The sequence below is a fragment of the Pseudomonas sp. LRF_L74 genome, assembly GCF_965644255.1.
GTDB lineage: Bacteria > Pseudomonadota > Gammaproteobacteria > Pseudomonadales > Pseudomonadaceae > Aquipseudomonas.
This window is the reverse complement of the sequence record NZ_CBFFRH010000009.1, coordinates 167,979-224,560: the sequence shown is the minus strand read 5'-3', so window position 1 is coordinate 224,560 and position 56,582 is coordinate 167,979. Positions and strand designations below refer to the sequence as shown.

Annotated in this window: 50 protein-coding genes (2 of these 50 cut by a window edge); 22 read left to right on the top strand and 28 right to left on the bottom strand. The window is 64.5% G+C overall.

From position 1 onward, the window contains the following. Positions 1-828, bottom strand: partial view of a lysine--tRNA ligase gene (gene lysS, locus ACSZPK_RS21930; RefSeq protein WP_437883702.1) — the 5' portion only. 675 nt of this gene lie to the left of the window's left edge; only the first 828 of its 1,503 coding nucleotides appear in the window; it begins with the start codon at positions 826-828; the stop codon falls past the left edge of the window. Positions 829-904: 76 nt separating this feature from the next. Then, positions 905-2,000 (bottom strand): peptide chain release factor 2 gene (gene prfB / locus ACSZPK_RS21925; RefSeq protein WP_437883701.1). Its coding sequence is split into 2 segments (ribosomal slippage): positions 905-1,927 and positions 1,929-2,000, totalling 1,095 coding nucleotides; the frame shifts between segments, so codons are not numbered across the junction. A gap of 216 nt (positions 2,001-2,216) precedes the next feature. Here prfB and ACSZPK_RS21920 point away from each other — a divergent pair. The 5 genes from ACSZPK_RS21920 to ACSZPK_RS21900 all read left to right on the top strand — a co-directional run bounded on the left by ACSZPK_RS21920 (position 2,217) and on the right by ACSZPK_RS21900 (position 7,863). Continuing rightward, positions 2,217-2,726, top strand: a complete 510-nt coding sequence (locus ACSZPK_RS21920) for a sigma-70 family RNA polymerase sigma factor (protein WP_437883700.1) — start codon at positions 2,217-2,219, stop codon at positions 2,724-2,726. 41 nt (positions 2,727-2,767) lie between these two features. Further along, positions 2,768-3,694, top strand: a complete 927-nt coding sequence (locus ACSZPK_RS21915; RefSeq protein WP_437883698.1) for a FecR domain-containing protein — start codon at positions 2,768-2,770, stop codon at positions 3,692-3,694. Between the two features lie 88 nt (positions 3,695-3,782). Then, on the top strand, positions 3,783-6,221 hold the full coding sequence (locus ACSZPK_RS21910) for a TonB-dependent siderophore receptor (RefSeq protein ID WP_437883696.1): 2,439 nt from the start codon (positions 3,783-3,785) through the stop codon (positions 6,219-6,221). Continuing rightward, positions 6,215-7,414: an MFS transporter gene (locus ACSZPK_RS21905; RefSeq protein WP_437883694.1), complete on the top strand. Its 1,200-nt coding sequence runs from the start codon at positions 6,215-6,217 to the stop codon at positions 7,412-7,414. Before ACSZPK_RS21910 ends, ACSZPK_RS21905 begins: the two co-directional genes overlap by 7 nt. 2 nt (positions 7,415-7,416) lie before the next feature. Then, complete coding sequence (locus tag ACSZPK_RS21900) at positions 7,417-7,863, top strand: hypothetical protein (protein ID WP_437883692.1); 447 nt, start codon at positions 7,417-7,419, stop codon at positions 7,861-7,863. A 12-nt stretch (positions 7,864-7,875) separates the two neighbouring features. On the opposite strand, the gene ACSZPK_RS21895 is transcribed toward ACSZPK_RS21900, so the two are convergent. Both ACSZPK_RS21895 and ACSZPK_RS21890 read right to left on the bottom strand, forming a co-directional pair. Further along, positions 7,876-8,805, bottom strand: a complete 930-nt coding sequence (locus ACSZPK_RS21895; protein ID WP_437883690.1) for an autotransporter outer membrane beta-barrel domain-containing protein — start codon at positions 8,803-8,805, stop codon at positions 7,876-7,878. 27 nt (positions 8,806-8,832) lie between these two features. Then, a complete protein-coding gene (locus ACSZPK_RS21890; RefSeq protein ID WP_437883688.1) occupies positions 8,833-9,207 on the bottom strand; it encodes a hypothetical protein in 375 nt (124 codons plus the stop codon). Between the two features lie 135 nt (positions 9,208-9,342). On the opposite strand from ACSZPK_RS21890, the gene ACSZPK_RS21885 reads away from it, so the two are divergent. Then, entirely contained in the window at positions 9,343-10,989 is a 1,647-nt protein-coding gene (locus ACSZPK_RS21885) for a sensor domain-containing diguanylate cyclase (protein WP_437883686.1), read from the top strand. 142 nt (positions 10,990-11,131) lie between these two features. Here ACSZPK_RS21885 and ACSZPK_RS21880 read toward each other — a convergent pair whose 3' ends face one another. The 3 genes from ACSZPK_RS21880 to ACSZPK_RS21870 form a co-directional block, all read right to left on the bottom strand. Beyond that, on the bottom strand, positions 11,132-11,809 hold the full coding sequence (locus tag ACSZPK_RS21880) for a tellurite resistance TerB family protein (RefSeq protein WP_437883684.1): 678 nt from the start codon (positions 11,807-11,809) through the stop codon (positions 11,132-11,134). Between the two features lie 331 nt (positions 11,810-12,140). Then, the gene (locus ACSZPK_RS21875; protein WP_437883682.1) at positions 12,141-13,496 is read right to left on the bottom strand and encodes a choice-of-anchor Q domain-containing protein; all 1,356 of its coding nucleotides are present in this window, start codon (positions 13,494-13,496) and stop codon (positions 12,141-12,143) included. Positions 13,497-13,649: 153 nt separating this feature from the next. After that, positions 13,650-14,615, bottom strand: coding sequence for a helix-turn-helix domain-containing protein (locus ACSZPK_RS21870; protein WP_437883680.1), 966 nt, complete (start codon positions 14,613-14,615; stop codon positions 13,650-13,652). A 378-nt stretch (positions 14,616-14,993) separates the two neighbouring features. On the opposite strand from ACSZPK_RS21870, the gene ACSZPK_RS21865 reads away from it, so the two are divergent. Next, positions 14,994-16,661, top strand: coding sequence for a GMC family oxidoreductase (locus ACSZPK_RS21865; protein WP_437883678.1), 1,668 nt, complete (start codon positions 14,994-14,996; stop codon positions 16,659-16,661). A 223-nt stretch (positions 16,662-16,884) separates the two neighbouring features. Here the strand turns inward: ACSZPK_RS21865 and ACSZPK_RS21860 are convergent, their stop codons facing one another. The 3 genes from ACSZPK_RS21860 to ACSZPK_RS21850 all read right to left on the bottom strand — a co-directional run bounded on the left by ACSZPK_RS21860 (position 16,885) and on the right by ACSZPK_RS21850 (position 20,177). Continuing rightward, positions 16,885-17,667: a sulfite exporter TauE/SafE family protein gene (locus ACSZPK_RS21860; protein WP_437883676.1), complete on the bottom strand. Its 783-nt coding sequence runs from the start codon at positions 17,665-17,667 to the stop codon at positions 16,885-16,887. A 254-nt stretch (positions 17,668-17,921) separates the two neighbouring features. Then, the gene (recJ, locus tag ACSZPK_RS21855) at positions 17,922-19,634 is read right to left on the bottom strand and encodes a single-stranded-DNA-specific exonuclease RecJ (protein ID WP_437883674.1); all 1,713 of its coding nucleotides are present in this window, start codon (positions 19,632-19,634) and stop codon (positions 17,922-17,924) included. 3 nt (positions 19,635-19,637) lie between these two features. After that, positions 19,638-20,177 carry a YaeQ family protein gene (locus ACSZPK_RS21850; protein ID WP_437883672.1) on the bottom strand — a complete coding sequence of 180 codons (540 nt, stop codon included), beginning with the start codon at positions 20,175-20,177 and terminating at the stop codon, positions 19,638-19,640. Between the two features lie 292 nt (positions 20,178-20,469). Between ACSZPK_RS21850 and ACSZPK_RS21845 the strand changes: the two genes are divergently transcribed. Then, a complete protein-coding gene (locus tag ACSZPK_RS21845) occupies positions 20,470-21,666 on the top strand; it encodes a CaiB/BaiF CoA transferase family protein (RefSeq protein WP_437883670.1) in 1,197 nt (398 codons plus the stop codon). Positions 21,667-21,692: 26 nt separating this feature from the next. Further along, the gene (locus ACSZPK_RS21840) at positions 21,693-22,733 is read left to right on the top strand and encodes a DUF2157 domain-containing protein (protein ID WP_437883668.1); all 1,041 of its coding nucleotides are present in this window, start codon (positions 21,693-21,695) and stop codon (positions 22,731-22,733) included. Positions 22,734-22,817: 84 nt separating this feature from the next. Here the strand turns inward: ACSZPK_RS21840 and ACSZPK_RS21835 are convergent, their stop codons facing one another. Genes ACSZPK_RS21835 through ACSZPK_RS21825 form a run of 3 tightly spaced genes read right to left on the bottom strand, consistent with a single transcriptional unit; the run spans position 22,818 to position 25,578 of the window. Then, positions 22,818-23,654 carry a substrate-binding periplasmic protein gene (locus ACSZPK_RS21835; RefSeq protein ID WP_437883666.1) on the bottom strand — a complete coding sequence of 279 codons (837 nt, stop codon included), beginning with the start codon at positions 23,652-23,654 and terminating at the stop codon, positions 22,818-22,820. Then, the gene (hemH, locus tag ACSZPK_RS21830) at positions 23,654-24,676 is read right to left on the bottom strand and encodes a ferrochelatase (protein WP_437883664.1); all 1,023 of its coding nucleotides are present in this window, start codon (positions 24,674-24,676) and stop codon (positions 23,654-23,656) included. The genes ACSZPK_RS21835 and hemH overlap by 1 nt, the downstream gene beginning before the upstream one ends. Continuing rightward, the gene (locus ACSZPK_RS21825) at positions 24,673-25,578 is read right to left on the bottom strand and encodes a TIGR01777 family oxidoreductase (RefSeq protein ID WP_437883662.1); all 906 of its coding nucleotides are present in this window, start codon (positions 25,576-25,578) and stop codon (positions 24,673-24,675) included. Before ACSZPK_RS21825 ends, hemH begins: the two co-directional genes overlap by 4 nt. 229 nt (positions 25,579-25,807) lie before the next feature. Between ACSZPK_RS21825 and ACSZPK_RS21820 the strand changes: the two genes are divergently transcribed. From ACSZPK_RS21820 to rlmF, 3 genes are read left to right on the top strand one after another with little or no spacing between them, the layout of a single operon-like run. Beyond that, entirely contained in the window at positions 25,808-26,794 is a 987-nt protein-coding gene (locus tag ACSZPK_RS21820; RefSeq protein ID WP_437883660.1) for an NAD(P)/FAD-dependent oxidoreductase, read from the top strand. Beyond that, complete coding sequence (locus ACSZPK_RS21815; RefSeq protein ID WP_437883658.1) at positions 26,791-27,015, top strand: TIGR02450 family Trp-rich protein; 225 nt, start codon at positions 26,791-26,793, stop codon at positions 27,013-27,015. Before ACSZPK_RS21820 ends, ACSZPK_RS21815 begins: the two co-directional genes overlap by 4 nt. Before the next feature lie 59 nt (positions 27,016-27,074). Then, positions 27,075-28,019 (top strand): 23S rRNA (adenine(1618)-N(6))-methyltransferase RlmF, encoded by a 945-nt coding sequence (gene rlmF / locus ACSZPK_RS21810; RefSeq protein WP_437883656.1) that lies wholly within the window; start codon positions 27,075-27,077, stop codon positions 28,017-28,019. 48 nt (positions 28,020-28,067) lie between these two features. On the opposite strand, the gene ACSZPK_RS21805 is transcribed toward rlmF, so the two are convergent. Both ACSZPK_RS21805 and ACSZPK_RS21800 read right to left on the bottom strand, forming a co-directional pair. After that, entirely contained in the window at positions 28,068-28,733 is a 666-nt protein-coding gene (locus ACSZPK_RS21805) for a response regulator (RefSeq protein WP_437883654.1), read from the bottom strand. Further along, positions 28,730-30,121 (bottom strand): ATP-binding protein, encoded by a 1,392-nt coding sequence (locus ACSZPK_RS21800; protein ID WP_437883652.1) that lies wholly within the window; start codon positions 30,119-30,121, stop codon positions 28,730-28,732. The genes ACSZPK_RS21805 and ACSZPK_RS21800 overlap by 4 nt, the downstream gene beginning before the upstream one ends. Before the next feature lie 135 nt (positions 30,122-30,256). On the opposite strand from ACSZPK_RS21800, the gene ACSZPK_RS21795 reads away from it, so the two are divergent. The 7 genes from ACSZPK_RS21795 to ACSZPK_RS21765 all read left to right on the top strand — a co-directional run bounded on the left by ACSZPK_RS21795 (position 30,257) and on the right by ACSZPK_RS21765 (position 40,624). Beyond that, positions 30,257-31,438, top strand: a complete 1,182-nt coding sequence (locus tag ACSZPK_RS21795; protein ID WP_437883650.1) for an efflux RND transporter periplasmic adaptor subunit — start codon at positions 30,257-30,259, stop codon at positions 31,436-31,438. A 9-nt stretch (positions 31,439-31,447) separates the two neighbouring features. After that, positions 31,448-34,567: an efflux RND transporter permease subunit gene (locus ACSZPK_RS21790; RefSeq protein ID WP_437883648.1), complete on the top strand. Its 3,120-nt coding sequence runs from the start codon at positions 31,448-31,450 to the stop codon at positions 34,565-34,567. Further along, positions 34,564-35,952 carry an efflux transporter outer membrane subunit gene (locus ACSZPK_RS21785; protein ID WP_437883646.1) on the top strand — a complete coding sequence of 463 codons (1,389 nt, stop codon included), beginning with the start codon at positions 34,564-34,566 and terminating at the stop codon, positions 35,950-35,952. Before ACSZPK_RS21790 ends, ACSZPK_RS21785 begins: the two co-directional genes overlap by 4 nt. Before the next feature lie 97 nt (positions 35,953-36,049). Further along, entirely contained in the window at positions 36,050-37,315 is a 1,266-nt protein-coding gene (yjeH, locus tag ACSZPK_RS21780; RefSeq protein ID WP_437883644.1) for an L-methionine/branched-chain amino acid transporter, read from the top strand. A 75-nt stretch (positions 37,316-37,390) separates the two neighbouring features. Next, positions 37,391-38,704, top strand: a complete 1,314-nt coding sequence (locus tag ACSZPK_RS21775; protein WP_437883642.1) for a TAXI family TRAP transporter solute-binding subunit — start codon at positions 37,391-37,393, stop codon at positions 38,702-38,704. A 95-nt stretch (positions 38,705-38,799) separates the two neighbouring features. Then, entirely contained in the window at positions 38,800-39,807 is a 1,008-nt protein-coding gene (gene yejK, locus ACSZPK_RS21770) for a nucleoid-associated protein YejK (RefSeq protein WP_437883640.1), read from the top strand. A gap of 4 nt (positions 39,808-39,811) precedes the next feature. Continuing rightward, positions 39,812-40,624, top strand: coding sequence for a hypothetical protein (locus tag ACSZPK_RS21765; RefSeq protein ID WP_437883638.1), 813 nt, complete (start codon positions 39,812-39,814; stop codon positions 40,622-40,624). A 79-nt stretch (positions 40,625-40,703) separates the two neighbouring features. On the opposite strand, the gene ACSZPK_RS21760 is transcribed toward ACSZPK_RS21765, so the two are convergent. The 9 genes from ACSZPK_RS21760 to ACSZPK_RS21720 form a co-directional block, all read right to left on the bottom strand. Next, on the bottom strand, positions 40,704-41,639 hold the full coding sequence (locus tag ACSZPK_RS21760) for a glutathione S-transferase family protein (protein ID WP_437883636.1): 936 nt from the start codon (positions 41,637-41,639) through the stop codon (positions 40,704-40,706). 59 nt (positions 41,640-41,698) lie between these two features. Next, the gene (locus tag ACSZPK_RS21755; RefSeq protein ID WP_437883635.1) at positions 41,699-42,019 is read right to left on the bottom strand and encodes a GIY-YIG nuclease family protein; all 321 of its coding nucleotides are present in this window, start codon (positions 42,017-42,019) and stop codon (positions 41,699-41,701) included. Positions 42,020-42,079: 60 nt separating this feature from the next. Next, on the bottom strand, positions 42,080-42,547 hold the full coding sequence (locus ACSZPK_RS21750) for a nuclear transport factor 2 family protein (RefSeq protein ID WP_437883634.1): 468 nt from the start codon (positions 42,545-42,547) through the stop codon (positions 42,080-42,082). 94 nt (positions 42,548-42,641) lie between these two features. Continuing rightward, on the bottom strand, positions 42,642-43,838 hold the full coding sequence (locus ACSZPK_RS21745) for a CynX/NimT family MFS transporter (RefSeq protein ID WP_437883633.1): 1,197 nt from the start codon (positions 43,836-43,838) through the stop codon (positions 42,642-42,644). Between the two features lie 6 nt (positions 43,839-43,844). Next, positions 43,845-44,498, bottom strand: coding sequence for a FadR/GntR family transcriptional regulator (locus ACSZPK_RS21740; RefSeq protein ID WP_437883632.1), 654 nt, complete (start codon positions 44,496-44,498; stop codon positions 43,845-43,847). Positions 44,499-44,580: 82 nt separating this feature from the next. Next, positions 44,581-45,345: an amino acid ABC transporter ATP-binding protein gene (locus ACSZPK_RS21735; RefSeq protein WP_437883631.1), complete on the bottom strand. Its 765-nt coding sequence runs from the start codon at positions 45,343-45,345 to the stop codon at positions 44,581-44,583. Between the two features lie 13 nt (positions 45,346-45,358). Then, entirely contained in the window at positions 45,359-46,459 is a 1,101-nt protein-coding gene (locus ACSZPK_RS21730; RefSeq protein ID WP_437883630.1) for an amino acid ABC transporter permease, read from the bottom strand. 9 nt (positions 46,460-46,468) lie between these two features. Then, positions 46,469-47,647: an amino acid ABC transporter permease gene (locus ACSZPK_RS21725; RefSeq protein WP_437883629.1), complete on the bottom strand. Its 1,179-nt coding sequence runs from the start codon at positions 47,645-47,647 to the stop codon at positions 46,469-46,471. A gap of 96 nt (positions 47,648-47,743) precedes the next feature. After that, positions 47,744-48,772 carry an amino acid ABC transporter substrate-binding protein gene (locus ACSZPK_RS21720; protein WP_437883628.1) on the bottom strand — a complete coding sequence of 343 codons (1,029 nt, stop codon included), beginning with the start codon at positions 48,770-48,772 and terminating at the stop codon, positions 47,744-47,746. A gap of 385 nt (positions 48,773-49,157) precedes the next feature. Between ACSZPK_RS21720 and ACSZPK_RS21715 the strand changes: the two genes are divergently transcribed. From ACSZPK_RS21715 to rhlB, 3 genes are all read left to right on the top strand, one after another. Further along, the gene (locus tag ACSZPK_RS21715) at positions 49,158-49,817 is read left to right on the top strand and encodes an alpha/beta hydrolase (protein WP_437883626.1); all 660 of its coding nucleotides are present in this window, start codon (positions 49,158-49,160) and stop codon (positions 49,815-49,817) included. A 368-nt stretch (positions 49,818-50,185) separates the two neighbouring features. Beyond that, positions 50,186-51,124, top strand: coding sequence for a diguanylate cyclase (locus tag ACSZPK_RS21710; RefSeq protein WP_437883713.1), 939 nt, complete (start codon positions 50,186-50,188; stop codon positions 51,122-51,124). Between the two features lie 100 nt (positions 51,125-51,224). Next, complete coding sequence (rhlB, locus tag ACSZPK_RS21705) at positions 51,225-52,631, top strand: ATP-dependent RNA helicase RhlB (protein WP_437883624.1); 1,407 nt, start codon at positions 51,225-51,227, stop codon at positions 52,629-52,631. 36 nt (positions 52,632-52,667) lie between these two features. On the opposite strand, the gene ACSZPK_RS21700 is transcribed toward rhlB, so the two are convergent. The 4 genes from ACSZPK_RS21700 to dsbC all read right to left on the bottom strand — a co-directional run. Continuing rightward, positions 52,668-53,234 carry a DJ-1/PfpI family protein gene (locus tag ACSZPK_RS21700; RefSeq protein ID WP_437883623.1) on the bottom strand — a complete coding sequence of 189 codons (567 nt, stop codon included), beginning with the start codon at positions 53,232-53,234 and terminating at the stop codon, positions 52,668-52,670. A 239-nt stretch (positions 53,235-53,473) separates the two neighbouring features. Continuing rightward, positions 53,474-54,883, bottom strand: a complete 1,410-nt coding sequence (thrC, locus tag ACSZPK_RS21695; protein ID WP_437883622.1) for a threonine synthase — start codon at positions 54,881-54,883, stop codon at positions 53,474-53,476. Positions 54,884-54,961: 78 nt separating this feature from the next. Beyond that, the gene (locus ACSZPK_RS21690) at positions 54,962-56,266 is read right to left on the bottom strand and encodes a homoserine dehydrogenase (protein WP_437883620.1); all 1,305 of its coding nucleotides are present in this window, start codon (positions 56,264-56,266) and stop codon (positions 54,962-54,964) included. Positions 56,267-56,374: 108 nt separating this feature from the next. Continuing rightward, positions 56,375-56,582: the final stretch of a bifunctional protein-disulfide isomerase/oxidoreductase DsbC gene (dsbC, locus tag ACSZPK_RS21685; protein WP_437883619.1), read on the bottom strand. 524 nt of this gene lie beyond the right edge of the window; only the last 208 of its 732 coding nucleotides appear in the window; its start codon lies beyond the right edge, outside the window; its stop codon occupies positions 56,375-56,377.

Below are 56,582 nucleotides of genomic sequence, written 5' to 3'. Positions count from 1 at the left end.
GTAGAACTCGAGCATGGTGAACTCGGGGTTGTGCCGGGTCGAGACGCCTTCGTTACGGAAGTTGCGGTTGATCTCGAAGACCTTCTCGAAACCACCGACCACCAGGCGCTTGAGGTACAGCTCCGGCGCGATGCGCAGGAACATGGCCATGTCCAGGGCGTTGTGGTGGGTTTCGAACGGCTTGGCTGCCGCGCCACCGGGGATGGTCTGCAGCATCGGCGTTTCCACTTCGAGGAAGTCGCGCTCGGCGAGGAAACGACGGATGTGGGCGATCACCTGGGAACGTACGCGGAACGTGTCGCGCACGTCTTCGTTGACGATCAGGTCGACGTAGCGCTGGCGATAGCGCTGCTCGGTATCGGTCAGGCCGTGGTGCTTGTCCGGCAGCGGGCGCAGCGACTTGGTCAGCAGGCGCACGTCGGTCATCTCGACGTACAGGTCGCCTTTGCCCGAACGGGCCAGGGTGCCGACAGCGGCGATGATGTCGCCCATGTCCCAGGTCTTGACCGCCGCCAGGGTCTCTTCCGGCAGGGTCTTGCGGTTGACGTAGACCTGGATGCGCCCGCTCATGTCCTGGATGACCATGAAGGAGCCACGGTTGAGCATGATGCGCCCGGCGACCTTGACCGGAATGGCGGCGGCTTCCAGCTCTTCCTTGGTCTTGTCGACGTACTGTTTCTGCAGGTCGGCGCAGAGGTTGTCGCGGCGGAAGTCGTTGGGGAAGGCGTTGCCCTGCTCACGGATGACGGCAAGCTTGTCCTTGCGCTGGGCAATCAGCTTGTTCTCTTCCTGTTGCAGTTCATTCTGGTCGGGCTGTTGGTCGCTCATGGTCGTTCTATCTGCCTGGCGTGTATTTCAAATTGGCTAACGGGCTAACTACTGCAGGGGCACTACATATTGCGGATCAGAGCCCCTGCTTGAGGCTGGCTTCGAGGTATCCGTCGAGGTCGCCATCGAGAACCTTCTGGCAATCGCTACGCTCGACGCCAGTTCGCAAATCCTTGATGCGCGAGTCATCGAGCACGTAGGAACGGATCTGGTGACCCCAGCCGATGTCCGACTTGGTGTCTTCCAGCGCCTGCGAGGCGGCGTTGCGCTTCTGCATCTCCTGCTCGTACAAGCGGGCCCGCAGCATTTTCATGGCGGTGTCCTTGTTCGCGTGCTGGGAGCGTTCGTTCTGACACGCGACCACGGTGTTGGTCGGCACGTGGGTGATCCGCACCGCCGAATCGGTGGTGTTGACGTGCTGACCACCGGCACCGGAGGAGCGGTAGGTGTCGATGCGCAGATCGGACGGGTTGATCTCGATCTCGACCTTGTCGTCGATCTCGGGCGAGACGAACACGGCCGAGAACGAAGTGTGACGGCGTGCGCCGGAGTCGAACGGGCTCTTGCGCACCAGGCGGTGCACACCGATCTCGGTGCGCAGCCAGCCAAACGCGTACTCGCCCTTGATATGCACGGTGGCACCCTTGATACCGGCGACCTCGCCTTCGGACAGTTCGACGATCTCGGCACTGAAGCCGCGCTTATCAGCCCAGCGCAGGTACATGCGCAGCAGGATGTTGGCCCAGTCCTGGGCCTCGGTACCGCCAGAGCCCGCCTGGATATCCAGGTACGCGTTGTTCGGGTCCATCTCGTGGCTGAACATGCGGCGGAATTCCAGCTTCTCGAGGATTTCGCGCAGACGCTCGACTTCGGCGGCGACGTCGTTCACGGCGCCTTCGTCGTTTTCTTCGGCGGCCATTTCCAGCAGGTCGCGGGAGTCGGCCAGGTTGCCAGTGAGGTCGTCGATGGTCTCGACGATCTGCGCCAGGGTCGCGCGCTCACGCCCCAGGCCCTGGGCGTACTCGGGCTTGTTCCAGACGTTCGGGTCTTCGAGTTCGCGGTTTACTTCGACGAGACGATCATGCTTCTGATCGTAGTCAAAGATACCCCCGAATAGTCAGGGTGCGCTCGGACAAGTCCTTGATGGCGTTGAGGATCGGGTTGATTTCCATGGCGGACGGCACTCATCGGGCAGATGGGTGACGGCGACGACGCTGCGAGGCGGCGAAAGCGGCTGCTGGCCGGCCGTGACCCTTGGTTTTCGGAAAAGCCCGCGAGTATACCTGACTCCGACGCCGCTGACAGCCGCCCGGCCGGCCGTGGCACGGCATTGATTTTGCCGACAATCGCTACATAGAATAATTATCATTTGACTCAGAGGCTCCATCGTGTCCGCCACCCGCTACAGCGAGCCCAATGATTTACATCGTCTCTACAGCGATCATCATGACTGGCTCTACCGATGGTTGCGCCAGCGCCTGGGGTGCTCGCACCACGCGGCGGACCTCGCTCACGACACCTACCTGCGCATTCTCAGCAGCCGCCAGAATCCAGCGGCGGAACAGGCCCGCTCGCACCTGATGCAAATCGCCAAAGGACTGGTCATCGACCGCTACCGGCGCCAATCCATCGAGCAAGCCTACCTGCAAGCGGTGGCCATGCAGCCGGAAGCGATGGCGCCCTCTCCCGAGGAAAGCGCGCTGATCATCGAAGCCCTGGTGCAGATCGACTGCATACTCAGTGGGTTGAAGCCCCTGGTCAGGGAAACCCTGCTGCTGTCGCGCTTCGAAGGGCTGACCTACTCCGAAATTGCCAAGCGCCTGAACATCTCCGTTGCCACCGTACGCAAGTACATGCTGATCGCAATGCAAGCCTGCGTTGCCGCAACGGCCGAGTGATCACAACCATGCCCACGAGCGTGCAAACGCAACAGATGGCCATGCACTGGCAAGTCATTCTCTGGTCTGGCGAAGTGACCCTCCAGGAACGGCAGGACTTCGAGAGCTGGCTACAGGCCGACGCCGCGCACCAGCAGGCCTGGGAAGCGCTTCAGCAGGCCTGCGTGCCACTCAAGCAAGTGCCGCCGGCCATCGCCAGCCAAGCCTTGCGCGCCGCACCGGCGAATAACCAGCGGCGCAAACTGCTGCTGGGGCTGAGCCTCTTGTGCGGTTCCCTGGCAGGTGCACGCCTGTTGCAGCAAACGCCACAGTGGCAAACGGCGCGTGCCGACTATCGGACCCCACGCGGCGAAACCCGACGTTTCACCTTGCCGGATGGCACGCAGTTGACGCTGAACACCGACAGCGCGGTAGACCTCGCGTTCTCGGGCGATACGCGCACCCTGCACCTGCTCCAGGGCGAAATACTGATCAGCACGGCCGCCGATCCGGCAACGATACCGCGACCGTTCATCGTCAGCAGTCCATGCGGGGAGATTCGTCCCATTGGCACACGCTTTTCGGTGCGCCGTCTAGAGGACGCAAGCGGCAGCGTGCAGGTACAGGTGTTCGAAGGCGCCGTCGAATTGAGCCCACGTTCAGGCCCGGGCAGCCGCCTGGAGGCAGGGCAGCAAGCGCGTTTCGACCAGCACGGTTCGACCCGTCCGCTACCGGCATCGCCTTCCAGCGTGGCCTGGGAGAAAGGCCTGCTGGTCGCCGAGCAACAGCGGCTGGAAGACTTTCTGGGCGAATTGGGCCGCTACCGTACCGGCGTGCTGCGCTGCACGCCGGAAGTCGCCGACCTCCGGGTATCCGGCGTTTACCCCCTGGCCGATACCGACGTCGTCCTACAGGCGCTGGAGCAGGCCTTGCCCGTGCGCATCAAGCGCCTGACCCGTTACTGGGTCACGCTCTCTGCGCGCGGATAAATATTTTCTCAGGGCGTAGCACTTTTTCGTTCTCGTGCGGGATTAGCCACAGAAGTCCGATTACTTCTGCCATCCAAAAGGACGAATCATGCCTGCCGCCCCAAAAGCACAGCGTCACACCCCTGCCCTGGCCCTCCTGCTCGGCTGCCTCGGCAGCACCCTCGCCAGCGCTGCCCCGACCCAACCGTCGACGAGCAGCGTGCAGCAGGTTCAATTCGATATTCCAGCGGGTCGTCTGGACCAAGTGCTCAATCAATTCGCAGCACAGACCGGAATCCTGCTTGCCGTGGACGGCAACCTGACCCGTAACCGCACCAGTGCCGGCCTGATGGGTAACTACGACGTCCGCACCGGGCTGGAGACCATTCTCGCCGGTACAGGCCTGACGACCGAGCAGACCGCCCCTTCGCAGTTCCGGCTCCGTTCTGGAGAGGGGCAGGCAACCACCCTGAGCGACCTCTATATCGACGATACCCGGATCGCTGAAACCGCCCTGGGACCAGTGGATGGCTACATCGCCCAACGCAGCGCCAGTGCCACCAAGACCGACACTAGCCTGCTGCGCACGCCGCAGTCGGTGACGGTGGTCAGCGCACAGCAAGCGCAGGCCCAGGGCGCCCAGAGTCTCGCCCAGTCCTTGCGCTATGCCGCCGGTCTTTCGCCGGAAGTGCGCGGTTCGGCAACCCGCTACGACATTCCCTATATCAGGGGCTTCGGCTCGCCCAGCGACCCGATCATTTTCCAGGATGGCCTGCGCCTGTTGCGCGGTCCCGGCTATGCCATCCCTCAAGTGGAAGCCTGGGGCAGCGAGCGCATCGAGCTGCTCAGAGGCCCGTCCTCGACCCTGTATGGCACCTCCATGCCAGGCGGCCTGATCAACGCCGTGTCCAAGCGACCGACCGACTACACACGCGGCGAAGCCGAACTGCAATTGGGCAGCAACGACCACTACCAGGCCGCGCTGGATCTCTCCGGGCCGGCCAACGAGGAAGGGACCGTGCTGTATCGCCTGGTCACCCTGGGCAAAGTGGCCGATACCCAAGTGGTCAATACCGAAGAAGAGCGCTACTACGTCGCGCCCTCGCTGACGCTAAAACCTAACGAACGCACCAGCCTGACCCTCCTCACCAGCTATCAGAAGGATCCTGAAGGCGGTTACTACGGCATCCTGCCGACCACCGGCAGCCTGTGGAAAAGCTCTGCCGGACAGATTTCCCGGGACTTCAATGACGGCGACCCGGCGTTTTCCGAGTTCGACCGCGAGCAGTACGCCCTGGGTTATGAGTTCGAGTACGACGTCGATGACACCTGGACCCTGCGCCATCACCTGCGTTATCTCAGGGTCGATTCGATCACCAAGGACGTCGCGAGTGGCTCACTGGCCGCGGACGGCCACACGATCAACCGCTATGCGCTGGCCACCGACGAGTCGGTAGCCGGGCTGGCCTCGGACCTGCAACTGCAGGCCCGCGTCGATACCGGCATGCTGCAGCACACCCTGCTGGCGGGCTGGGACCACCAGGACATCGATTCGAAACAGAATCGCCTGTACGGTGCGGCGCCCTCCATCGACTACCTGAACCCGCAATACGGGATCGCCACATCGCTGAACCTCGGTCCCTTCGTCGATCAGGACCAGACCGTCGAACAGAACGCCCTGTATGTACAGGACCAGATTCAGTTGGACGACTGGGTCCTGCTGCTGGGGGGACGCTACGACCATGTGCGCACCGAGACCGACAACAACCTCACCGCGGTCAGCCAGAACCAGCGCGACAGCGCCTTCAGCGGCAAGCTGGGGCTGCTCTACAGCCTCACCGACAACCTGACGGCCTACGGCAGCTACTCGACCTCGTTCCTGCCGGTCAGCGGCACGGATTACCTCGGCAACGCGTTGACGCCCACCACCTCCAAACAGTACGAAGCAGGCCTGAAGTTCCAGCCATCCAGCTTCGACGGACTCTTCACCCTGACCTACTTCGACATCACCCAACAGGATGTGGTCGCCACGGTCAACACGCTCACCCGTTATCAGACCGGCGAAGTGCGCTCCCAAGGCATCGAGTTCGAAGGCAAGGCCAGCCTCGATAACCGCACCCAGCTCATCGGCGCCCTGAGCTACACCGATGCCAGGGTCACCAAGAGCGTAGGGGTGGACAAGGGTGACGCGCCCATCGGCATTCCCGACCATACCGCGTCATTGTGGCTGGACCATCGCCTCGGCTACGCCGCGCTCAAGGGCCTGACCCTGGGTGCTGGCGTGCGCTACATCGGCGAATCCGTCGGCGGCTACAGCCCGAGCGCCTTCACCGCAGGCGCGCAACGCCTGGACGTACCCAGCTATACCTTGTTCGACGCCATGGCCAAGTACGACTTCGGTGCCCTGGATGGACGGTTCGCTGGCGCCAGCGTGCAACTCAATGCCAACAACCTGACCGACAAGACCTATATCACCTGCCTGGGCAACAACTTCTGCAACTACGGCAATGGTCGGACGGTGTACGCATCGCTGAACTATCAATGGTGATGTCATCTCATCGCCCCCGTCCTGCTCCGGCCGCCCAGGCCGGGGCTCGGCAACTGCGCATCCTGCTGGCCATCAACGCGCTTTACGTGGGCTTCGGCCTGATCATGGGCGTGGTCAACGGCGGGCTGCCCGCCATCATGCGCAATCAAGGGCTGAGCATCGCATCGTCTGGCTGGCTGTACCTGTTGTACCTGCCATTCGGCCTGACGTTCCTGTGGGCGCCGCTGATCGATCGCTTGCGCCACTACGGCGGCCTGGACTGGATCGTGTCGATGCAGATGCTGGCGGTCGCCGCCCTGGTCGTGGTCGCGTTCGTCCCCGCAAGCCCCTGGTGGCTGCTGTTCTGCCTGGGGTTGCTGGCGTCACTGGCCATCGCCACCATGGACCTGGCACTGGATGCGCTGGCGGTGGCCCAGGTCGCCCCGGACTGGCGCCCCGTTGCCGCTGGCAGCAAGCTGGCCGCGCTGTCGCTGGGAGCGATGCTGGGCGGCGGCGTCTTCGTCGCCCTGTTCGAGCAGGTTGGCTGGCAAGGCGCATTCCTGCTGCTGGCCATGGCACTGACCGTGTTACTGCTGCCGTGCCGGGCATTGAATGGACGTATACCGCCCCACAAGGCCAGCCTGCTGGCCCTGCTCAGGGAGCCGCTGGCACGCCGGCGCATCGGCCTGCTGAGCCTGACCTGCTGCATCATCTTTCCCCTCGCCGGCCTCAATCGGCTGATGCTGCTCGACCAGGGCCTCAGCCTCGAACGGATCGGCTGGATCATCGGCACGCTCGGGCCGCTCGGCATGTTGCTGGCGTCCCTGCTCGCCATCGTGCTGATGCAACGCAGCGGCCCACTGAACGCCATGCGCCTGTTCGTTGGCGCGTCCGCGCTGGCGCTGATCGCCATCGGCCTTGGCATCGTCCTGGAACAGGTCGCGCTGGCCATGGCTGGCACGCTGCTGATCGGTGCCGGCGTGGGCGGCATCTATGTCACCGTCGCCAACAAGATCCTGGGCTGGGCCGCTGGTGACCAGCCCGCGACCGATTACGCCGCCTATTACGGAATCAGTCGCTTCGTCAGCACCCTGGCCACCATCGGGGCGGCCAGCCTGATCGGCCAGGTCGGCTGGCTGCCCTTCTATATCGCCGGCCTGGCGGCCCTGCTGCTGATCGCACAGGTGCTGAAACCCCTTTATCTGGAGCAATGACCATGCCCGAGCAAACCACCCCAAGTGCAACGCAGGCAGACCCTGACTTTTTCGACATCAGCACCTGGCCCACAGTGTTCATCCGCTTCCCCGAGCTGAACGAACATGACCGCGTCCCGCGCCTGCTCGCCGGCCTGGATCACCTGCTGAGCCGACAGCAGCCATTCGTGGCGATCTGGAGCCTGCCCAGCCATGACCATGATGACGAACCCCATGCCGATGAAAAGGCGGCAATCCTGTGGATCAAGAAGCACCGCGAACCCCTGAACCGGCTGTGCCAGGGCTATGTGTACATCACCGCTGACAGGGCCCTGCAGACACTGCTGAGGAAACGCCTGGAAACGGTATCCAGATCGCTCTATCGCTTCCCCATGGAAGTGGTGGCCGGTCGCCAGGCTGCCATCGAGACAGCCGCCGCGCTGCTGGATCGCCGGCCAACCGTGCAATGAGGGCCTCGCCTCTTACAACGCCAGACTGAAACGCACCTGTAACTGATTGTCCCGCGCATCGCTGGCGAATTGCCCGACGTAGCCGACCCCGGCGGACAACCGCTCACTGAGCTCGTAATCCAGGCTCAGGTCGGCGCGCAATACGTCGCGGTCGAAGGCGCGGCCGGTCAGCTCCAGCGCATCGGCGCGGGAACGCGCCCGCTCATCGAGGAAACCGTGGCGCAGCGCCAGACCGGCACGACCGACCAGGCGGCGCTCGTCCAGGCGCCAGGAACTGGCGGCGCGCCAACCGAGGGTCAGGTAGGCGGCGAACGCGTCATCGGCGCCGATTGCCAGGTCACCCTCGCGCGTCGCCGCCATGTGCTGCTGCACATACGCCAGGCCGGCATAAGGCTCGATGGTGAATTCGCGAAAATCCTGGGGATAGGCCGCCTCGGCGAATGCCTGGGCCGTGGCGCCATGGGCATGCGCCAACTCGTGCCAGCTCAGCAGGGTGCCGAACTTGAAACCAAGCTGGTAATAACGGGTGGTCGCATAGACGCCCAGGTGATAGCTATCGACATCGCTGCGCCCGCCGCCCCGTGCATGCAGCTCACTGCGGGACACGCCTGCCAACGCCCCGGCCATCCACATTCCCGACAGCGCACGATCAGCACCGATCAGCGCACTTTGCTCACGTCGCTCCAGACGAGACGAACCGCGCGCCGCGTCCCAGCGGCCATAACCGCCGAGCGCCCGGCTCCAGCCTTTGAATTGGTCGTCTTCGCCGGGCTTCTCGCGAAAGGCGAAACGAATCTGCTGCATGCGCTCGATGCTCGCATCGCGCAGCAGACGGCTGTCATCCAGCAACAGGCCGCGCTGGCTGAGCGCCAGGCTGTCTTGCGCCAGGACGGGTAAGGGCAGGAGCGGCAAACAGCAGAGGATATAAAGGCAACGGCTCACAGTGGTTCTCCCTGGACCGTACAGAGTCTATAGCGACTCAGGAACGACCGCCCGTGCCGTGGTCACCGCCAGCCAAGGCCCCTTCGAGCGGCCAGCCTGCGCCGCCCAGTACCAGGCCGACTGGTCGCTGAAACCATGCCCGTCGGCGTCCTCGATGTACTCGCAGACTCGCTGCGCGGATTGGCCATCGTCGGCAATGAAGCAACGCTGCACGATACGCACATCGGCGATCATGCCCAGCACCTTCACCTCGACCTGGGTCGACTTGAGCGGCAGCGAATCGAGCGCCGGGTCCGCGCTGTCGATGGCGAAATAAGGGCTCGCCCCTGGTATGTCCGCATGCGCCAGCGGCGATGCACAGAACAACAGAAACAGGCAGATACGCAGCAATGGGCGCGGCATTGTGAACCATCCTTGAATCGAAAGATGGCTGCGATGCTGGGCCTGCCATGCGGATCAAGTTTGCAGATTACGTGGCGTTTGTGTGGAATACCCGCCCTGATCCTCCACGACGGCAGTCCCGGGAACGTCCGCCCCATGCGATTCACCAACAGTCTGCGCAGCCGTTTCGCCATTCTCATCGCCCTGCTGGTATCGCTCCTCAGTTGGTTGCTGGGCGCTTTGATCGGCGAGAACTCCAGCCAACGCATCCGCAAGGAAGTGGGCAACAACCTGGCTGAATCCTCATTCCAGATGGTCGACCGACTCGACCGTGACATGGCCAGTCGTGCGGCCTACCTGCAAGTGCTCGGCAGCCTGCGCGCCCTGCGCCAGCCCGATGACATCGGCGAAGTCCGCGCCCTGCTCGACCGCCTGCAACTGCAGATTCCCAGCATCGCCTGGATCGGCTTCACCGATCCGCAAGGTACGGTGCTGGCCTCCAGCAACGGCGTGCTGGAGGGCGCCAACATCGCCCAGCGCCCGGTCTACAGCGAGGGCAGCAAAGGCCTGTTCGTCGGCGATGTGCATGAGGCCGTGCTGCTCGCCAAGCTGCTGCCCAACCCGACCGGTGAAGCGATGAAGTTCGTCGACATCAGCTTTCCGGTGCAAGGTAACGACGGCCATATCGTTGGCGTGCTGGCCTGCCATCTGTCATGGAAATGGGCCGAAGACGTGCGCCAGTCGCTGCTCGATCCGATGCAGGAAAGGCGCAACGTCGAATTCCTGGTGTTGAGCCGCGACCACACCATCCTGCTCGGGCCGAGCGATCTGATCGGGCAGAAACTCGACCTGCACAACCTGGAGTCGCAAGGCGAAAAGACCATTCAATGGGCGGAGCAACGCTGGCCCGACGGGCAGAACTACCTCACCGGTTTCGCCAGCAGCCAGGGCTACAAGGATTATCCCGGCCTGGGCTGGATCGTGGTCGCCCGCCAGTCGCTGGACGAGGCCTATGCTCCGGCCCGCGAATTGATGCACACCACCTTCCTGCTCGGTTTCTTCCTGGCCCTGGTATTCGCCTTCGTCGGCTGGATCTTCACCGGTTACTTCACCGATCCGCTACGCCGCATCGTCCGCGCCGCCGACCGTCTCAGCGCGGGCGAACCCGTGCCGATCCCGGAACTCGAAAGCCCATTGGAACTGGTCACCCTCAGTCGCTCGATTCGCCATCTGGTCGCCAGCCTGACCGACCAGCACAAGGCCCTGGACGTGATGGAACAGCGCGCCCACCAGGACCCGCTGACCGGCCTGCCGAACCGGGCCGCCCTCGAACGCTTCCTGCCAGCCGCCGAGGCACGCATCCAGGCCAGCGGCGGTTGCCTGGCATTGCTCTGCCTGGACCTGGACAGCTTCAAACCGGTCAACGACCGCTTCGGCCACCCCGCCGGCGACCAGTTGCTCAAGCAAGTCGCCGAGCGACTGCGCAACTGCCTGCGAGATGGGGACATGGTCGCCCGGCTGGGCGGCGATGAATTCCTGATGGTCCTGCAACTGTCGAGCGAAGAGGCGGTTCAGTTGTCGGCCCAGGTGTCCGAACGCCTGCTGCAAGCCCTCAACTCACCGTTCGCCCTCGACGCCGGCAGCGTGCGGATCGGTTGCAGCATCGGCGGCGCGGTCTGGCCACACGATCACCAGACCCTGAGCGACGCCCTCGCCCTGGCCGACCAGGCGCTGTACAGCGCCAAGCATGCGGGGCGCAACCGGGTGGTGTTTCATAGCGAAGAGGCGGCAGTGGCGGTTTGAGGTAGACGCGCAGGCCAGCGCTCGGTTGCTTCTAGGCTTCTGGATTCCAGCCTTCGCTCAAACGACGAGCCGTTTAGCTCGCCCCGAGTTCTTGCCGTACCTGCGCCTCCAGCTCGGCTTTCAACGTCGGTTCCAGCTTGAGCTAGCGGGCCAGCTCGTCGAGGTAGGCGCGCTCCATGAAATGCTCCTCGTCGACCATCAAGACACTGGCCACGTACATCTCGGCGGCGATTTCCGCCGTGGTCGCGGCACGCGCCACCTCGGCGGGATCGAGCGGTTTGTTCAATTCGGCATCCAGCCAGCGTGCCGTTTCCGTATCGCCAGCCAGCGTGCCTAGCTGCTCTTCGAGCAACTGGCGCTCTCTGGCATCGACATGGCCATCAGCCTTGGCCGCCGCCACCAGTGCCCGCAGGATCGCCTGGGCATGGGTTTCCGCCTGTTCGGCCGGCAGGCGGTCGACGGTTTGCGGCAGGGCCAGCTGGGCGGCACCCGCTTCCTGCCTGTTCGCCTGCCAGTTGCCATAGGCCTTGTAGGCGATCACGCCAAGGGCCGCCAGGCCACCATAGGTGATCACCTTGCTGCCGACCTTGCGCGCACTCTTGTTACCGAGCAGCAGGCCCAGCGCACCTGCGGCCAGCGCGCCGCCACCCGCGCCCTTGAGCAGCGCACCGAGGTCGCCGCCAGCGCCCTTCTGTTCCTTACCGCCGCCAAGCAGGTCGCCCAGCGCGCCACCAAGGCCGGCCGAGGAAGAGGAACCGCCCTTTTGCAACAGGTCCTGGCCGGATTTCAACAACTGGTCGAGCAAGCCACGTGTGTTCATCGATCACTTCTCCGAGACGGTTGGCAAATGCGACCGACTCTAGCGACAGACATTACGTGACCTGCACTGGCAGATTACTTCCAAATATTGCCGCCGGTTTCGCCGTGAGCCTCGATGCAGCCGGTTGGGGCTAAAGCCTGTCAAATGCCAGACAGGCAGATTTGAGGCAATTGCGGACATTCGTTATTCCTCCGTCATTCCCGCGAAGGCGGGAATCCAGAAGCGCTTTTTTGGGCTCCCGCCTTCGCGGGAGTGACGGCTAAATACACCGAGCAATAACGGTCATCGCACGAACGACCGCTCCTGCCTCATTGCGACCACTCAACCACACCTACGGTACACGCCGCTCGTAGGCGCCCAGGTCGCATAGCGCCAGGCCATCGCCGTCGCCATCTAGCGGGCGGGCGTAACGATGCTGGTCGGTACCGGAGCAACCGACCGTGGCCGCGTCGATGGCCGGGCTGCTTGGACGCAAGGCATGGCTGGGCAGTGGCGGCACCGACTTGTCGTCCTTCAAGGCATGCAATACACGGGTGAAGGTCTGGCCATCCTCGACATGGATGCTCGCCGCGCAGTTGCCGCTGTCGGTGCCGAGCAACAAGCCTTGTTGCCGGTACGAAGTGCCATTATCGACGCAATTGGCGATGCCGCTCCCTTCATTGCCATTGCCGGCGATGATGCTGTTGCGAATGACCAGATTGCCCTGGTTGCTCAAGCCCGGCGCCTCGTTGCCGGCAATGGTGACGAAGCTCAACCTCAGGGTCGGCGTGCCCTGGAACATCGGGTAGTGCGAACCGTTGGCCACCGCCGCATCGGACTCGCCCTCGCTGGAACGGGAACCGCCTGACACCGTGACGTTGGTGAGCTTGAGCACGCCGTTGCCATCGTTGCGAATGGTCACCCCGGGACCGTCGGCGGTGTGGCCCATGAACGCGCTGCGCGCCACGTCGGCGGTGCCGCGATTGAACAGCGCGCCGCCCAGGGCGACGACATCATCGCTGCTCACACCATTCTCGCGAAACAGGCTGTCGCGCACGGTCAGGTTGCCGCTGTTGAAAATGGCCCCGCCCCAGGCATGGCCGGAATCGCCGAAGTTGGCGCGGTTGTTCTGGAACAGGGTGCGCTGTACCAACAACGTGCCGCTGTTGGAGATCGCCCCGCCACTGCCGCCACCCCAGGCATAGCGGGCGGTGTTGCCATCGAAGGTGACACGGCGGATGGAAACGATACCGGCATTGCGAATCGCACCGCCATCGCGGGACGTCAGGCCGTCACGCAAGGTCAGATCGAGCAGATCCAGACGAGCGCCGGCCTTGACGTCGAACAAACGGTCGACGCGTGTGCCACTGATGGTGGTCAAGCCGACGCCAGCGCCGATGACGCGCAGGGTTCCGCTCAGCACGTCGAGGTCGCCGTTGAGGTTGAGATCCTCGTCGGTAATCGCGCCCTCCTCGTCAGTCACCGGTGGCAGTGACAGCACATAGTTGCGGCTGCCCAGGATTATCCGGTTGTCGCCACCTGCCGCATTGGCCGCGCTCACGGCATCGCGTAGCGAACAGTCGGCATCGCAGACGCCGTCATGAACGTCGTCCAGGCGGGTGACACGAAAGTCCTTGGCCAAGGCGAACTCGGAGAAACCGAGCAGCAGGGTACTGGCGAACAGTAGTCGGGAAGAGGCGATAGGCATGATGCATCCTTTCGGCATGAGCCGGGCATGAGGTGGAGCGCAGAACCGCGCATGGGGTTGCCCGGCGACGCTGAACATCGCACTACCAGTCCCTGGCGACCCGGTTGATCGACTCGTCGCCTGTTGCTTCGGTTCCCTGCCGTTCGTCCGGCCTCAGTCGCCGGCCTGCCTGGCCTCGCTGGCGGTCATGCCGTAGCGGGCCTTGAACGCACGGGCGAAGTGCGACTGGCTGGAGAAACCGTGTCGATAGGCCACCTCGGCGATATCCAGGCGTCGCCCGGCCGGCGAGCCGAGCAACTGGCGCGCATGCTCCAGGCGCAAGGCCTGTATGTAGCGATTCAGCGAGTCGCCGTCCTGGGCGAACAGCCGGGTCAGGTGACGACGGGAAATACCCGCCGCCGCCGCAATACGCTCGATGTCCAGCGAGGCGTCGCCCAGGTGGTCGTGGATGAATTGCCGGGCCATCAGCAGATAGGTACGTCCCAGGGCGCTGCCTCGGTGTTCGCCGGCCTGCTCGCCAATGATGCTGGCAAGCAGCTCGTAGGCCTCATCTTCGAAACGCTGGGCATCGTCCCGCCGTGGCGACTGGAAGAACGCCTGGGTACGCTGGCCCAGGGTACGCATCAGCAGCCGCTGGACCGGGAGTGCGGCGGATACCTGTAGCGGCTCCTTGAAATCGCGCAGGCAGCGGTAGGCGAAATGCGCCTGGGGCAAATCGAAGACGAAATGCCGGGTCGGTCCCGAGAAGCCCATCAGGTAAGGGCTGTCGGTGCGATAGATCACCAGTTCTCCCGGACGCAGCTGGCGACAGCCTCCGCCCTGGAAGAAGAACGACTCGCTGTCCAGCACCAGCGACACGAACACCGACTCCTTCGGCGCACTGCGAATGATCGAACAGTCACGCTCGACCACATGCTCGTTGCCCTCGATCCGGGCGACGCTCAGGTGGTCGAGAAACAGGTTGTCCTGGCTGGCGGACAAGCCGCTCGGCACATAGGACGAGCAACGCAAGCCGACCAGTAGCGAACGGTTGTAGTGCTCCCAGAATGCCAGGCGCTGATCCTGGGGCACGTCGCCGGTGCTGGCCCGGCGGGTTTCGAGCAAGGCATGAGCAGGCATTTATTGTTGTTCTCGTACTGTTGTTCTCGTGGCTGACAGCGCTGGGCGCTATCCGGCAGTCGGTGCCGACGCATGGAAACAGGCATTCATTAAGATATTAAACATCTCCCGAGTCAATCGAGACCTGCTCGCATCCAGGGCCTGTCCCAAAATGGCAAAAGTCCTGGCGCGCCTGATCAAACGCCGTTGCCCGGCGCTGGGTAGAGTCGCCAGCGGCATAACAACAAAGAGGCATGCACATGCCCGGCTCGCCCGCGCCACATCCCATCGCCGCCCCTGCGTTGCGCTTGCCCAGCCACTCGTCCGCACATTCGCCCAATGCGAAGCGGCGCTCCAGCGCCACGACGAGCCCGACCTTATTCTCGCGGAGTTCCCGCCATGCCTAGCACCTCCCAGCAATCATTCGATTACATCGTGGTCGGCGCCGGTTCAGCCGGCTGTGTCCTGGCCAATCGGCTATCGGCCGAGCCAAACGTTTCCGTCGCCCTGATCGAAGCCGGCCCCAGCGACCAGCAAGGGCTGGGGGCCGCCTATATCCGCACGCCAGCGGGCATCATCCGCCTGATCGCCAACCCCGCCTTCAACTGGATGCACCAGTTCAGCGCCGAGGAGGACCTGACCGGGCAACCGATCCACTGTCCGCGCGGCAAGGTCTGGGGCGGCTCCAGTGCGATCAACGGCATGATCTACATGCGTGGCGGGCGTCGCGACTACGACCGTTGGGCCGAGCTCGGCAACCGCGGCTGGAGCTATGACGAGGTGTTGCCCTACTTCAAGCGCTCGGAGCACTTCGAGCCGGGCGAGTCGCCATGGCATGGCCGTGGCGGGCCGCTGAACGTGACCACGCTGCGCAGCCCCAGCCCGGTCAACGCGGTGTTCTACCAGGCCGCCAGCGAAGCGGGCTGGACTTACAACGCCGACTTCAACGGCCCGACCCAGGAAGGCTACGGGCCGTTCCACGTCACCCAGATCAATGGCGAACGCTGCAGCGCCGCGCGGGCCTTCCTGCATCCGGTCCTCCAGCGCGACAACCTCACGGTGTTCAGCAACGCCCTGACTCAGCGTGTGCTGCTGCAAGGCAAGCGCGCCAGCGGCGTGGAAATCCGCCAGGGCCAGAAGGTGCTGCGCCTGCAGGCCGGGCGCGAAGTGATTCTCTGCGCCGGTGCGATCAACTCGCCGCAACTGCTGTTGCTCTCCGGCATCGGCCCGGCCGAGGAACTGGCGCGCCATGGCATCGCCGTCAATCACGCCCTGCCCGGCGTTGGCAAGAACCTGCAGGACCACCAGGACGTGATGTTGATGTACCGCAGCGAGGCGCGCCTGGGCTTTGGTATCGCGCCCGTGCCCTCGGCCTTGCTGCCGCTGCTGCGCGCGCCGTTCCAGTACCTGTTCGGTCGACGCGGGCCGATGACCTCCAATACCGTGGAGTCCGGCGCCTTCCTGCGCCTCGATGCCGACGCCGAGGCGCCGCAGATCGGCGTGATCGTCGCCCCGGCGCTGAAGAACCAGCCGCAGCGCCCGGTGCCGTTCGGCAACGGCATCACCTTGCATGTCGGCGTGATGCACCCAAAAAGCCGTGGCGAAGTGCGTCTGCAATCGGCCAATCCGGCCGACAAGCCGCTGCTCGACTCAGGTTTTCTCAGTCATCCTGACGATCTGGACCTGCTGGTCCGGGGCGTGGAAGCAATCCGCTCCCTGGTCGCCACGCCGAGCTTCGCCCGCCACCTGAAAGGCGAACTGATACCCGGCGAACAAATCCGTGACCGCGCCCAGATCGAAGCCTGGATTCGCTCAAGCCTGGCCACCGTCTACCACCCGGTGGGCACCTGCAAGATGGGCCATGACGAAATGGCGGTGGTCGACGACCAACTCCGCGTGCAGGGCATCGACGGCCTGCGCGTGGCCGATGCGTCGATCATGCCGACCTTGATCACCGGCAATACCAACGCCCCGGCGATCATGATCGGCGAGAAAGCGGCGGACCTGCTGCTGGGGATCAACATGCCGCAGTCGGTCGAAGTGAAGGCAAAAGCATTCGCCTTGTAGGATGGGCCTTTGAGTCAGCCCAAACGGCAGCTTCGAGGGAGAAGCTGCCTTTCGTAGGGTGGACAACGCGAAGCTTGTCCACCGCTTTGCATCACCAATGGTGGACAAGCTTCGCGTTGTCCACCCTACCAAAACAACCGTCCGCGTCTGCCTCCAAGCGGCCTGAAGAACCGCTTCGAGATCGAGAACAGGCTCTTGCTTGAAGCTTGAAGCGTGTGTGCCCTCAAGCCACCAGCTTGTAGCCGATCACCATGAGCATGAGCGCCAGGCAAGGCCGCAGCACGTTGTCGGAAACCCGTCCGGACAGGTGGCTGCCCAGGTAGATGCCCGGCAGAGAACCGAGCAGCAGAAAGCCCAGCACGCCCCAGTCAAGATTGCCGAGCCCGGCATGGCCCAGGCCGGCGACCAGGGTCAGCGGCACGGCATGGGCGATCTCGGTGCCAACCAGGCGTCGCGTGGTCATCAACGGATAGAGCAGAAACAACGCCACGGTGCCGAGGGCGCCAGCGCCGATGGAGGTCAGGGTCACCATGAAGCCCAGAATGGCGCCGACCACCACCGTCAAGGCATTCAGGCGGCCGGGGCTGAAATGGAAGCCATCGCCTGCATGACGGCTGGCAATCGCGAACAGTTGCTTCTTGAACAGGACTGCCGTGGCGGTGACCAACAACACGATACCGAGCGAATACTTGATCAGGTCGTTGGTCGCCTTGTCCCCGGGCATGAACATCAGCCCCAGCAGCGTGAGCAGCGCGGCCGGCACACTGCCTGCCGCCAACCAGCCGGTCACCGTCCAGTCGATATTGCGGTTGCGCTGGTGCACGAACACACCACCGGCCTTGGTGATCGCCGCATACAACAGGTCGGTGCCCACGGCGGCGGCCGGGTTGATACCGAACCAGAGCAGGATCGGCGTCATCAGCGAACCGCCCCCCACCCCGGTCATGCCCACGATAAAGCCAACTACCAGCCCCGCAATCACGAAGCCCAAGCCACCCAGGTCCATTACCGCCTCAATTGCCGTTGTCGGCTCATTTTTTCAGGCGCGCAGGATAACCACTTGAAAGAGAAGGACATATACCGAATGGGTATTTGCTTATAACTGGGAGGTGCAAAATAGCGATCAGTTTTAATGACCGGAGCGAGGCAGGATCGGACATCGATATTATTTACCGTCACTCCCGCGAAGGCGGGAGTGACGGCTAAACACACCGTGCAAGAGCGGTAATCGCGTGTACGTCTTCGAAATAATCCATCAATTCATCGCGGTGCGATATGCGCCACCATCAACTGCACGCTTTCGTTACCGCGGAACTCGTTGACGTCGAGCTTGTAGGCCAGGTCGACCCAGCGCACGTTGGGGTTGGGCCAGGTGTCTCGGTCGACGTTGAAGGCGATGCCATCCAGGGTCTGGCTGCCGCATTCGGTCTTGAGCACCAGTTTCAGGTGCTTCTCGCCCACCACACGCTGCTGCACCACCTGGAACACACCGTGGAACACCGGCTCGGGGAAGTGCTGGCCCCAGGGCCCGGCATGGCGCAGTGACTTGGCCAGTTCCAGGTGGAACTCATGGGCGTCGAGCTGGCCATCGGACAGCAGGCGACCGGTCAGGTCGTCCTCGCTCAGTTGCCGGCGCACCTCGGCATCGAAAGCGGCGGCGAAGGCGGCGTAGTTGGCTTCCGGCAAAGTCAGGCCAGCCGCCATGGCATGGCCGCCGAACTTGCTGATCAGGCCCGGCTGCTTGGCCGCCACCGCATCCAGCGCATCGCGGATATGCAGGCCGGGCACCGAACGCGCCGAGCCTTTCAACAGGCCGTCGCCGGCATCGGCGAAGGCAATGGCCGGCCGGTGATAACGCTCCTTCAAACGCGAAGCGAGAATACCGATCACCCCCTGGTGCCAGTCGGCATCGAACAGGCACAGGCCGAACGGCATATCCTCGACGGACAGGTCCTTGAGCTGGGCCAGGGCTTCGCGCTGCATGCCCTGCTCGATGCTCTTGCGGTCGCGGTTCAACTCGTCGAGTTGTCGCGCCATGTCGCGGGCCAGGGCTTCGTCCTCGCAGAGCAGACATTCGATGCCCAGGCTCATGTCGTCCAGGCGCCCCGCCGCGTTCAGCCGTGGGCCAAGGATGAAGCCGAGGTCAATCGAGGTGATGCGGCCATGGGGACGCCCCGCTACCTCGAGGATCGCCCGCAACCCGGGGCGGGCACGGCCAGCACGAATCCGCGCTAGGCCCTGGTGCACGAGGATGCGGTTGTTGGCATCCAGCGGCACCACGTCGGCCACGCTGCCGAGGGCGACCAGGTCGAGCAGCTCGCCCAGGTTGGGCTCGGCGATACCGGCACTGGCGAACCAGCCCTGCTCACGCAGGCGCACACGCAGGGCCAGCAGTACATAGAAGATCACGCCAACGCCGGCCAGCGCCTTGCTCGGGAAATCGCAGCCTGGCTGGTTGGGGTTGACGATGGCATCGGCCGCCGGCAATTCCGGGCCGGGCAAGTGGTGGTCGGTGACCAGCACCTTGAGCCCCGCCGCCTTGGCCACGGCCACGCCGTCGACGCTGCTGATGCCGTTGTCCACGGTCACCAGCAATTGCGGTTGACGCTCCAGGGCCACGGCGACGATCTCCGGCGTCAGGCCGTAGCCGTACTCGAAGCGATTGGGCACCAGGTAATCGACATGGGCCGCCCCGAGCATACGCAAGCCGAGCACACCGACCGTGCTGGCGGTGGCGCCGTCGGCATCGAAGTCACCGACGATGAGAATGCGCTGGCGCTGCTGCAGCGCCTGCACCAGCAACTCGACGGCGCCGTCGATGCCCTTGAGCTGCTGGTAGGGAATCAAGCGCACCAGGCTTTTTTCCAGTTCGGCGGCCGACTGCACGCCGCGCGAGGCATACAGACGGGTCAGCAGGGGTGGCAAACCCAGGTCGGGCAGGTTTTCCGGCAACGGGCGAAGATCGATGCGCATCGGTCAACGCTCGCCCGCCAGCCACTCCAGCGGGATTTCGTGCTGGCCGCGCTCATCGGTGACGAACAGCTCGCCGTCGCTGATCATCACGCTCCAGTTGATCGAACGTGGCAGGTCCTTGGCCAGGTTCTCCAGCGCCTCCTGCTGCACGCCGACGACGTTGATGTTCTTCAGGTTGCGTACGCTGTCGAGCACCTTGCTCTGCCACACACGCAGGCTGCCATAGGCGACCAGGCTGAACTTCTCGGTGCGCCGCGAACACCAGGTGATGCGCTCGGCATCCGGCTGGCCGACTTCGATCCAGTGCAGCACGCGGTCGTCCAGGCTCTTCTCCCACAGCGCCGGCTCGTCCACGTCGGACAGGCCACGACCGAAGGCCAGTTGCTCGTGGTACCACAGCGCATAGGCGATCAGGCGGACCGCCAGGCGCTCCTCAGTTTCCGAGGGGTGGCGAGCGACGGTGAAACGCAGGGTCTCGTAGACGCTGCGGTCCATGTCGGTAAGGTTCAGTTCGACTTTGTAAGGCGTGGCTTGCAGGGCCATGGGGCGGCTCTTGGCTGGCGGGAAAGGCAGCGATTCTAACAGGCTGGCGAACACAGCGGGACACCACGACCGGGCGGGCGTGGCGATCTCGTTCGATGCCGACCCGCTACGAGTCCTGGCCAAGGCGGGCACGGGTCGATTGATCTTGCGCCCACGCGTTGCCAGGCCGAAGAGTTCGTCAATATGGAGCCCTGCGCCTCAAACCAATGCTCGATTAAAGTAACGCTTCAAATTCCCCCCGACCGTTCTATGCAATACGCTTCACCCCGCACAACCGGGCAATGGAGCCAGCATGATCCCCAGCAAACCTCTCGCCGGCCTCAAGGTGGTCGAACTCGGCACCTTGATCGCCGGTCCTTTCGCGTCGCGCATCTGTGCCGAGTTCGGCGCCGAGGTGGTCAAGGTCGAGTCGCCGGATGGCGGCGATCCGTTGCGCAAGTGGCGCAAGCTCTACGAGGGCACGTCGCTGTGGTGGTTCGTGCAGGCGCGCAACAAGCGCTCGATCACCCTCAACCTCAAGCATGAGGAGGGCCGCGAGGTACTGAAGAAGCTGCTGGCCGAGGCGGACATCCTGATCGAGAACTTCCGCCCCGGCGTGCTGGAGAAATTCGGGCTCGGCTGGGACGTGCTGCACGCGCTCAATCCCAAGCTGGTCATGGTGCGCCTGTCCGGCTTCGGCCAGACCGGCCCGCTGAAGGATCAGCCGGGCTTCGGCGCGGTCGGCGAGTCCATGGGCGGGCTGCGCTACATCACCGGCTTCGAGGATCGCCCGCCGGTGCGCACCGGCATCAGCATCGGCGACTCCATCGCCGCGCTATGGGGCGTGATCGGCGCGCTGATGGCGCTGCGTCACCGCGAGGTCAACGGCGGCCAGGGCCAGGTGGTGGACGTGGCGCTGTACGAGGCGATCTTCGCCATGATGGAGAGCATGGTGCCGGAGTTCGACGTGTTCGGCTTCATCCGCGAGCGCACCGGCAACATCATGCCCGGTATCACGCCCTCCTCCATCCATACCTGCGCCGATGGCAAGCACATCCAGATCGGCGCCAACGGCGATGCGATCTTCAAGCGGTTCATGCGCGCCATCGACCGCCACGACCTGGCCGACGATCCGCAACTGGCCAGCAACGATGGCCGCGATGCACGCCGCGACGAACTCTACGGGGTGATCGACCGCTGGGCCGCGAGCCTGCCGCTGGCCCACGTCGAAGCCATCCTGAGCCAGGCCGAGGTGCCGGCCAGCCGCATCTACTCGGTCGAGGACATGTTCGCCGACCCGCAATTCCTCGCCCGCGACATGTTCCTCCACGCCAGGCTGCCGGATGGCAAGCCGTTCCGCATGCCCGGCATCGTGCCCAAGCTCAGCGACACGCCGGGCGGCGTCGAATGGACCGGGCCGCAGTTGGGCGAGCATAACGACGCGGTGCTCAGCGAACTCGGTTACGGTGCCGAGCAGATTGCCGCCCTGCGCAGCCACGGCGCGATCTGAACGAACCAACGGAAAGGAACTCGAACATGGCCACCCGCTTCGATGCCCACGATCTCGCCCGCGCCGTCAGCGCCGGCGTTCTGCAACCCGGCCAGGACCAGACACTGCTCGACTTCCTGCGCCAGCAACCGGAACAGCAGGCCCGTTTCCAGCTCGCCCACGTGGCCTACTATTTCGGCGCCGTGCTGATCATGGCCGCCATGGGCTGGCTGATGACCGAGGCCTGGATGACGGTCGGTGACGTGGCGCTGTTGCTGATCGCCATTTCCTACATAGGCCTGTTCACCGGCTGCGGCCTGCACCTGTGGAAGCGCGGTCAGCAAATACCCGGCGGCCTGCTCGGCGCAGTGGCGGTCAGCCTCACACCGCTGGCCATCTTCGCCGTGGAGCGCCTGACAGGCGTGTGGCCGATGGACGATGGGCAGATCGACTACCACAACTACTACACCTACGTGCAGGGCGGCTGGCTGGCGATGGAAGCGGCCACGCTGGTCACTGGCCTGCTGATGCTGCGCCTACTCCCTTTTCCCTTCATCGTCATGCCGATGGCGGTGGCGCTGTGGTTCATGTCCATGGACCTCACCGAGCTGCTGCACGGAGACAGTTTCAGTTGGGAAGAACGCCGCGACGTCTCGCTGTGGTTCGGCCTGGCACTGCTGCTCGCCTGTTTCTGGATCGATGGCCGCACCCGCCGCGACTATGCCTTCTGGGGCTACCTGGCCGGGCTGCTGGCATTCTGGGGTGGGCTGAGTTTGTCGGATAGTGGCAGCGAATGGGGCAAGGCGATCTATTGCCTGATCAACCTCGGCCTGATGGCCATCGCCGTTTTGCTGCGCCGCCCGCTGTTCATGATTTTCGGCGCCTTGGGTGTAGCCGGCTACCTGGGCTATCTGTCGTACGAGGTGTTCGCCGACTCGCTGCTCTTTCCCATCGTACTGACCCTGATCGGCCTGGGCGTTATCGGCCTCGGCCTTCTGTACCAGAAGCACCGCGAGCGTTTTAGCGCCCGGTTACGCACGCATCTGCCAGCAGCGCTTCTGGCGTTCCTGCCGGCGCTGAAACGCTGAGATACGCGCCTGGTTGCTCGTCATTCGGCCACGCATGGGCATCCCACTGCTGGCCGCAGCGCTCTACAGAAGGTTCTCTGGGCCTCACCACCAGAACCGGTTATCCGGATCAGGCAGCCCCTCGGGCAGCGTGCTTTCCAGGAGCAACACACGCCGTCCCTTGAGGTTGCTGCGCCGCAGGGCATCACCGAAGTGGCGCATGAACAGTGCCTGGAAGCTGCCGTCGGCCTGGACCATGCGCAAACCTTCTTCGAAGCGCTTGCGCAGCATGGTGTTGCCGCGCTTGAAGGTGAAATAGACCGGCAGCCGGTACATCAGCATCAGGGTCGGCTCGACCATCACGTCGGGATACTGCGCAGCCTGGGCATCCATCTCCGCCCAGGTCTCGTGCAGGGCGCGGTGGGAGTAGTCGAAACGCTGCTCCTCGAGCATCGGCAGCAGGTTCTCCGGACGGCTGGTCGGCGTCACCAGCATGTGGTTGCGTGCGAATATCGCGTAGTCGCTCCACTGGTTGACGAAGCCAGCGCGCATAACCCGTAGATCGTCCAGATTGCGAATGGCGGCAAAACCCGGGGCATCCTCGCGGCGGATCAGCAACAGGCGAAAGCCCTGGATACCAGCCTGGATATCCATCGGCAGCATGTCGAAGTCACGCAGTCGATCGAGGCTCGGCGGCACATAGGCCAGGTCCACCTCGCCCTCGCGCAGGCGCAGCAGGCAGCGCTCCTGCGGCGGGTCTTCGGCGCCGGTCGGCAGCAATTCGGCATTGCCGTAGGTAACAGCGGTGCGCTGCAGGATCAGATTGGCCAGCTCCATGCGATAGGCATAGCGGCTCGGGTCGTGCTGGCAGATACGGATGGCATCTGCCTGCACCAGGCTCGGCAGTGCCAGCAGTGCGAGGAGGACCCGCGAGAGGCGCATCAGCTTGACGCCGGCGCCCGCTCGCACAATGTGGCCAGCGCACTGGCCCACTGCGGGTGATCGTTGACGCAAGGCACCAGCACCAGTTCCTCGCCGCCAGCCTCCTGGAACTGTTCCTGGCCACGCAGGCCGATTTCCTCCAGGGTCTCGATGCAGTCTGCAACGAAGGCCGGGCACATCACCAGCAGTTTTTTCACGCCGCGCTTGCCCAGCTCGTCCAGGCGCGCCTCGGTGTAGGGTTCGATCCATTTGTTGCGCCCCAGGCGCGACTGGAACGACACCGACCACTGCTCGGGGCGCAGGCCCATGCGCTCGGCGAACAGCTCGGCGCTGCGCAGACACTGACTGCGGTAACACAGGGCCATGACCTCATCGCTGATGCCGGCGCTGCTGCTGCTCGTCAGGCTGTGGCTCGGGTCTTTCACCAGCTTGCGGATATGCCTCTCCGGCAGGCCGTGGAAGCTCAGCAACAGGTGGTCGAAGCCCTGTTCCAGGTGCGGCCTGGCGCTGGCGACCAAGGCATCGAGGTATTCCGGCTGATCGTAGAACGGCGGCAGGATGCGCAGTTGCAGCGGCAGGTTGCGCTCGCGCAGCACCTTGCGCGCCATCTCGATCACCGTGGTGGTGGTGCTGTCGGCGAACTGGGGATAAAGCGGCGCCAGGGTCACGCTCTTCACCCCCTGGCTGGCCAAATCGGCCAATGCGCGCTCCAGCGACGGCTCGCCATAACGCATCGCCAGGGCCACCAGGCCGTGCGGCCAGAGCGGCTGCATGGCCTGTTGCAGGCGACGGCTGAGGACGATCAGGGGCGAGCCCTCCTCCCACCAGATCGACGCGTAGGCATGGGCCGACTGGGCCGGCCGTTTGATCAGGACCAGCGAGACCAGCAGCCGACGCAGCGGCCAGGGCAGGTCGATGACATAAGGGTCCATGAGGAACTGGTTCAGGTAGCGGCGCACGTCTTCCACCGAGGTGGAGGCCGGTGAACCGAGGTTGACCAACAACAGGGCATGATCGGTCATGCGGGGTCCTTGAGCAGATCGGCCAGGGCCGAGTCCAGAGCAGTGAAACGGAATTCGAAGCCAGTCTCGCCGGTACGCCTCGCGACAGCCTTCTGGCCACCCAGCAGCAACTCGGACAATTCGCCCAGGCCAAGTTTCAGTACCAGAGCGGGCAACGGCAATACGGCAGGGCGTCGCAGTGCATGCCCGAGCGCCTTGGCGAAGTCACGATTGCGTACCGGCGCGGGAGCGCAGGCATTATAGGGACCGCGCGCGCCTTCCTGCTGCAAGAGTAAGTCGATCAGGGCGATTTGATCGTCCAGGTGAATCCATGACATCCATTGCCGGCCATTGCCGACCGGGCCACCCAGGCCAAGACGGAACGGCAGCAGCAAATGCTTGAGAAAGCCGCCGTCACGGGCCAGGACCAGGCCGGTACGCAGGAGCGCCACACGGATGCCAAGCGCCTCGGCGCGTTGCGCACTCTCCTCCCAGGCGCCGCACAGCTGCGCGGGAAAGTCGTCGACGACCTGGGCGTGCGCCTCGTCCAGCTCGCGCTCGCCGCCATCGCCATACCAACCGATGGCCGAGCCGGAGATCAGCACCGCGGGGCGCCGCTGGCGTCGCTCCAGCCAGTCGACCAATTGCTCGGTCAGGCCGATACGGCTGCTCCACAGCAGTTTCTTGCGCTTGTGCGTCCAGGGCCGGTCGGCGATGGGCGCACCGGCCAGGTTGACCACCGCGTCCAACGGCCGCTCGCCATAGTCCTCCAGGCGCCCGATGCCCCGCACCGACGTGCCGCAGATGGCCGCCACCCGGTGCGGCGTGCGGCTCAGCACGGTCAACTGATGCGCCTTCGCCAGCCAATGGCGACAAAGCGCCCGGCCGATCAGGCCGGTACCGCCGGTCAGCAGGATATGCATGTGGTCCTCTCCCATGACGTTTTCTGCGACGCTGACGGCCGGGATGTGTTAACCCTGATGCCGTTCGTCCTATTCAGTCTGAAACAAGACCGGCAGACGTGCCTTGAATTCGATGAACCGTCGTCTGCCGATCAAGACAAGCCGTCGAAAGCTCGCAAGTTTTCCACCAGAACGTAGTCTGTAGTAAGAGCCCCTCGCCATGCGACGGACTCTGAAGACGAGGTCAATCATGAACGCACCCATCGCAATCATCGGTACCGGCCTGGCGGGTCTCTCCGCAGCACAGACCCTGAGCGCCGCCGGCCTGGACATCCAGTTGTTCGACAAGAGCCGGGGCAGCGGCGGACGCATGGCCAGCAAGCGCAGCGACGCCGGTTCGCTGGACATGGGCGCCCAGTACTTCACCGCCCGCGACCGGCGCTTCGTCGAAGCCGTGCAGCAGTGGCAGGCACGCGGCTGGGTCGCCGAGTGGAACCCACAGTTGTACAACAGCCACATGGGCCAGTTGAGCCCGTCGCCCGACGAGCAGACCCGCTGGGTCGGCACGCCGCGCATGAGCGCCATCACCCGCGCCCTGCTCGGCGCCCTGCCGGTACGTTTCTCCTGCCGCATCACCGAAGTATTCCGGGGCGAGCAGCACTGGACCCTGCAGGATGCCGAGGGCTGCAGCCACGGTCCGTTCAGCAGTGTGATCATCGCCACCCCGGCGCCCCAGGCCACCGCCCTGCTGGCCGCGGCGCCCAAGCTGGCGAGCACGGCGGCCAGCGTGATCATGGACCCGACCTGGGCCGTGGCCCTGGGCTTCACCAGCGCCTTGGATACCCCGCTCGAAGGCTGCTTCGTGCGGGACAACCCGCTCGACTGGCTGGCGCGCAACCGCAGCAAGCCAGGGCGCGATACCAACCTGGACACCTGGGTGCTGCACGCCAGCAGCGGTTGGAGCCGCCAGCACCTGGACATGCCCAAGGAACAGGTGATCGAGCACCTGCATGGCGCCTTCGCCGAGATGATCGGTTGCGCGGTGCCGGAACCGGCCTTCAGCCTCGCCCATCGCTGGCTCTATGCCCGCCCGGCCGGCGCCCACCAGTGGGGCGCGCTGGCCGACGCCGACCTGGGCCTCTACGCCTGTGGCGACTGGTGCCTGTCGGGACGGGTCGAGGGGGCCTGGCTCAGCGGCCAGGAGGCGGCGCGGCGCTTGCTGGAACATCGCCAGTGAGTGGCGCACCACGGATCAACCCGCGCAAACTGCTGCTGTCGAAATGGACCGCACGCCAGCCGGTGAAACGGGAGAAACACTTTCTGGTCACCGAATTGTTCTGCGATGAGGAAGGCGCCGTGCGGCAGATCGAGCTGCAAGCGGTGCTGAGCAAACGCTGCGAGTTGCTCGACTGGCAGGTGCTGAAGGACACGCAGCGGTGGCACATGGGCTGGCATTGACCAGCGCCAGCCTGGCGTCTTGTGGGACAATCGCCACCCCGCTCGCTGAATCACCCGCCATGCGCCAGAAACCGCCTCGCCCCGCCAAGCCCGCCGCAACCGAGAAGCCCCTGCTGCACCGGCGCAATCGCCACCAGGGCCGCTACGACTTCGCCAAGCTGATCGCCGCCAGTCCGGAGCTGGCCGAGTTCGTCATCCTCAACCCGTACGGCAAGCAAAGCATCGACTTCGCCAACCCGGACGCGGTGAAAGTGTTCAACCGCGCCTTGCTGCGCCAGCTCTACGGCATCCGCCACTGGGACATTCCCGCCGGCTACCTGTGCCCGCCGATCCCTGGCCGCGCCGATTACCTGCATGGCCTGGCCGACCTGCTCAGCGGCGGTGACGACAGCGCCATTCCTCGCGGCAAAGACGTGCGCGTGCTGGACATCGGCAGCGGCGCCAACTGCATCTACCCGTTGCTCGGCCATGTCGACTACGGCTGGTGCTTCGTCGGCGCGGATATCGACGACACCGCCCTCGCCTCGGCGCGCGCCATCGTCCAGGCCAACGGGCTGGGCGAGGCCATCGAGTTGCGCAAGCAGCCTGATGCGAAAGCCATTTTCAAGGGCCTGATCAGGCCGGACGAGCGCTTCGACCTGAGCCTGTGCAACCCACCCTTCCACAGCTCGCCCGGGGAAGCGATCAGCGGCAGCACGCGCAAATGGAAGAACCTCGGCAAGCTCGATCCCAAGCGCAAGCTGCCGGTGCTCAACTTCGGCGGGCAGAGCAACGAGCTATGGTGCGTCGGCGGCGAGGCGGCGTTCCTCCAGCGCATGGCCAGCGAAAGCCGCGAGTTCGCCACGCAAGTGAAGTGGTTCAGCAGCCTGGTATCGAAGGCCAGCAATGTCGCCGCCCTGGAAAGCGCGCTGAAAAAAGCGGGGGCGGTGACGGTGCGGCGGGTGGATATGGCGCAGGGCAACAAGCAGAGCCGGTTCGTGGCGTGGAGTTTTATTGATGGCTGATCGTTGCCGGGCCGAGCGGGGCAACGATCAAAAAATGTGCAGGCCGGCCTACCCCTCCAAACAATACCCAACCCCATAGATCGACCGGATCGGCTCTTTGTCCGGACTGATCTGCTGCAACTTGCGCCGCAGGTTCTTCACGTGGCTGTCCACCGTGCGGTCGGTGACCACCCGGTGGTCTTCGTACAGGTGGTTCATCAACTGGTCACGCGACAGCACGTGTCCCGGCCGGGCATGCAGCGCCTGCAACAGGCGGAACTCGACGGGCGTGAGGTCCAGCGCGACGCCGTTGTAGCTGGCGCGATAGCTCGCCGCGTCCAGGCTCAGCCCGGTGCTTTGCGCGGTCAGCCCGGCGCGGCGCAGGATGGCCTTGACTCGCGCCACCACCTCGCGCGGGCTGTAGGGTTTGCAGATGTAGTCGTCGGCGCCCAATTCCAGGCCGAGCAGGCGGTCGATCTCGTCGACCCGCGCGGTGACCATCATCACCGGCACCTGGCTGAAGCCACGCAGTTCGCGGCAGATCGACAGGCCATCGCGCCCCGGCAGCATCAGGTCGAGGATCAGCAGGTCAGGCTGACGCTCATGCAGAGCCGCCATTGCCCGCACGCCGTCATCGATATGCTCGACCTCGTACTGCGCCGCGCGCAGGTAATCGACCAGCAATGCCGCCAGCTTGGGCTCGTCTTCCACCAGCAGGATTCGTGGCGCACTCATGCTTGCGCCTCCGCTAGCGCCAGGGTCAGCCACAGCCCGCCAAGCGGCGAAGGCTGGGCACTGAGGTGGCCGCCATGGACCTCGACGATGCCACGGCAGATCGCCAGGCCCAGGCCGGCGCCGCCACTGGCACGATTGCGCGAGCCCTCGACCCGGTAGAAGCGCTCGAACAAGCGCTCATGCTGGCCCGCCGGTACGTCGGGACTGGAATCCATCACGTCGACCAGCACCTGCTCGTGCTCGCGCCGCAGCACCACGCGCGTCTCGCCGCCACGGTCGGTATAGCGCAGGCTGTTCTCCAGCAGGTTGTAGAGCACCTGGCCAAGGCGCTGTTCATCGCCCATCACCTGCACGCTGCCGGCCGGGCACTGCAGGCTCAGGCTCAGGCCGCGCTCGGCGAAGCGTGGCTCGAACGCCGCGACCGTGACCTCCAGCAAGGTACGCAGCGCTACCGGATCGCGTCGGTAGGTCGGCCCGCCGACCTCGGCCAGGGACAGGTCGAAGAGGTCGTCGACCAGCTTGCTCAGTTGCATCACCTCGGCCTGCAGCGAGCGCAGGGCCGGCGGATCGACCGGGCGGATACCGTCCTCCATGGCCTCCAGCTCGCCGCGCAGCACCGCCAATGGCGTGCGCAGTTCATGCGAGATATCGGCCATGAAGTCACGACGCTGGCGTTCGTTGCTGGCCAGGGCGCCGGCCATGCGGTTGAAATCGGCAGCCAGTTGGCCCGCCTCGTCGTTGGAAGTCACCGGGACCTGGATCGAGTAATCCCCCGCCGTCAGCCTGTGGGTGGCCTCGGCCACGCGGCGCACCGGGCGCAGCAGGGTTCGGGAGATCCACCAGCCGATCACCGCCGACACCAGCAGGCAGGCCAGGCCGATGATCCAGCTGGAGCGATTCTGGTTGAGCTGGAAACGCCGGCCGCCGGCCGCGCTGACGCTCTCGAACGGCGTCATCGCCAGCCAGCCGACCACCTCCTGGCCGTGACGGATCGGCCGCAGGATTGGCTTGTCGCCATATTGGCGATAGCCGATCACGTAGTGCCGCTGGGCATCGAGCAGGGTGATGCGCAGGAACGCGCCGGTCAGGTCGGATATCGGTGGCGAAGATGGCGTGAAGGGATCGCCATTAAGCGTTTCGTCCGGGCGCGCCAGCTCGAACCAGGCGTCGATATCGCCATCGGCGAGGAACTTCCAGCTTCCCCGCTCGACGTAGACCCGCTCCAGGCGCGGGACGACGCGTTCCAGGCGCTCCACCGACTGGTCGTTGAGGTAGCCGAGAAAGCCGTGGTTGAAACTCAGGTACGCGGCAAAGCCCATGCCCAGCACGGCGAAGGTGCAGAGCGCCTGGACGGCGATGAATACTTTGCTGGAAAGGCTGATGCGCATGACGGGACCACGGGCTGGAATGCCGCCATTTGGCCGTGCCAGGCCGCGTGATTCAAGCCCGGCCGGGCAATCTCCATATTTCCTGCACATTTGTCCTAGAGTCTGGCGAGCATCCCCTGAATCCGGAGCTTCGCCATGTACACGGCCCCACACAGCCTGCGCCACCTGATCGGTGCGTCCACCCTGATTCCTCTTCTGCTGCTGGCCGGCTGTTCGGACTCGAACCAGGGCGCGCCCATGGGCGGTACGCCGGAAGTGGGTATCTACCGGGTCGCCAGTTCCGCCCAGTCGGTCACCCTCAGCCTGCCGGGACGGACCAGCGCGCACATGGTCGCGCAGATTCGCCCGCAGGTCGGCGGCATCATCCAGAAGCGCCTGTTCGAGGAAGGTGCCGAGGTCAAGGCCGGCCAGGCGCTGTACCAGATCGATCCGCAGAGCTACGAAGCGGCCCTGGCCGAAGCCAGCGCCAGCGTCGCCTCGGCGAAGGCCACGCTGCACGCCGCCGAACTCAAGGCCAGACGCGACGCCGAACTGGTGAAGATCGACGCCATCAGCGCCGAAACCAACGAGTCCGCGCAGTCCGCGCTGCTGCAAGCCAAGGCCACCCTGCAATCGGCCCTGGCCAGCGAGAAGACCGCGCGCATCAACCTCGGCTACACCCGCATCAACGCGCCCATCGCCGGCCGCACCTCGACCTCGACCGTCACCCCCGGCGCGCTGGTCACCGCCGACCAGGACACCGCCCTGACCACCATCCAGCAGCTCGACCCGATCTACGTCGACGTGACCCAGACCAGCGCCACCCTGCTGCGCCTCAAGCGTGAGCTGGCCGCCGGCCTGCTGGCGCCCAGCGCCGAGGCGAACGCCACCACCATCGCCGTGCAACTGGAAGACGGCAGCACCTACGAACACCCCGGCACCCTCACCTTCAATGGCGTGAGCGTCGACGAAGGCACCGGCAGCGTGACCCTGCGCGCCCTGGTGCCGAACCCCGACGGCCTGCTGCTGCCCGGCATGTACGTCAAGGCGCGGGTCGAGGAAGGCGTGCAGAACGACGCCATCCTCGTGCCACAACAAGGCGTGACCCGCGACGAGCGCGGCGAAGCCACCGCCCTGGTGGTGGTCGACGGCAAGGTCGAGCAGCGCGAACTGACCCTGGTCGAGGCCGTGGGCAACCAGTGGTGGGTCAAGAGCGGCCTGGCGGTCGGCGACCAGTTGATCGTCGAGGGCGTGCAGAAAGTCCAGGCTGGCCAGGCGGTGACCACCGTCGATGCCGCCGCGACCAAGCCGGCGACCACCTCCGCGTCGGCTAACTGAGGAATCGACATGGCAGCCTTCTTCATCGACCGGCCGATCTTCGCCTGGGTCATCGCCATCCTGATCATGCTCGGCGGCGGCCTGGCCATCTCGCAGTTGCCCCTGGCCCAGTACCCCAACATCGCTCCGCCCCAGGTCAAGCTCAGCGCCACCTACACCGGGGCCTCGGCCAAGACCATGGAAGACTCGGTGACCCAGGTCATCGAGCAGCAGATGACCGGCCTCGAAGGCCTCACCTACATGTCGTCGAGCAGCAGCTCCGACGGCAGCGCCAGCATCAGCCTGACCTTCGACTCCGGCACCGACGTCAACACCGCGCAGATGCTGGTGCAGACCAAGGTCGACCAGGCCAAGGCACGGCTGCCCGATGCGGTACAGCAGCAAGGCATCCAGATCCGCAATACCTCGAGCGACTTCCTGATCATCATCTCGCTGATCTCGGACAACCCCGAGGTCAGCGCCACCGACATCAGCGACTTCATCTCCAGCACCCTGTACGACCAGGTCAGCCGGGTCAGCGGCGTCGGCGACGTGACCACGCTCGGCTCCAGCTACGCCATGCGCATCTGGCTCGACCCGGACAAGCTCAAGCAATACAGCCTGATGCCCTCGGACGTCAGCAGCGCCCTGGAAACGCAGAACACCGATACCTCGGCCGGCCAGCTCGGCGCCCTGCCGGCGAGCAAGGGCCAGCAGCTCAACGCCACCATCACCGCGCGCAGCAAGCTGAAGACCGCCCAGCAGTTCCGCGAGGTGGTGGTGAAATACGCCAGCGACGGCGCCGTGGTCACCCTCGGTGACGTGGCCAGGGTCGAGCTGGGCAGCGAAAGCTACGACGTGATCGCCGAACACAACGGTCGCCCCTCCGGCGGCATGGCGGTGAGCCTGGCCACCGGCGCCAACGCCCTCGACGTGGCCGAGGCGGTGCAGGCGAAGATGAGCGAACTGGAGCGTTTCTTCCCGGCCAAGCTCAAGCTGAAGACCGAGGTCAGCTACAACACCGCGCCGTTCGTGAAGATCTCCATCGAGGAAGTGGTCAAGACCCTGTTCGAGGCCATCGCCCTGGTCGTGGCGATCATGTACCTGTTCCTGCAGAACTGGCGCGCCACGCTGATCCCGGCCATCGCCGTGCCGGTGGTGCTGCTCGGCACCTTCGGCGTGCTGTCGCTGATGGGCTACTCGATCAACACCCTGACCATGTTCGGCATGGTCCTGGCCATCGGCCTGCTGGTGGACGACGCCATCGTCGTGGTCGAGAACGTCGAACGCATCATCGCCGAGGAAGGCCTGTCGCCCAGGGCGGCGACGCGCAAATCGATGAAGGAAATCAGCAGCGCGCTGATCGGCATCGCCGTGGTGCTGTCGGCGGTGTTCGTGCCGATGGCGTTCTTCGGCGGCTCCACCGGGGTCATCTACAAGCAGTTCTCGGTGACCATGGTCGCCGCCATGGCGTTGTCCGTACTGGTGGCCCTGACCCTGACCCCGGCGCTGTGCGCGACCCTGCTCAAGCCGGGCCACGGCAGCGCGCCGCGCAAGGGCTTCTTCGGCTGGTTCAACCGGCATTTCGAGCACAACGCCGACCGTTACCAACGGGGCGTGGCGGGCATTCTCAAGCGCCGCGCGCGCAGCCTGGTGGTCTATGGCCTGATCGTGGCCGGCATGGCGGTGCTGTTCATGCGCCTGCCGACCTCGTTCCTGCCCGAGGAAGACCAGGGCATGCTGATGGCCCAGATCACCCTGCCGGTCGGCGGCACCGACGAGCGCCTGCAAGCCGTGATGCAGCAGGTGCAGGCCTATCTGCTGGAACAGCCGGAAATCGACTCGGCGCTGACCATTCGTGGCCTGGGCAATGGTGGCAACGCGCAGAACAGCGGCCGTGGCTTCATCAAGCTCAAGGACTGGAGCGAGCGCGCCGGCAGCGAACACAGCGCCGCGGCGATCGCCCAGCGCGCCAACGTGGCGCTATCGAAGATCCGCGACGCCAACGTCTTCGTCATCGCGCCGCCGGCGATCATGGGCCTCGGCGAGAGTTCGGGCTTCGACGTGCAGATGCAGGACCTCGCCGGCCTCGGCCATGCCAAGCTGCTCGCCGCGCGCAACCAGTTCATCGAACTGGCGCGCAAGGACCCGCGCCTGGCCAATGTGCGCGCCCAGGGCCTGGAGGATACGCCGACCCTGCTGGTCGATATCGACGACCGCAAGGCCGGCGCCCATGGCGTCTCGGCCAGCGACATCAACACCACCCTGGCCACGGTGATGGGCGGCAGCTACGTCAACGACTTCGTCGACGCCGGCCGGGTCAAGAAGGTCTACCTGCAGGGCGACGCCGACTACCGCATGCTGCCCAAGGACGTCGGCGACTGGTACGTGCGCAACGACCAGGAGCAGATGGTGCCGATGTCGGTGTTCACCACCACCTCGTGGAGCTACGCCTCGCCGCTGCTGGAGCGTTACAACGGCTTCGGCTCGTTCGAGATCGTCGGCGAGCCGGCCTCCGGCGTCAGCTCGGGCGATGCGATGACCGCAGTGGCCGAGATCATGGCGCAACTGCCGGACGGCATCGGCTACGAGTGGAGCGGCCAGTCCTACCAGGAACGCCTGGCCGGCAACCAGGCGCCGCTGCTGTATGCCATCTCGATCCTGTTCGTGTTCCTCTGCCTGGCCGCGCTCTATGAGAGCTGGACGGTGCCGTTCTCGGTGATGCTGGTGGTGCCGCTGGGCGTCGTCGGCGCGCTGCTGCTGACCGGCCTGCGCGATCTTTCCAACGATGTGTATTTCCAGGTCGGCCTGCTGACCACCATCGGTCTGGCGGCGAAGAACGCGATCCTCATCGTCGAGTTCGCCAAGGCCGGCTACGACGCAGGCAAACCCTTGCTGGAATCGACCCTGGAAGCCGTGCGCCTGCGCCTGCGCCCGGTGCTGATGACCTCGCTGGCGTTCATGCTCGGCGTATTGCCGCTGGCGCTCAGCAGCGGTGCCGGTTCGGGCGGGCGCCAGGCCATCGGCACCGGTGTGCTCGGCGGCATGTTCACCGCCACCGTGCTGGGGCTGTTCTTCATCCCGCTGTTCTTCGTGCTGGTGCAAGGCATCGCCGGGCGCAAACCACAACCTGACCAAGGAGACGCATGATGCGCGCCCCCTACCCGCTTCTCCTGCTGGCCGCCCTGAGCCTGGGCGGCTGCATCAACCTCGCGCCGGACTACCAGCGCCCCGACGCGGCGGTCGCCGAGCAGTGGAATACGCCCGACGGCAAGCAGGCCGACGCGCAGATCGACTGGCAGTCGTTCTTCGTCGATGCACGTCTGCGCGACACGGTGAAACTGGCCCTGGATAACAACCGCGACCTGCGCATCGCCGCGCTGGATATCGAAAAGGCCCGCGCCCAGTACCGCATCACTCGCGCCGACCTGTTCCCCTCGCTGAACGCGACCGCCAGCGGCAGCCGCGCCCGCAGCGTCGGCAGCAGCACCAGCGGCACCTCGGTGAGCAGCCAGTACAGCGTCGAACTGGGCTTCACCAGCTACGAGCTGGACCTGTTCGGGCGCCTCGGCAACCTCAAGGACGCCGCCCTGGAAAGCTACCTGGCCACCGAGGAAACCCGCCGCAGCACGCAGATCAGCCTGGTCGCCGAAGTCGCCAGCGCCTGGTTGACCCTGGCCGCCGACCAGCAATTGCTGGCCCTGGCGCAGAGTACCTACGCCAGCCAGCAGAAGACCTACGAGCTGGTGCGCCAGAGCCATGGCCTGGGCGGCGAGTCCGGCCTGAGCCTGGCCCAGGCGCAATCGACCGTGGAGTCGGCGCGGGCCGATGTGGCCAGCTACGCCAGTCAGGTCGAGCAGGATCGCAACGCCCTCAACCTGCTGGCCGGCGCCACGGTGCCGGATAGCCTGCTGCCCGGCGACGAGAAGATGGCTGCCGCGCAACTGGTCGGCGTACCGGCCGGCCTGCCCTCCAGCCTGTTGCAACGGCGCCCCGACGTGCTCGCCGCCGAACACACGCTCAAGGGCGCCAATGCCGACATCGGCGCGGCGCGGGCGGCGTTCTTCCCCAGCGTGAGCCTGACCGCCGCAGCCGGGAGCGCCAGCACCGACCTGTCCGGCCTGTTCGCCGGCGGCAGCCGGGCCTGGAGCTTCGCCCCGAGCGTGAGCCTGCCGATCTTCAATGCCGGCAGCAATCGCGCCAGCCTCGACTCGGCCAAGGCGGAGAACGAAATCCAGGTGGCGACCTACCAGAAGACCATCCAGACCGCCTTCCGCGAAGTCGCCGATGCCCTCGCCGTACGCCACCACATCGACGAACAGTTGAACGCCCAACAGGCCCTGACCGATGCCACCCAGCGCAGCTACGACCTGTCCCAGGCGCTGTACAAGCAAGGTTCGGAAAGCTTCCTGGAGGTGCTCGACGCCCAGCGCTCGCTGTACAGCGCCCAGCAATCGCTGATCAGCCTGAACCTGTCGGAGCAGAACAACCGGGTCACCCTGTACAAGGTGCTGGGCGGGGGCTGGCAACCCTGACCGCGGCCGCACGACTCACCACGCTTGCTTCTTTCTTGCGGCTTGAAGCTCGCCGCTCAGCTAACATGACCGACCGAACAGGTTTGCGAGCGAAGGCATGAGTCGTCTGAACAAGGAGTTGGGCCTGCTGCAAGGCGTGGGACTGCTCAGTACATCGCTGCTCGGCACCGGCATCTTCGTGGTGCCGGCCCTGGCGGCCACCGCCGCCGGCGGCGCCTCGCTGTGGGCCTGGCTGATCCTCATCGCCCTGGTCCTGCCGGTGGCCTTCACCTTCGCCCAGTTGGGCAGGCGCTTTCCTCACGCCGGCGGTGCGCCACACCTGATCGGCCGCGCTTTCGGCCCGCGCATGGAACGCTTGATCGCCCTGCTGTTCCTCGCCGTGATCCCGGTCGGCCTGCCCGCCGCGCTGATCATCGCCACCGGTTTCTGGCAGGCCGTGCTCCCCTTGAGTACCGGCGAAGCACTGGCGGTGCAATTGTTCACCCTGCTCATCGCCCTGGTCCTCGGGCAGCGACCGGCCAAAGCGTCCGGCCTGATCCAGGGGCTGATCGCCGTCGCCATCGTCGCCACGGTCGGGCTGATCTGGTGGAAAGGCCAACTGCCCTCGCCGAGCCAGCCGCTGCTGCCCACCGCGGATGCGGACTGGTCGATGATACCGACGGCCCTGGGCGTGATGTTCTGGTGCTTCGTCGGTATCGAGGCCTTCGCCCACATGGGCGAGGAATTCCGCAATCCGCAACGCGACTTCCCCCTCGCACTGATCCTCGGCGTGCTGCTGGCCGGCCTGGTCTACTGGGGCTGCTCGGTGGCCGTGCTGACCTTCCACACCTACGGCGACGTACACACGGACGCCGGATCGCTGCCGCGCCTGCTCGACCCGCTGTTCGGCGAACAGGCGCGCTGGCTCGCCGCCCTGATCGGCTACCTGGCCTGCTTCGCCTCGACCAACATCTACATTCAGGGCTTCGCCCGCCTGGTCTGGAGCCTCGCCGACGAAGGCAAGCTGCCACGGCCACTGGCGCGCCTCAATCGGCATGGCGTGCCTGCCGCCGCCCTGTTGCTGGTGGTCGTCTGCTGCGCGTTCTGCGCAATGATCGCCAACGGGTTGCAGCTATCGGTGGATGACCTGATCCGCTATGCCAACGGCAACTTCATCGTCGTCTACCTGCTCAGCATGGCCGCTGGCTGGGTGCTGCTGCGTGGCCTGTGGCGGCTAGTCGCCGGGGCCAGCACGCTGCTATGCCTGGCCGTGCTGGCGATGCTCGGTTTCGAAGCGCTCTATGCCCTTGGACTATTCGCCGCGCTGGCGTTGACCGACCTGTTGCGCAGCCGCGGCGCATCACGCCTGGCACAGAGGACCTGAGAACCTAGAGAAGATTCGGCAGTCAGTGTATGACTTCCCCCGCGATACTCGCGCCCTGACAATAAGGACCGTTACATGCGCCGCCTGCTTCGTGACCTGAAAATCATGCTGTTGACCAATCTCTGGCTGATACCAGTGATTGCCGCGCTGGTTGGCGCACTGTTCTACTTCGTCGCCCCACCACCGCCCATGCATGCGCGCCTGGCCACCGGCGCCGCCAGCGGCGGCTACCATGCCTTCGCCGAGCGCCTGCGTGACGAGTTGGCAAAACAGGGCTTCGATCTGCAACTGGTCAACAGCAAGGGCTCGCAGGACAACCTGGCCAAGCTCGACAACGACGAAGTCGAGCTGGCACTGGTACAGAGCGGCCAGGAACTCAGCGTCAGCGAAAAACAGCGCGACAAACTCTCCGCACTTGGCGTGATGTATCGCGAGCCGCTATGGCTGTTCATCCGCGCCGACAAGACCTTCACCGGGCTGGACGAACTCAAGCAGTGGCGCGTCGCCATCGGCGTGCCGGACAGCGGCACGCAAGCGGTGACTGGCGCCCTGTTCGCGGCCAACCGTATCGAGCCCGAACACTACCCGCAGAGCTGGCAGGCCACCGGCGGCAGTCGCGCCGCCGATGCCCTTATCGCAGGCAAGCTGGATGCCGGCTTCTTCGTCGGCCCGGCAGAGAACGCACTGATCCAGCGCCTGGCCGCCGAGCCAGATCTGCGCCTGGCCAGCCTGCGCCGCGTACCGGCCTACCTGGCACGACTGACCTACCTGAGCGAGGTCGAGGTCGGCGAAGGCATGCTCGACATGGCGCAGAACACCCCGCGCGAAGATATCCTCACCCTCGGCCCGGTGGCGACGCTGGTCGCCGGCGAAGACTTCCACCCCTCGTTGACGCCACTGATCCTCGAAGCCGCCAAAACCGTGCTGAAGAACGGCAGCCTGCTCGACCCGACCGGTACGTTCCCCGCGCGGCCGCCACAATCCCTGCACACCCTGGACGAAGCCGATTACTACTACGAGAAAGGCCTGCCCATCCTGCAGCGCTACCTGCCGTTTCGCATCGCCTCGCTGGCCGACCGCTACATCATCCTGGCGATCCCGCTGCTGGTGCTGCTGTTCCCGCTGTTCAAGGCCATCGGCCCGATCTACCGCTGGCGCGTGCGAGCCCGTATCTATCGCTGGTACAAACACCTGCGCGAGGTCGACCAGCAACTCTACAAAGGTGGCCTGAAAGCGGACATCAGCGAAGAAATCGCCCGCCTGGAACGCATGGAGGACGAACTGGCACGCGTAGACGTGCCGCTGTCCTACTCCAACGAGCTGTACCAGTTGCACGTACACCTGCGCTACATGATCGAACGGTTGCGGGCGCTGCGTGAGAGGAGATAGGGAAGAGAGCTCGCACGATGCTGGCCAGAGGCTGAAAACAGCCTTCCTCGCCGGTAGACTAGGCAACTTCCCCGTTCAACCCAGTGAATGCGCCCATGCCGATCCGCCATTGCATCGTCCACCTGATCGAGAAGAAACCCGACGGTTCGCCCGCCGTGCTGCACGCCCGCGACAGCGAGCTGGGCAGCTCCCAGGCCATGGAGAACCTGCTCGCCGATCTCAACGAAAGCTACAACGCCAAGCAGGGCAAGGCCTGGGGTCTGTTCCACGAAGAGTCCGGCGCCTACCCGTTCAGCGGCTGGCTGAAGCAATACCTGGACGAAGACCAGGATTTCACCGCCTTCAGCCGCGCAGCGGTGGAGCACCTGCAGAAGCTGATGGAGGAATCCAACCTGTCCACCGGCGGCCACGTGCTGTTCGCCCACTACCAGCAAGGCATGACCGACTACCTGGCCATCGCCCTGCTGCACCACAACGAAGGCGTGGCGGTGACCGAATCCCTGGAGGTGGCGCCTGCCAAGCACCTCGATCTCGGCCAGTTGCACCTGGCCGCGCGGATCAATATTTCCGAATGGCAGAACAACAAGCAGTCCAAGCAGTACATCTCGTTCATCCGGGGCAAGAACGGCAAGAAGGTCTCGGACTACTTCCGCGACTTCATCGGCTGCCAGGAAGGCGTCGATGCGCCGAGCGAGACGCGCACCCTGCTCAAGGCCTTCAGCGACTTCGTCGAGAGCGAGGACCTGGCCGAGGAACAGGCGCGGGAAAAGACCACGGCACTGGTCGACTACGCCAGCACCCAGGCCAAGCTGGGCGAGCCGATCACCCTGGAAGAGCTGTCCGGGCTCATCGATGAGGAACGTCCGAAGGCGTTCTACGATCACATCCGTAACAAGGACTACGGCATGGCCCCGGAATTTCCGGCGGACAAACGCACGCTCAACCAGTTCCGCCGCTTCACCGGCCGCGCCGAAGGCCTGTCGATCAGCTTCGAATCGCACCTGCTCGGTTCGGCCATCGAGTACGACGAGAGCCGCGACGTGCTGATCATTCGCCAGTTGCCGACGCAACTGAAGGATCAACTGAAACGCCGCAAGGATTGACCGCATGCCACGCCTGCCCGACAAGATTCTCGACGCCTGCCTGTGCAACCCGAAGAAGCCCCTGGCCATCGACCCGGCCGAGGACTTCGGCATCAAGCGTGACGATGCGCGTGACGCGCTGGAAGAACTCAAGGTCTGGATCAACGTCCAGCAGCGCATGCTCTGGGCCAATCGCAAGGACTCGCTGCTGCTGATCCTGCAAGGCACCGACTGCGCCGGCAAGGACGGCGTGATCCGCAAGGTGGTCAGCGCCTGCGACCCGCAGGGCATCAGCCTGCACGCCTTCGTCAAGCCGAACGAGGAAGAGCGGCGCCACGACTTTCTCTGGCGCTATGAACAAGCCCTGCCAGGCCCCGGCCTGCTCGGTGTATTCAACCGCAGCCAGCATGAGGCGATGGTCACCGACGTCATCGATGGCCTGTGCAGTGCCGACGACATGCCGCGACGGCACAAACAGGTGCAAGACTTCGAGAACGGCTGGCGCAAGCAGGGCATCCATCCACTCAAGTGCTACCTGCACCTGTCCAGGCCCGAGCAGAAACGCCGCCTGCTCAGCCGCCTGGAAAACCTCGAGAAGCGCTGGAAGCTGCACATCAATGATCTGTCCGCGTATCGCGACTATGACGGCCGTCAGCAGCGCTGGGCCGAGCAACTGGGCGCCAGTCACAGTGAAGCGGCGCCCTGGTACATCCTCCCCGCCGACAACAAATGGCTGCGCGACTGGCTGGTCGCCAGCCTGCTGGCCCGCGAGCTGGAGCGCCTGGAGCTGGGCTGGCCGGATATAGAAAGCCCGTTCAAGGCCGAGGATCTGGAGTAACGGCGGGCGATGCGCCGCCACCTCGCGCAAAGCACGCGGCTACGGGCTGCGTGTCAGCCCAAGCCGTGAGCGCCGGAGGCTAGATCACCTCGACGCGAAAGCCCAAGCGCGGGAAATGCACATGCACCACGCCGGCCCGCTCGTCCTCACGACGCAGGATCAGTTCCTCGCGGCCGGCATACAGCAGCTCACCGGCCACCGGGTCGACGCCGTAATCGGTGGCGGCGATGCTGACACGCTGTCCAGCGCGCAGCCCGTTGGGCTCTTCGAAGAACGCGTCCGGCAACGCTGCCGGCGTCGCCTCGCGGGCGATCTGCAACGCCTTCTCGGCACTCAGCACACTCGATGAGCCGTGACCAAAACCCAGCACCCGGCCATACCAGGCCAGCACGTTCGGATAGGCATCGACCAGCGCTGCGGTCACCGACGTGCCCTTGAGGAACCACAGGCTGTGGGCCAGGGCGAAGTCGGCGATGGACGCCTCGCCGAACAGGAAGTCGTTCTCCTCCCGCGCCAGTTGCAGCTCCAACCGCGCCATGAACACCGGCCAGTTGTGACGGGCCACCTCGATGGGAATGCGACTCGCCGAGCCGCCACTGAACAATGCGCCCCGGTCGGCGATGAACGCCTTGACGGCTTCAGGGGCCAAGCCGGCGAAACGCACGGCCACCGACTCGGGCTGGAACACCAGGGCCACGGCATGGGGAAACACCACCGAGTCAGCCCAGTGGGCGAAGCTGGCCGCGGTCAGCTCCGCGCCCTCGGGAAACAGCGGCGGCGTGGCCTTTTCCGCATCCAGGCGACGGGCGATCAGCGCGGTGTCGCAATAGATATCGGCGCCGACCTGCAGCACCGGCGTCTTGCGATAGCCGCCCGTCAGGGCGATCAGGTCAGGCTTGGGCATGACCCGTGGAATATCCACCGAGCGCCAGGACAACTGCTTGAAGCCCAGCATCAGACGGGCTTTTTCGGCGAACGGAGAAGTCGGGTAGTTGTGCAGGATCAGCTCGTACATGGCGCGCCTCCAGTGTCGTGGTAGCGCTCAAGACTAGCCGCCCCAGGCGCGGCACGACACTACAACGTCTTGACATCCTTGCGGGTGATCGCGACCAGTTGCTCCTTCGCGCGCTTGCTCAAGGCCTTGATCGCCCGCTCGCGGCGCAGGGCATCGCCCTTGCCGTCACACGCCTCGACGTACACCAGCGCCTGGGCCGGGCTGGAGTGAAAGAAACGAGCGCCCTTGCCGCTGCAATGCTGCGCGAAGCGCCGCTGGGGATCGTCGCTGATGCCGCAATACAAGGCGCCGTTCTGCGCCCGCACCAGATAGACGAACCAGGCCTTGATCCTGGGCTCGATGGGCTCGGTGATCGTTTCAGCGGAGTCGCACTGGGTCATGGTCGTGGTCCGGAAAAATGACCGCCGAGGTTAGAGGATCAGTTGCGCCCGTGCCACTGTTCAGCGCGAGCGGAATGCGGCCAGGCCACGCGCGGCCTGGCCACGAATAGCGTTCTGCACCGGCGGCAGCCAACCCAGCAACAGCCCCTTGCCCCCGAGTGCCTGGCGCGCCCAGCGCCAGAGATCGAAACGGTCGCGGTGCTCGACGATCAGCCCGTCCTTGAAGCAGAAACTGGCCTGTATGCGGTTGACCACGGTGTTGCCGGTCTGGCTGAACAGGTAGGTCGCCACCCACTGCGCCCCACCCTTCTCATCATCGGCCCAGACGTCGCCGAAGGTCAGCGAAAAACCTTGGGCGCGGCTGGCGAGCATGCGCCACATGTCGCGTGCCTGGTCGCCCTGCAGATCAGGGAACAGCGGATCGCTGAACTGCACATCGCTCGCGTAGCAGGCGACCATACCTTCGGCATCCAGTGCCTGGAAGGCCTGGTAGAAACGGGTGATCAGTTCGGCATTGGAATGAGCCATTGCACCGCTCCAGATGAGTGAACACACAGTATCGACTGCCGCGGCGGCCAGGCGCGATGGCCTTTTGTGCCATTCTCCAGGCTGATCGGTCGACTCAAGCCTTGTCGCCGTGTACCTCGACCTGGCGAGCACGGCCCGCGCCCAGGCCAAACGCCGTCGCCACCAGGCCGACACTGCCGAACAGCCAGCCGAGTACCGTCCAGCCGCCGCTCCAGTCATGCAGGATACCCACCGCCAGCGGCCCCATCGACGCCAGCGTATAGCCCACGCCCTGGGCCATGCTCGACAGGCTGCCAGCAGCCTGGGCATCGGGCGAGCGCAACACGATCAGGGTCAGTGCCAGGGCGAACGAACCGCCCTGCCCCAACCCCAGAACGATGGCCCAACCCCATAGCCCAGCCAGCGGCGCATACAGGCAGCCGAACAGGCCAAGCAGGGTCAGCGTCATGACCGCGATGACCGCAAGCCGCTGATCCCGGCCACGCGTGGCCAACCAGGGCACGCTGAGCGAGCTGGCCAGTTGCACGATGATCGAACCGGAGGTGACCATGCCCGCCTCGACCGGACTCAGGCCACGACCAATCAGGATCGACGGCAGCCAACCGAAGACGATGTAGGCCAGCGACGACTGGAAGCCCATGAACAAGGTGACCTGCCAGGCCAGTGGATCGCGCAGCAGCCCCTTGACCTTGCGCCGGCTCGCCGAGGTGCCGTGGCGGCGCAACTGCGGCAGCCAGCAAAGGGCGGCGAGCACTGCCGGGATGACCCAGAAGCCCAGGCCGATGCGCCAGCTGTCGTCGAAATGATGGGTCAGCGGCACGGTCGAGCCGGCCGCGATTGCCGCGCCCAGGCATAGAGCCATGGTATACACGCCGGTCATCAGGCCGGCATGGCTGGGGAAGTCACGCTTGACGATGCCCGGCAGCAATACGCCGATGATGCCGATGCTGGCTCCGGACAACAGGCTGCCACTGAACAGTCCGAACGCACCAAGGTTGCTGCGCAGCAGGATGCCGCCGGCCAGCGCCAGCAGGATGGCGAACACCGTGCCTTCGCTGCCCAGGCGCCGCGACAGCCAGGGCGCCAGCGGCGCAAACAGACCGAGGCAAAGCACGGGCAAGGTGGTCAGCAGGCCAGCCTGGGCGGCACTCAGCCCCAGCGCCTGGCTGACCTGGCCAAGCACCGGCGCCATGCTCGACAGGGCCGGGCGCAGGTTCAGGGCGACCATGACCAGGCCGATCAATAGCAGCCATGTGTTGTATTGCGGTCGATTGGGAAGCGCATTGGACATATCGGATCAAGGCTCGTCGATCAGGGTCAGCGACAGGTTGCGGGCGCGCTCGACATCGCCATCGCGTACCGCATCGAGGATCAGGCGATGCAGATCGAAGACCGACTGCCGCCTCGGGGTCTGGCTCAGGGTGGTGCGCAGGGCCTGGCCGACCTGGCTGGAGAAATACTGGTACAGGCCACTCAGGGCCGGGTTATGCGCGGCGTCCACCAGGCGCTGGTGAAACACCAGGTCGCAGGCGATATAGCTTTCCAGATCGTCGTGATAGTGCTGGCCGCTCTGTTGCAAGGCCTCTTCGAGGCTTTGCAGATCGGCCTCGGTACGCCGTTGCGCGGCAAGGCGAATGGCTTCGCTCTCGATCATTCGCCGCACTTCCCGGCATTGCTCCAGGGTGCAACGCGACAGCACCTGCACGGTGGCCAGCGGATCGCTGTTGGCGCGCAGATAGCTGCCATCGCCCTGGCGGATTTCGATCACGCCGCTGAAGGCCAGCACCCGCATCGCCTCGCGCACGGTGTTGCGGCTGATGCCCAGCTCTGCGCCCAGCTCAGGCTCGGTAGGCAGGCGCTCGCCGACTTGCCAGGCACCTTGCGCGATGCGTTCGCGCAAGCGTTCGAGGGCCTGATCGACCAGGGAGCGTTTGACCAGAGGTGCACTCACGAAATGATCCAATCATCGGATGAATTCGTGCAAAGCATAAAGGCGCGGTCCGCTCGATGCAAACCGCGCCCCGTCTATCTCGTCAATGCAGGATCTGCCCGAGGAACAACCGGGTCCGCTCGTTCTGCGGGTTGTCGAAGAACGCATTGGGCTCGTTCTGTTCGACGATCTCGCCCTTGTCCATGAAGATCACCCGGTTCGCCACGGTACGGGCAAAACCCATCTCGTGGGTCACGCAGAGCATGGTCATGCCGTCCTCGGCCAGGCCGATCATGGTGTCGAGCACTTCCTTGACCATTTCCGGATCGAGGGCCGAGGTCGGCTCGTCGAACAGCATGATCTTGGGCTTCATGCACAGCGCCCGGGCGATGGCCACGCGCTGCTGCTGGCCACCGGAAAGCTGGCCGGGAAACTTATGCGCCTGCTCGGGGATGCGCACCCGCTTGAGGTACTGCATGGCGATTTCCTCGGCGTCCTTCTTCGCCATCTTGCGTACCCACATCGGCGCCAGCGTGCAGTTCTGCAGCACGGTCAGGTGCGGAAACAGGTTGAAGTGCTGGAACACCATGCCCACTTCCCTGCGGATCGTCTCGATCTGCTTGAGGTCGTTGGTCAGTTCGGTGCCATCGACCACGATCCGCCCTTCCTGGTGTTCCTCCAGACGGTTGATGCAGCGGATGGTGGTCGACTTGCCCGAACCCGAGGGCCCACACAGGACGATGCGCTCGCCCTGCCGCACGTTCAGGTTGATGTCCTTGAGCACGTGGAACTGGCCATACCACTTGTTCACGCCCTGCAGCTGGATGATCGGCTCGGCGCTGGGTTGTTTCTTCAGTAATTCGTTCATTTGCTCATGACTCCTAGCGCTTGTGGCCGGTATTCAACTTGCGCTCCAGGCGCATCGAATAACGGGACATGCTGAAACAGAACATCCAGTAGACCAGGGCGGCGAACACATAGCCCTCGGTCGACATCCCCAGCCAGGCCGGGTCGTTGGTCGCCCGCTTGATGCTGTTGAGGAAGTCGAACAGGCCGATGATGATCACCAGGCTGGTGTCCTTGAACAGGGCGATGAAGGTGTTGACGATGCCGGGGATCACCAGTTTCAGCGCCTGGGGCAGGATCACTAGGCCCATGGTCCGCCAGTAGCCGAGGCCCATGGCCGCCGCCGCTTCGTATTGCCCCTTGGGAATCGCCTGCATGCCACCGCGCACCACCTCGGCGATGTAGGCGGCCTCGAAGAAGATCACCATCACCATGGCCCGCAGCAGCTTGTCCAGGCTCATGCCTTCGGGCAGGAACAGCGGCAGCATCACCGAGGACATGAACAGCACGGTGATCAACGGCACGCCGCGCCAGAACTCGATGAAGGTCACGCAGATGACCTTGATCGCCGGCAGGTTGGAGCGCCTCCCGAGGGCCAGCAGGATGCCCAGCGGCAACGCCCCGGCGATCCCGACGGCGGCGATCACGATGGTCAGCATCAGGCCGCCCCACTGCGAGGTGGCGACGCTGTCCAGGCCGAAGAAACCGCCATGCAGCAGCCAGTAGGCAAGGACCGGGTAGACCAGCAGATAGGCCAGGCCGTACTTGGCCTTGTTCTGCAAGCGTTTGAGGAACAACGGCAGCGCCGTGACGATGGCGATGATCGCCGCCAGGTCGACGCGCCAGCGCAGCTCGGCCGGATAGAAACCGTACATGAACTGGCCGAAGCGATCGCCGATGAAGGCCCAGCAGGCACCCTCGCGCGGCGTGCAATCCCTGACGTTGCTGCCGCTCCAGATGGCCTTGAGCAACGCCCACTCGATGACCGGCGGCAGCACCAGCCAGATCAGGTACAGACCTGCCAGGGTCAACAGCGAGTTGATCCAGCTGGAGAACAGATTCGCCCGCATCCAGGCGAGTGGTCCGACGCTGACCGACGGTGGCGGCAGGTCGGGCTTGAAGGTATGTGTCGTCATGGCTGCGCCCTACCGTTCGATCAGCGCGATGCGCTTGTTGTACGCGTTCATCAACATCGAGATGCTGATGCTGATGGCCAGGTAAACGCTCATGGTGATGGCCATGGCCTCGATGGCCTGGCCGGTCTGGTTGAGCACGGTGCCGGCGAACAGCGAGACCATGTCCGGATAACCGATGGCGGCGGCCAGCGACGAGTTCTTCGCCAGGTTCAGGTACTGACTGGTCAGCGGCGGAATGATCACCCGCAGCGCCTGCGGAATGATCACCAGGCGCAGGATGCGCGCCGGACGCAGGCCCAGCGAGCTGGCCGCCTCGGTCTGGCCGTGGCTGACCGACTGGATGCCGGCACGTACCGTCTCGGCGATGAAGGCCGCGGTGTAGATGCTCAGGGCCATGATGATCGACACCAGCTCCGGCGCCATGACCCAGCCGCCACGGAAGTTGAAGCCCTGCAGCACCGGCACGTCCCAATGCACCGGCGCACCGGCGACAAGCATGGTCAGGCCGGGCAGCACAACGAGGATGGCGATGGCGGACAGCAGCACAGGAAAGCCCTGGCCCGTGGCATGCCGACGCGCCCTTGCCCACCGCCATACACCGTAGATGGCCAGCAGGCCGACGCCCAGGGCGATCAGGAAAGGCACCAGGCCTTCGGCGGCAATCGGCGCGGGCATCTGCATGCCACGGTTGTTGACGAACAAGGTATCGCCGAAGTTCACGCTCTGGCGCGGCCCCGGCAAGGGTCCGATCACCGCGAAATACCAGAAGAATATCTGCAGCAATGGCGGAATGTTGCGGAACGTCTCGATGTATACGGTCGCCAGCTTGCTCAGCAGCCAGTTCGGCGACAGCCGTGCGACGCCCAGGGCAAAGCCGAGGATCGTCGCCAGGAAAATCCCCACGACCGTCACCAGCAGGGTGTTGAGCAGGCCGATCAAGAACACCCGACCGTAGGAATCGCTCTCGTTGTAGTCGATCAGGTGCTGGGAAATACCGAAGCCGGCACTCTGCTCCAGGAAACCGAAGCCGGAAAGAATGCCGCGCTGTTGCAGGTTGTGCTGGGTGTTGTGCACCAGATACCAGCCGATCGCTACGACCAAAACGACAGCGATGATCTGAAACGCCCAGGCACGCACCTGCGGGTCGGTCCATATGGATGGACGCGGAGGATTGGAACTGCTTCGCATGATGGCCCTCACGGAGGCGGCCCAGGCCCGGAAGGCCTGAGCTGCCTCGTCAATCAGGAACGACCGACGCCCCGTCCGGGGCGCCGGCGCGCTGGATCAACGCACCGGCGGTGCGTACTGGAGGCCACCCTTGTTCCACAGGGCGTTGATACCGCGGTCGATCTTCAGCTCACTGCCTTTACCGACGTTGCGCTCGAACATCTCGCCATAGTTGCCGACCTGCTTGACGATCTTCACCGCCCAGTCCTTCGGCAGCTTCAGGTCCTTGCCGAAGTCGCCTTCAGTGCCCAGCAGGCGGGCAACGTCGGGGTTCTTGGTCGACTTGGCCTGCTCTTCGACGTTGGCCGAAGTCACCCCCAGTTCCTCGGCGTTGAGCTGGGCGAACAGTGTCCAGCGCACGATGTCGAACCACTCCTCGTCACCCTGGCGCACGGCCGGGCCGAGCGGTTCCTTGGAGATCACTTCCGGCAACACCACGTACTCGTCCGGCGCAGCCAGCTTGATGCGCTGGGCATAGAGCTGCGACTGGTCGGAGGTCAGTACGTCGCAACGACCGGACTCCAGGGACTTGGCGCTCTCGTCGGAAGTGTCATAGGTGATCGGCGTGTACTTCAGGCCATTGGCGCGGAAGTAGTCGGCCAGGTTCAGCTCGGTGGTGGTGCCGGCCTGGATGCACACGGTAGCCCCGTCCAGCTCCTTGGCGCTGGAAACGCCGAGCTTCTTGTTGACCAGGAAACCCTGGCCGTCGTAGTAGGTCACGCCGGTGAAGTTCAGGCCCATGGCCGCATCGCGCGAGCTGGTCCAGGTGGTGTTGCGCGACAGCACGTCGACCTCGCCGGATTGCAGGGCGGTGAAACGCTCCTTGGCGGTCAGCGGGCTGTACTTGACCTTGGAAGCATCGCCGAACACGGCAGCGGCGACCGCGCGGCAGACGTCAACGTCGATACCCAGGTAGTTGCCCTTGGCGTCGGCGTAGGAGAAACCGGGCAATCCATCGCTGATACCGCACTGCACGAAGCCTTTCTTCTTCACCGCATCCAACGTGGCACCGGCGTGGGCGAAACCGCTCACCCCCAGTACCGCGGCCGTAGTCAATACAGCCAGGGTGGATTTCACCATCTTCATCAGAACCTCCAAGCATTATTGTTGAGTCGGAGTCTCGGCCTGGCCAGCCAGCCCTTGTGAGGCCTACCCGATGCCGCCAACATGGCGCCCGGACGGCGAGCGAGGCCCGGAAACAGTCTAGTCACCGCTCCAGGGGGCGGAAGAAACCGCCTCTGGCCCGTGGTCTATGCGGGTGGGAGACAAAACGTTGCCCGCTGTAACGTCATTCGTTTCAGCCTGGACAGACAGCCTTGAGCAAAGCGCGTACCAGCTTTGCGACAATGCCGCGTTCAACGGCGGTCAAGCAGCAAACTTTCAGTTGTGCGACATCGATTTAACGGATGAGACAGACACCCTCGATGCCCGCGCACCAAAACAAAGCACACGAACAAGTCTGGAGCCACATATGCCCGAAAAACTGCATCTCGACGCACCACAGAGCGCTGACGCCTGCGTCATCTGGTTACATGGCCTGGGGGCCGACTGTTACGACTTCCAGCCGGTCGCCCTTGCACTGCAACGGGGCCTGCCCAGCGTGCGTTTCATCCTGCCCCAGGCACCGACCCGTGCGGTGACCATCAACGGCGGCTATGCCATGCCCAGTTGGTACGACATCACCGCCATGAGCCCGGCCCGCGCCATCGATGAGGAGCAACTGGAGGAGTCGTCACGTACGGTCATCGAACTGATCGAGCAGCAGCGCTCCTCGGGCATCGACCCGACACGCATCATCCTCGCCGGCTTCTCCCAGGGTGGCGCGGTGGTCCTGCACACGGCCTACCTGCGCTGGAATGGCGAGCTGGGCGGCGTACTCGCACTGTCCACCTATGCCCCGACCTTCGACGATCGACTGACGCTCGACGAACGACGCCAGCGCACCCCGCTGCTGAGCCTGCATGGTTCGGCCGACGAAGTCGTGGCAATCGACATGGGACGCACGGCCCATGACCGTGTGCAGCGCGCTGGCGGCCAGGTCGAATGGAAGCAGTACCCGATGGGTCATGAAGTAGTGAATGAAGAGGTCCAGGACATCTATACGTGGCTGAGCGCTCGCCTGGGCTCCTGAGAACGACAGTTGGTAAAGGCCCGCTAAAAGCACAGGGGCCTTTCTCGTTTGAGAACCAACTCACACGACGGGATTGAGGCTGCAGCTGTTTTGCCTCGAAACGGCGGTAAAAGAGGCTTCAACAGCTCGGATCACAAGCGTGAACAGATTCCAAGAACCTTCTGGCATCGGCCGCTTTCTCTTTGTTATTACCGTCGGTCGGCCGGAGGGCACTGATCGATTGTCGAGCGATCCATTGCGACTTACGGTCATCGATGAGCGATGGCGCTCTCCCACGAGCACCCGCCCCGGGTATCCAACGATGAACAAGGAGTGTTTGTGATGCCATCCGCCTTCTGCACGCCCCTAGGCGACGTATCATGCGTGCGATGAAAAATGCCGAATGGCAGCGACAGCTGCCGCAACTCAGCCACATGCGACTGTTCCACAATGTCGCGCCACACAGCCTGAAACAACTGCTGCAGGAGTTCCGTGCCTGCGAGCTGGAAACAGGTGAAGTGCTGCTCTCGCCCTTCAGTCGCAACCAATACCTTTATCTACTGCTGGAAGGCGAACTGAAGGTCTACCTCGGCTCACTGGACAACCAGCCGGTCAGCACCCTGTCGCCGGGCGAGTGCGCTGGCGAAATCAGTTTCATCGACAACGACCACCCCTCGGCCTATGTCGTCACGACCCAGCCGTCACTGGTGCTGCGCCTGCAGCGCGAGTCGCTGGTCGGCCTGTTCAATCATTCGCCACAGATGATGCAGAACCTGCTGCAACTGCTCTGCGAACGGGTACGCCAAGGCAACAGGATCATTCTCGACAGTGAGCAGAACGCCAACGTCGACACCCTGACCGGCTGCTTCAACCGGCGTTGGCTGGAGCACGTCTTCCAGCGCGAGAGCACGCGCTGCGCCTACAATCAGCAGCCGCTGTGCATGCTCATGCTCGATGTCGATCACTTCAAATCCTACAACGACCAGCACGGCCACCTCGCCGGCGACTATGCCCTCAGCCTGGTCGCCCACACCCTGCGCAACCAATTGCGTCCCAAGGACAGCATGGCTCGCTATGGCGGTGAAGAGTTCGTCATCCTCCTGCCGGAAATCGATCTCGACGAAGCCCGCAGGATTGGAGAGCGCTTGCGCCAGAGCCTGGAGCAGATCGGCTCCTTCTATTCGCCCATCGGCATCCTGCCTGGAGTCACCGTATCGATCGGACTGGCCGGGATGCAGCACCAGGACCTCCTGGAAAGCCTGATCGCCAGGGCCGACAGCGCGCTCTACCAAGCCAAGCAACAGGGTCGCAACTGCCTGTGCGGATAGCCTGGCGGGCTTGAACCGAGCAACCACCCAGGGCACTTCGCCAGCGGGGCTTCTTGCTTTACACTGGCGGCCGTTCACTCCTTAACCAGATGAGATGGCCGTGCTCAAAGCACTCAAGAAAATCTTCAGCAAGGACGCCGAGCAGCCCGTGAGCAGCGTACCCACCAGTACCCTCCCCACACCGCCGGCCCTACCTGCGAATCCGCCACAGAGCGACGCCCCCGCCCCTCGCAAGGACCAGGAAACCAAGCCACAGCGTACCCGCCGTGAACGCCCGGCCAAACCGGTGGATACCTGGTCGCTGGCCGACTTCGTGGTCGAGCCCATGGAAGGCAAGACCCGCTTTCATGACTTCAAGCTTTCCCCCGAGCTGATGCATGCCATCCATGACCTCGGCTTTCCCTACTGCACGCCGATCCAGGCCCAGGTCCTCGGCCACACGCTCAAGGGCAAGGACGCCATCGGCCGTGCCCAGACCGGCACGGGCAAGACCGCCGCGTTCCTGGTCTCGACCATCACCCAGTTGCTGCAGACACCGCCGCCGAAGGAACGCTACATGGGCGAGCCACGGGCACTGGTCATCGCTCCGACCCGCGAGTTGGTGGTACAGATCGCCAAGGACGCCCAGGCGCTGACCAAGTACACCGGCCTGAACGTGATGAGTTTCGTCGGCGGCATGGACTTCGACAAACAGCTCAAGCAGCTCGAATCTCGCTATTGCGACATCCTCGTCGCCACACCGGGCCGCCTGCTGGATTTCAACCAGCGCGGCGAGGTGCACCTGGACATGGTCGAGGTGATGGTGCTCGACGAAGCGGACCGCATGCTCGACATGGGCTTCATCCCGCAGGTGCGCCAGATCATTCGCCAGACGCCGATGAAGGGCGAACGCCAGACCCTGCTGTTCTCCGCGACTTTCACCGAGGACGTGATGAACCTGGCCCGGCAGTGGACCACCGACCCGGCCATCGTCGAGATCGAGCCGGAAAACGTCGCCAGCGATACCGTCGAGCAGCATGTCTATGCGGTTTCCAGCCAGGACAAGTACAGGCTGCTGTACAACCTCGTGACCCAGAACAACTGGGAACGGGTGATGGTCTTCGCCAACCGTCGCGACGAAGTGCGGCGTATCGAAGAGAAGCTGGTCAGGGACGGCGTCAGCGCCGCGCAGATGTCCGGCGACGTGCCGCAGCACAAGCGGATCAAGACCCTGGAAGGTTTCCGCGAGGGCAAGATCCGCGTGATGGTGGCGACCGACGTCGCCGGCCGCGGCATCCATGTCGACGGCATCAGCCACGTGATCAACTTCACCCTGCCGGAAGTGCCGGACGACTACGTACACCGCATCGGCCGTACTGGACGCGCCGGCACCAGCGGCGTTTCGATCAGCTTTGCCGGCGAGGACGACGCCTTCGCCCTTCCGCCGATCGAAGAATTGCTCGGGCGCAAGATCAACTGCGAAACGCCGCCGGACGAACTGCTCAAGCCGGTGCCACGCAAGCACTGAAGCCCAAACGCCCCGACCTGTTCGGGGCGTTTTGTTTCAGCCCAACACCTTGAGAAACGCCGCCAGCCACGCTGGATGCGCGGGCCAGGCAGGTGCGGTAACCAGGTTGCCGTCGACATGGGCCTCGGTGACCGCCAGTTCGACGAACTCGCCACCGGCCAAACGCACCTCTGGCGCACAGGCCGGATAGGCACTGCAGAAGCGCCCCTTGAGCACATCGGCCGCCGCCAGCAACTGCGCGCCGTGGCAGACCGCAGCGATGGGCTTGTGCGCCGCATCGAACGCCCTGACCAACTCGATCACCCGGCCATCGAGCCGCAGGTATTCCGGCGCCCGGCCACCAGGAATCACCAGAGCGTCATAGGCATCGGCGCGGACGTCATCGAAAGAGAAATTCAGGGCGAAGTTGTGCCCTGGCTTCTCGCTGTAGGTCTGGCCGCCTTCGAAATCGTGGATCGCCGTGCGAATGGTCTCGCCCGCCTTCTTGTTCGGGCAGACGGCATGCACTTCGTGACCGAGCATGAGCAAGGCCTGGAACGGCACCATGGTTTCGTAATCTTCGGCATAGTCGCCGACCAGCATGAGGATCTTCTTCACGGACATCGGGCTGCTCTCCACGGATTGAGGAGCATGCAGTCTGGTACAGATGGATGGAATGAAAAAGCCCCGCGTCCAGACAGTGTGAAAACTACTGCGCTCGGTCATGCAGCGTTAAAAAACGGCTCAAAATGCTCATTTACAGCTCGTAAACTGCGCTTTTTCGCCGTTTTTTGCCTTGCCTGACCTTCGCTCGCTACGTTTTCACACGACCTGCGTCGCGGGGCTTTTTCATATCGCCAGGCTCAGAGCGGCTTGCCGCGATTACCGTGCTGGGCCACGAACTGCTGCACCGTCTTCAGGTCGTTGGCCAGGACGCTGCAACGCTCTTCGCGCTGGAACAGGTCGCTCAGGTGCGCCGGCAGTTCCAGGGCCTTGCCGACACCGGCCTTCTCCACCGCATCGGGGAATTTGACCGGATGGGCGGTGCCCAGCACGACCATCGGCACCGACAGGCTGCGGCGGCATTCACGGCCGGCACGCACGCCGATGGCGGTATGAGGATCGAGCACTTCACCGGTGGTCTTGAACACTTCGGCGATGGTCTCGCAGGTTTCCTCGTCGTTGACCGCTAGGGAGTCGAACAGCTTGCGCGCTTCGCTCCAGCGGTCTTCCTCGACGCTGAAGCCGCCGCCCTGCTTGAAAGTGTCCATCAGGTTGGCGATGGCGGCACCGTTGCGGCCGTGCAGGTCGAACAGCAGGCGCTCGAAGTTGGACGAAACCATGATGTCCATCGACGGCGACAGGGTCGGGTGCAGGGTGTCCTTGACGTACTGGTTGCCGCTCATGAAGCGGTGCAGGATGTCGTTGCGATTGGTGGCGACGATCAGTTGGCTGATCGGCAGGCCCATGTTGCGCGCCAGGTAGCCGGCGAAGATGTCGCCGAAGTTGCCGGTCGGCACCGAGAACGCGATCGAACGCGTCGGACCACCGAGCTGCAGGGCGGCGTGGAAGTAGTAGACGATCTGGGCCATGATCCGCGCCCAGTTGATCGAGTTGACGGCGACCAGGCGAGTGCCCTTGAGGAAGCCCTGGTCGGCGAAGCTGGCCTTGACCATTTCCTGGCAGTCGTCAAAGTTGCCTTCGATGGCGATGTTGTGGATGTTATCGCCGAAGATGGTGGTCATCTGCCGGCGCTGCACCTCGGACACACGCTTGTGCGGGTGCATGATGAAGATGTCGACGTTGTCGCAGGCCTTGCAGCCCTCGATGGCTGCCGAGCCGGTATCGCCGGAGGTGGCGCCCATGATCACCACGCGCTCGTTGCGCTTGGCCAGCACGTGGTCGAGCAGGCGACCGAGTAGTTGCAGGGCGAAGTCCTTGAACGCCAGGGTCGGACCGTGGAACAGCTCCAGCACCCACTCGTTACCGTTCAGTTGGCGCAGCGGAGCAACGGAGCTGTGGGCGAAGACACCGTAGGTCTCTTCGAGGATTTTCTTGAAGTCGGCATCGGCGATGCTGCCGGTGACGAACGGGCGCATCACCCGGAACGCCAGCTCGTGGTACGGCAGGTCGGCCCAGGACGCGATCTCTTCCTGGGTAAAGCGCGGCAGGTTTTCCGGCACGTACAGGCCACCGTCGCTGGCCAGGCCGGCAAGCAGCACGTCTTCGAAATTCAGGGCCGGCGCCTGGCCGCGGGTACTGATGTAGCGCATGTCATTCAAACCTTCGGTTTGAGCTTGAAGCTTGAAGCTCGAAGCACTCGGTCTTCCAGCCTCCAGCTTCAGGCCTGATTAATTGAGTTGTTCGACGCGGATACGCACGACGCTGCCGGAGACGCCATCCAGCGCTTCCAGGGCCGCGATGGCATCGTTGACGCGCGATTCGACCACGCGATGGGTCACCAGGATCATCGGCACCAGGCCGTCCTGCTCCTCGGCTTCCTTCTGCATGATCGATTCGATGTTGATCCCGCGCTCGGACAGGATGCTCGCCACCTGGGCCAGCACGCCAGGGTGATCCTTGGCCTGGATGCGCAGGTAGTAGGCACTCTCGCTCTCACTGATCGGCAGGATCGGGTGGTCGGACAGAGAATCCGGCTGGAATGCCAGGTGTGGCACGCGATTGGTCGGATCGGTGGTCAGCGCGCGCACCACGTCGACCAGGTCGGCGACCACCGCCGAGGCAGTCGCTTCCATGCCGGCGCCAGCACCGTAGAACAAGGTCGAACCGGCGGCATCGCCATTGACCATCACCGCGTTCATCACGCCGTTGACGTTGGCGATCAGGCGGTCGGCCGGAATCAGGGTCGGGTGCACGCGCAGCTCGATACCAGCCTCGGTACGACGGGCCACACCGAGGTGCTTGATCCGGTAGCCCAGAGCTTCGGCATAGTTGACGTCGGCACTGGTCAGCTTGCTGATGCCTTCGGTGTAGGCCTTGTCGAACTGCAGCGGGATGCCGAAGGCGATGGAGGCGAGGATGGTCAGCTTGTGCGCGGCGTCGATGCCTTCGACGTCGAAGGTCGGGTCGGCTTCGGCGTAACCAAGCGCCTGGGCTTCCTTGAGCACATCGGCGAAGGCACGGCCTTTCTCACGCATCTCGGTGAGGATGAAGTTGCCGGTGCCGTTGATGATCCCGGCCAGCCAGTTGATACGGTTGGCGGCCAGGCCTTCGCGGATTGCCTTGATCACCGGGATACCGCCAGCGACAGCCGCTTCGAAGGCAACGATCACGCCCTTCTCGCGGGCACGGGCGAAGATTTCGTTGCCGTGCACAGCGATCAGAGCCTTGTTCGCGGTGACCACGTGCTTGCCATTGTCGATGGCCTTGAGTACCAGTTCGTGGGCCAGGGTGTAACCGCCGATCAGCTCGATGACGATGTCGATCTCGGGGTTGCTGGCAACGTCGAAGATGTCCGCGGTAATTGGGGTGGAACCGGTTTCGCACTTGGGGTTCGGACGACGGGCGGCAATCTGCGCGACCTCGATTCCGCGCCCGGCACGGCGGGCAATCTCCTCGGCGTTGCGCTTGAGTACGTTGAAAGTACCGCCACCGACGGTCCCCAGGCCACAGATGCCTACTTTTACCGGATTCACTCTGCTGTCCCCACCTGCACTGCGTAAAACGGCCGGGTAAGCCCGGCCGAGAAAAAGAGTCGCACTTTACGAAGCAGCCGATTGCTGGTCAATCGACTGCACAGTCCATCATTTGGCCATCAGCGCCTGGGCCGCGAGCTGCGCGGCGGGCTGGTAGCCCGGCAACAGCTTGCCGTCGGCGAGGACGATCGCCGGCGTACCATTCACGCCGATCGCCTGGCCCAACTGGAACTGCTTGGCCACCGGATTATCGCACTTGGCCGCTTCGATCTTGCTGCCCTCGACGAACTTGTCCATTGCCGCGACACGGTCCTTG

What these genes read in the sequence shown, in the direction of transcription:
- ACSZPK_RS21775 (WP_437883642.1), top strand. Translation starts at nt 37,391, where the DNA reads ATGCGCCGCCTGCTTCGTGACCTGAAAATCATGCTGTTGACCAATCTC.
- thrC (WP_437883622.1), bottom strand. Translation starts at nt 54,883, where the DNA reads ATGCGCTACATCAGTACCCGCGGCCAGGCGCCGGCCCTGAATTTCGAA.
- ACSZPK_RS21790 (WP_437883648.1), top strand. Translation starts at nt 31,448, where the DNA reads ATGGCAGCCTTCTTCATCGACCGGCCGATCTTCGCCTGGGTCATCGCC.
- ACSZPK_RS21890 (WP_437883688.1), bottom strand. Translation starts at nt 9,207, where the DNA reads ATGCCGCGCCCATTGCTGCGTATCTGCCTGTTTCTGTTGTTCTGTGCA.
- ACSZPK_RS21915 (WP_437883698.1), top strand. Translation starts at nt 2,768, where the DNA reads ATGCACTGGCAAGTCATTCTCTGGTCTGGCGAAGTGACCCTCCAGGAA.
- ACSZPK_RS21840 (WP_437883668.1), top strand. Translation starts at nt 21,693, where the DNA reads ATGGCCACCCGCTTCGATGCCCACGATCTCGCCCGCGCCGTCAGCGCC.
- hemH (WP_437883664.1), bottom strand. Translation starts at nt 24,676, where the DNA reads ATGACCGATCATGCCCTGTTGTTGGTCAACCTCGGTTCACCGGCCTCC.
- ACSZPK_RS21865 (WP_437883678.1), top strand. Translation starts at nt 14,994, where the DNA reads ATGCCTAGCACCTCCCAGCAATCATTCGATTACATCGTGGTCGGCGCC.
- ACSZPK_RS21700 (WP_437883623.1), bottom strand. Translation starts at nt 53,234, where the DNA reads ATGTCCGTGAAGAAGATCCTCATGCTGGTCGGCGACTATGCCGAAGAT.
- ACSZPK_RS21795 (WP_437883650.1), top strand. Translation starts at nt 30,257, where the DNA reads ATGTACACGGCCCCACACAGCCTGCGCCACCTGATCGGTGCGTCCACC.
- rlmF (WP_437883656.1), top strand. Translation starts at nt 27,075, where the DNA reads ATGCGCCAGAAACCGCCTCGCCCCGCCAAGCCCGCCGCAACCGAGAAG.
- ACSZPK_RS21755 (WP_437883635.1), bottom strand. Translation starts at nt 42,019, where the DNA reads ATGACCCAGTGCGACTCCGCTGAAACGATCACCGAGCCCATCGAGCCC.
- ACSZPK_RS21805 (WP_437883654.1), bottom strand. Translation starts at nt 28,733, where the DNA reads ATGAGTGCGCCACGAATCCTGCTGGTGGAAGACGAGCCCAAGCTGGCG.
- ACSZPK_RS21850 (WP_437883672.1), bottom strand. Translation starts at nt 20,177, where the DNA reads ATGGCCCTGCAAGCCACGCCTTACAAAGTCGAACTGAACCTTACCGAC.
- yjeH (WP_437883644.1), top strand. Translation starts at nt 36,050, where the DNA reads ATGAGTCGTCTGAACAAGGAGTTGGGCCTGCTGCAAGGCGTGGGACTG.
- ACSZPK_RS21735 (WP_437883631.1), bottom strand. Translation starts at nt 45,345, where the DNA reads ATGAACGAATTACTGAAGAAACAACCCAGCGCCGAGCCGATCATCCAG.
- ACSZPK_RS21825 (WP_437883662.1), bottom strand. Translation starts at nt 25,578, where the DNA reads ATGCATATCCTGCTGACCGGCGGTACCGGCCTGATCGGCCGGGCGCTT.
- ACSZPK_RS21745 (WP_437883633.1), bottom strand. Translation starts at nt 43,838, where the DNA reads ATGTCCAATGCGCTTCCCAATCGACCGCAATACAACACATGGCTGCTA.
- ACSZPK_RS21880 (WP_437883684.1), bottom strand. Translation starts at nt 11,809, where the DNA reads ATGAACACACGTGGCTTGCTCGACCAGTTGTTGAAATCCGGCCAGGAC.
- ACSZPK_RS21910 (WP_437883696.1), top strand. Translation starts at nt 3,783, where the DNA reads ATGCCTGCCGCCCCAAAAGCACAGCGTCACACCCCTGCCCTGGCCCTC.
- ACSZPK_RS21845 (WP_437883670.1), top strand. Translation starts at nt 20,470, where the DNA reads ATGATCCCCAGCAAACCTCTCGCCGGCCTCAAGGTGGTCGAACTCGGC.
- ACSZPK_RS21720 (WP_437883628.1), bottom strand. Translation starts at nt 48,772, where the DNA reads ATGAAGATGGTGAAATCCACCCTGGCTGTATTGACTACGGCCGCGGTA.
- ACSZPK_RS21785 (WP_437883646.1), top strand. Translation starts at nt 34,564, where the DNA reads ATGATGCGCGCCCCCTACCCGCTTCTCCTGCTGGCCGCCCTGAGCCTG.
- ACSZPK_RS21870 (WP_437883680.1), bottom strand. Translation starts at nt 14,615, where the DNA reads ATGCCTGCTCATGCCTTGCTCGAAACCCGCCGGGCCAGCACCGGCGAC.
- ACSZPK_RS21765 (WP_437883638.1), top strand. Translation starts at nt 39,812, where the DNA reads ATGCCACGCCTGCCCGACAAGATTCTCGACGCCTGCCTGTGCAACCCG.
- ACSZPK_RS21725 (WP_437883629.1), bottom strand. Translation starts at nt 47,647, where the DNA reads ATGCGAAGCAGTTCCAATCCTCCGCGTCCATCCATATGGACCGACCCG.
- ACSZPK_RS21905 (WP_437883694.1), top strand. Translation starts at nt 6,215, where the DNA reads ATGGTGATGTCATCTCATCGCCCCCGTCCTGCTCCGGCCGCCCAGGCC.
- ACSZPK_RS21760 (WP_437883636.1), bottom strand. Translation starts at nt 41,639, where the DNA reads ATGTACGAGCTGATCCTGCACAACTACCCGACTTCTCCGTTCGCCGAA.
- ACSZPK_RS21800 (WP_437883652.1), bottom strand. Translation starts at nt 30,121, where the DNA reads ATGCGCATCAGCCTTTCCAGCAAAGTATTCATCGCCGTCCAGGCGCTC.
- ACSZPK_RS21820 (WP_437883660.1), top strand. Translation starts at nt 25,808, where the DNA reads ATGAACGCACCCATCGCAATCATCGGTACCGGCCTGGCGGGTCTCTCC.
- ACSZPK_RS21710 (WP_437883713.1), top strand. Translation starts at nt 50,186, where the DNA reads ATGAAAAATGCCGAATGGCAGCGACAGCTGCCGCAACTCAGCCACATG.
- ACSZPK_RS21715 (WP_437883626.1), top strand. Translation starts at nt 49,158, where the DNA reads ATGCCCGAAAAACTGCATCTCGACGCACCACAGAGCGCTGACGCCTGC.
- ACSZPK_RS21730 (WP_437883630.1), bottom strand. Translation starts at nt 46,459, where the DNA reads ATGACGACACATACCTTCAAGCCCGACCTGCCGCCACCGTCGGTCAGC.
- yejK (WP_437883640.1), top strand. Translation starts at nt 38,800, where the DNA reads ATGCCGATCCGCCATTGCATCGTCCACCTGATCGAGAAGAAACCCGAC.
- ACSZPK_RS21900 (WP_437883692.1), top strand. Translation starts at nt 7,417, where the DNA reads ATGCCCGAGCAAACCACCCCAAGTGCAACGCAGGCAGACCCTGACTTT.
- ACSZPK_RS21860 (WP_437883676.1), bottom strand. Translation starts at nt 17,667, where the DNA reads ATGGACCTGGGTGGCTTGGGCTTCGTGATTGCGGGGCTGGTAGTTGGC.
- recJ (WP_437883674.1), bottom strand. Translation starts at nt 19,634, where the DNA reads ATGCGCATCGATCTTCGCCCGTTGCCGGAAAACCTGCCCGACCTGGGT.
- ACSZPK_RS21750 (WP_437883634.1), bottom strand. Translation starts at nt 42,547, where the DNA reads ATGGCTCATTCCAATGCCGAACTGATCACCCGTTTCTACCAGGCCTTC.
- ACSZPK_RS21835 (WP_437883666.1), bottom strand. Translation starts at nt 23,654, where the DNA reads ATGCGCCTCTCGCGGGTCCTCCTCGCACTGCTGGCACTGCCGAGCCTG.
- ACSZPK_RS21885 (WP_437883686.1), top strand. Translation starts at nt 9,343, where the DNA reads ATGCGATTCACCAACAGTCTGCGCAGCCGTTTCGCCATTCTCATCGCC.
- ACSZPK_RS21875 (WP_437883682.1), bottom strand. Translation starts at nt 13,496, where the DNA reads ATGCCTATCGCCTCTTCCCGACTACTGTTCGCCAGTACCCTGCTGCTC.